The following is a 57,671-nucleotide window of genomic DNA, read 5'->3' on the forward strand; positions in this document are numbered from 1 at the left end:
GCCACGGCTGGGGTTCAGTTCTCATTACCCCTGATATACTTCGGGGTGCCGTGCTTTTCTGTGAGCTGGCGCTGGGGTTCAGTTCTCATTACCCCTGATATACTTCAGTGCGGCCCGAAAAGGGCCGTTTTACTGGGGTTATTTGGCGATTCCTCATTAAAAAATTAGTAGTTGTGTTGGTTTTTCCTCAACTGCGGCTTCCTGGTGTTTCGAAAATCTGATGGCTTTTGCCCATTGGTTATCGGTGACTGAGACTATTCTCACTTCACCGCCGTCTGGCAAATTAGTTTTTATCTCTTTGACTGTTTTTGCAATCCGTGAGGCGAGAGGAAAATACTGCACATAAACACTCAGTTGCGAGCGGCAAAAGCCAAGGTCCAATAAATGATTGCGGAAGCGATTAGCTTCCCTGGTTTGCTTTTTGGTCTTGACTGGTAAGTCAAACATGACTACACACCACATTGGTTCGCTATCCTTCGTGGGCACGGAGGAATCCTTCCCACCTAGGAACACTGAGGTCCGGAAACCTACCTTCAACGTATTGCCCATAGTGTTGAGCGAATTCGTTGAAGACAGTGCTCAAACTCTTGCCGCCACTAGCAAAAGCTGTATTGAGGCCTGTAGAAATTTGTGTCTTCTGCTCCGCATCGAGAGTTTCGCCGTATTCAATTTGCGAAAACACAATTTGGTCGACCATTGGACGGAAAGGCTCCATGAGGTCATCTACGAGCGCCCAAGAATTACCACGGCCACGGTGAAACACTCCAAGGGTTCCGGACAATCCGGCGCCTGCTAGTGCACGAATTCCATAGCCACGTAGAAGTGTATAGCCGTAATCCAATGATGAATTCCAGCCAGGTTCTCCTGTGCCAGGCAGACGAGCAAAAGATTCCTCGTGTGAAAGGTGAGACCAGTACCGTCGAGCGGCTTGTGCTTCTTTGTTTTCTGGATCGCCAGATTTTACTGTGCGGGAAAGCTTGAGCAATTCCTCTGCGCCAGGTTTATCTAGTGCACGGAGTACTGATGATTGTCCGTGAATCTTAGCTGCGATAATCCGTGTCCACGCTTGTTTCTTTTTCGGGACCGGAAGCTGCGCTTGTGCTTGTTGCCGAGCCCCTGTGCGCGAATGTTGGTTCCAGGGATAAGCGCCGGAGACTGGAACTCCTCGCCAGTCGCAAACAAGCAACGCAATATCATAATCGCTGAATTTTTGCAGCACGGCACCACTGATCGAACCTTGAGTACCGAGCAGCACGACCGCAATTTGCGCCAAGGGGATTGCGATTTCTGGATTTTCAGCTTTCTGGATGACGAGCTGACCACGTGAATATCGCAGCGAACCCTCTAAGTTAGTGCAGTCGATAACCCGCCATCCTGGATTCATATCTAATCGACCTTCCAAGAAATGGGCAGGTGCGCAGCGCTAATAAGTCGAACACGGCCCAATGCATCGCGCCGGACAACAGTGACATTTCCTAAAGCCAGAAGTTTGTTGACTGCAGGAAGCCATCCTGGTTTGTCGATAACTTTTTTAGCCCCGTCTGTGGAGTCCTCTGGTAGGCCTTCTGCACTCATCTGTAGAGGACGGAGCCGAAACTTGGTATCCGAATAAAACCCATCTAGTCGCCACCGCCGGATTTGGCCGAATTCAGACTGCATTTCTGCGATTTGTCCGGTATTAAACTTAGCTGTATCAATAACAAGCTCATCGTCAATAACCACCCAGCCGAGGTATTCGGCTGTGCCATTGGCTAGAGCTGTACGCAATTTTTGCTCTGCTTGACGTACAGAGATGGTTTGCGGCTTTAGCTCAACAGAAAATAGATCTTCGTTTCGGTGCCGTACAAGGTCGGTGTTGTAAACACGCAGCATGCAGTAGTCATAACCTGTTTTCTTCGGAACCTTATAGATTCGCGCGTGATGGAAACGGCTGAGTTCGGCGTAGCCACCGCGTACTTTGATTGCACCGGCTCCCACAGGGAAAACTTCGATTTCATCGTCAGCTCCATACCAGGTGCCGTGGATCCTAATCTTGCGCTCGGGATTCTCTGGCAAACCGGCTTTCGCATCGAAATCTTTGTCCCGAGTAAGAGCGCACCACAGAGCTTCAGAGGATGCTCTATCAATGTCGGTGGCCGAAATAGCATCACCAACGCGGATTGTCTTCAACTTGCCAATGGTTTCTTTATGCGCGCGGCCATTACCGACGCGAAGACGGATGTTCTGGGTAACAACGATGCGATCTTCATCTAAGGCAACTTGCAGCAATGAAGCGAGTTTCTGGACTTTCGGCAGCCACGCATTCCATGCTGCACGTCGTTTTTCATCCGCACCAGTGAACTCTTTCCACCTTGGAGCATCACGGAGAAGTTCGGCTGCACGCTTCTTATTGGAACGGATAGCCAAGGTTTCAGCGACGTATTGACGGGTGAATGCGACAACTGCTGCATCCACAGCGTGATGGCGACGGTCAAGTCGCGTTTTGCCGGGACCACCAATGAAGCGCATTTTTTGGTGATATCTGCAGCACGGCGTGCTTCTGCAGTAATTGCACCGCGGTATACGCTAACACTGGTGTTTTCTTGGTGGAACCGTTGCGCAACGCGTGCGCGTAGTTCATTAGCCATCCACGCGACAGATTCCATGGAGCGCGCATCAAGTGGTTCATCATGAGCAGTGCGTTGGAACCGGGCACGGACTTTGGCACGGAAATTATTGAACTCAGTTTTGTTCAGACCAGAGTCTACGGACCAGCGCTTTGTGCGGTCCAAGGCTTCTTTTACGCTGACACCCGGGATACTGACTTTCTGTGCCCAGACCGCGAAAGGAATATTGGATTTGGAAAGATTGCAGCGGTGGCAAACCGCAACCAGGTTATCCCGCGTGTTGGTAGAGCCTTCACCGGCGCGCGGAACGATATGGTCCATTTCGCTATTGGCATACGTGATCGGTGAGCCACAATATGCACACTGATAATCCTGCCTCTGTACCGACTGGAAACGCCAGAGATCAGCGCTGCGAGGCTTACCTTCAATACCGAGATGTTCTTCCATTTCTCGGAACAACTTTTCGTTATGTTTGTGGCGTTTATTGTTTTCGCGGTCGATTTCGCGTGCTTTGGACTTACTGATGAAGCCGTCCCGAACATGCTCAATAACTACTGATTTAGGTGCGCCCCACTCGTCGGCGGCAGCTTCTAACCAACGAGCAACCCCTTTGAGCACGCGGTCCACTGCTGGGTTTCCTACGGGCTCACCAATCCGCGGAGCCGGCGGTGTCCAGTCTTCGGCGATTCCGAATTCAGCGCGGCGGGCGTCATAAAGATCCAAATTTTCCTGGTTCATGCGCTTAGTCAAACGCACCAGCGTGTCCTCGCTATAAGCCGCGCGCCCCATCGGCAGGTGAAGCGAATCTAATTTTTCGTGTTCTTTTTCGTCCAATTCCGCGAAGAAGGCTTGTACTTGCGCACCAGCAGGAGAATCGAAATCATCGGCTTCGGCATTAGACAGCGCCTTCAGCATTGCTGCGCGCTCGGGTTCTGATGCGTTTTGCCACCACTTAGCTAACGGTTTAACCTTGCACCCAAGAATGGTTCGGTTTGTGTCATGTACAGGTGGTTTTGCCCCGGCACGCTCACCGTCGTCAGTCATTGTCGCGGTACCTCGCAACTGGCCGCGATCAATGCTTAGTAGTTCAGCAACTTTGAGCCATGATGGCTCTGTTTTCGGTGCTAAGTTGACGAGGTATTCGAATACGATGTGTCTCTCATCGCCATTCAACCGACGAGTGGCCCCTGCGTGAAGTATCCGAAGATTTCCGATAAGTGCAGCGATGCGATAACGCTGGAAAGCATCGGAAGCCTTCAACGCCCTGTATTTGTCTTCTTGCAGTGAATCTTTGCCGGGCCGCGCAGCTTTTGGAGATTCGGCGGCAAAAACTAAATCCAGAATTTGTTTGCGCAGTGCGTCATCAATTTTTTGGACACGGCAGATTTCGTTGATTTCGCGAGCGTGGTCAATTTGGTGCAGTCGAGCAGAGATGACGGCTTGTTTAACTTCGCTCGCAGATTTATTCTTGTCTTTCTTTTTTCCGCCACCGCGCAGCCGATCCTGGCCAAATTGGGCAAAAGAGATGAGCTGTCCGACGGTGACATCGTGCGGGATTTTCCGCTTTGTTTTTGCTTCAAGCTCTTTCCGTATCTGTTCAAACGCATCGCTGGGTGCGTCAGGAGAATATAGACTAGAAACTTTCCAATATGGGTTCCGCCAGCCCCGGTGATTGGCGATATGCCGAAGTGCAATGGACAAGTACTCACCGCGCTGCTTTTCATCCGTGATGAAACCGTTCACTAAAGCAACGCGTGTTTTCCACGGTAGATAGGAGTCGGAGTAGTACTCGAAATTCACGGTTTTCCATCCCTGAGACCGTAGGAATTTCTCCAGCTTGATTATGCGGTGGCGGCGACGCCGGTACAAGCGACGCGTCCGACGGGCTATACCCGAGGTAGCTAGCCGAGTAATGGCGTGTTCATTCTGATCAGGATCGATTCCAGAATCATGAATCAGAGAAACAGCACTGAGAATTTGGATCGGTTGATCATTGTCATCTACTTCGATAGCAGCACATCCAAGTGAGTGTGTGCCGACATCAAATCCAACGCGGTAGTTAAGGCCGTAGTTAACAGGCATAGGACAAAAGTCTTTCGGGTATGAAAAAAACCGGGCCCGAAGGCCCGGTTGGAGCATTCGCCACCGGAAACGAGCCGGCGCTTACTGAGGTTCAATTCTCATACTTGATCTTACCCAGCAAATTGGCGTACGTCTAGTCTTTCCGGCCAGATTCACCAGACTCACCAGGCAGCGGGTAGGTGCCGTCAGCGCCCAAACGAGCATCCTCGTCCAGCAGCAGTGCGATCTCCGCTTCCTTCGAACCCCGCTCCGGCAAGCGACGGCCCTCAATCACACTGAACAACGCGCGGCGGCCAATCATGCCAGCCTCGCGGTGCGCGGTACCAGCAGCCAGACGAGCATTCGCCTGCTCGCGCCAAGCACCGGCAGCGTCCTCACCGAACTGCGCGGCCACCGCAGCTTCGAAGACACCCGGGTGGCCGTAGACCACCACGGCACCAACGTGACCGAAGCCGAGCGAGGTCAACACAGCCGCTTTCACCGGACGCCCGGCGTCGGCAAGCGAAACGCCGTCGCGCAGCCACACCAGGTTCTTCGCCTTCGGCTCGATCAGCGGATCCACGCAATCCAACGCCGCGTTGTGCGGCACCCGGCCGGTGCGGAAGACATCGATCAACCCACCGGTCTGGAACAGCGCGGCACCAGCCTTGGAGTGGCCCGTCAGCGACTTCTGCGAAATCACAAACAGCGGAGCATCGGCATCGCGGCCGACGGCTGGCCACAGCATGGAGTGCAGCTCGGATTCGTTCGGGTCGTTGGCGTTGGTGGAGGTATCGTGCTTGGACAGCACCGTAACGTCGTTCGGGTGCAAGCCCAGCCCACGCAGCGACTTTGCCAGGCGCGAGTTTTCGCGGCCCCGTCCAGCGCCCAAAGCACCCAGGCCCGGGGCAGGGATCGAGGTGTGCGCACCATCGGCATAGGACGCCGCGTGTGCAACCACCGCATAGACCGGCAAGCCCAGCTCGCGGGCCAAGGAACCGCGCACCAGCAGCACGGTTCCGCCACCTTCGGCCTCCAGGAAGCCGCCGCGACGGCGGTCGTTGGCACGGGAGATGAAGCGCTCGTCGATGCCCTGGTCGGTCATCTTCTTCGTCTCCGCGGTTGCGTTCATGTCACCGAAGCCGGCCAGCGATTCCACCTGCACGTCATCGATACCACCGGCCACCACCACATCGGCCTTGCCCAGCTTGATCTTGTCGCAGCCTTCCTCGATGGAGACCGCAGAGGTCGCACACGCACCGATCGGGTGAATCATGGAACCGTAGCCACCGACCAACGACTGCATCGTGTGCGCAGCAATCACGTTTGGTAGGGCTTCCTGCAGGATGTCCGACGGGCGCTCCTCGTCCAAGAAGCGCGAGACGAAGACCTTATGCAGCGATTCCATGCCACCAATACCGGTGCCCTGAGTAGAGGCAATATCGCCCGGGTGGATCGATTGCAGCAGTTCCGCGGGGCTGAACCCGGCGCTAATGAACGCGTCGACGGCGGTGACCAGGTTCCACACAGCCATGCGGTCCAGGGCGTCGACCATGTGCTCCGGAATACCCCATCGCGTGGGGTCGAAGTTATCCGGCATCTGGCCCGCCACCGTGCGTGTCAGCGTCGCCTTGCGCGGCACCTTCGCGGTAGCGCCCTGCAAGCGAGTGACCTGCCACTCGCCGTCGGCCTCGGCCACACGGGTAAAGGATGGGTCAGCAGCTTCGATATCGCGGGCCTGGGCCTCGGACGGCACGGTGAAGGTGATGTCGCGGTCCAAGAAGACCGTCGCCAAGTCAATCGAACCCTGATCCTGCAGGTGATACTTATCCGACAAGGTGCGCACGCCAGCGCGGGCGACGACCTCATCGCGGAAGCGAGCATAGATTTCCTCTTCGGCGATTTCTGCCCCATTGGCGTCGTACCAGCCCGGGGTTGGGTCTTCGGCCCAGTTGACCAGGCCCGTCATCCAGGCCAGCTCCAGAACACCGGCGGCGGTTAGTTCCACCGAGCCGTCGCGCTGAATACCGTATTCTGCCTCGAAACGGGTGCGGCCCGAGCCCCAGGACGAGACCTCACCGACACCAGCGATGACGATCATGTCATCCAGATCTGTGGTGATCTCACCGGTTTCCACACGCTCCGGCTGGGCTGGCACTGCGATATTTGGCAGGGCCGTTATGGTCGCCGGGGCAGCGGGGGCGTTGGCTGCTGCCTCTGCTGCGGCCGCGGCGGCTTGTTCCGCATTCGCTGCCGCCTGGGCAGTCAGCTCAGCCATGTTCAACGTGTCACCCAAACCACCGGTCAGATCCAGGTGCAGCGGAGCCTTGGCAGCCTGCGCGCGGGATTCGGCAGAAGCCAAGCCCATCAGCTCGTGGGAAATCTCTGCTGGGTTCCAGACCCGGATACCCGCAGCCTCCACAGCCGGAACCAGTCCGTCGTTGCCGGCCATCAGGTGCGTACCGGCCACCCAACCGATCAGAACCTGCGCCAGGGTGACACCGTCGGACCAGCCAGCCTCAACCTTCCACTTGTTCATAATCGCATCCAGCGCGGCCTTGACCTCGCCATAAGCGCCGTCGCCACCGAATACACCGCGGTTTGGTGAACCCGGAAGCACCACATGGCAGCGCTTGTCGACGCCAGCTTGCGCCAAACCGGCCAATCCCGCGATGGTGCGTTCGACGGACCACAACAGCAAACGCGTTTGGTTTTCTGCCTGCGGGCCGGCGTCGGCCAGCGACCCTGTCACCGGTGGGGCGGCGAATGGGAAGGCCAGGGTTGGGATCAGAGCTGGCTTGAGCAGCTTCACCTCATTGCCGACGGATTCCACCTGCTCAGTGCCGATCCAGTCGATGACCGCATCGACGTCGCGGTAGGACGACAAGTTCGCCGGTACCAGCCACAGCGCAGCACCCGGGACGGCGTGCTCGGCATACAGCTTGCGGGCAAACTCCTTACGCGCTTGGCTCACGCGCGAAGCAGTCATGACGACGGTCGCGCCACCTTCCAACAGGCGCGCGATCAGCGCAGTGGCAATCGAGCCCGGAGCAGCACCGGTGACCAGCGCAATATCCTCGGCGTAGGCACCCTGCAGCTCAGATTCTGCCAGTTGCGCGATCTCTTCCAGCTCGCCCTGCCCACCGTTGGCTGCCCACCAGCGGGCTTGCTTGGCGACGGTCGTGCCGGTGCCGCGGAAACGCTCCAGGGCGATATCTGCTTGCCCCAGCGCGTAGCGGGCGAGATCTTCCCGGGCGCTGGCCCAGCGGTCGTCGAAAAGCACAGCTTTGCGGGCATCGAAGACCGGGGTGACGGTCTTGACCCAGCCGGAACCCAGCTCTGCCTCGACGGTTTCAAACAGCGTGTTATCGGTTTCCGGGGTCTCTGGTGCAGGCTCGGATAAGCCCAGCTGCGCCAGTACGGTACGTGCGGCAGTAGCCAGCACACCGTTTTCGCCGGTGACTTGCTCGGCGAATTCGTTGAGCGCAGCGGAATCCACGACGGAACCACCACCGGCACCCGAGCCACCGGTTGCTTGCGAGACCGCCACCCCGTGGCGAGCAGCCACTTGCTGCACGGCGGCGTCAACTAGTTCGTTGACTTCTGCCTTGGAGCTGGCCGAAGTTGGGATCGTTGCTAGCGATCCGCCACGCACCGAATCTTCTTCGCGCGAGCCCAGCAGGATTTCGGCTTCCACGTGGGCGATCCAGGATTGTGGGAGTGCCCAGGTGCCGGTTACCCGCTCGCCGACAGCAGCAGGCTTGGCACCGGCGGCACCGGTGAGCTGACGCAGGCGCGCTCCGATGGCTTCGCTGAGCACCGCACCAAACGGGCTGTAGCCCGGAGCTGCGGTGGTGACGCGGCCACGCAGGGTGGCGACATCAGCATCAGCGGCCCCGTCGATGGCTGGAACCCCTAGTTCAGCGGACATATCCATGAGCAGCTGGTTACGACGCGAGGACACACCGTTGGTGAGTTCTTCGACGGTATCGGAATCGTTGATCTGCTCTAGGCGGATCTTATTGGAAAACGCGAACAGCGTCATGATGGCCTCGGCGGCGGTGAAGCTGAGCTCGCCGGCCGGGGCGCCGCCTCCAGTGTTGGCTCCAGCAGCGGTACTAGCGTTGGGGTTAGCGCTGGCGCTTGCCGACGCGTTTGCTGGGGCTGCCTCGGTGGCAGTGTTTGCGGTGGCTGCAGTGTTTGTGGAGTCAGGACCCGCCTCCGACATCGGTGCCGGGTTTTCCGTAGGACGTGCAGCATCGGCGCCGACCTCCGGCGCCTGGCTGGCTTGGTCGGCGGCGGCAGCAGAGTTACTTGCAGTATCTTCGTCATCCACCTCGATTGGCGCCTCGGTGACGTCGGCGAGCATGACCACATCCTGGTCACGCTCGACGTTGTACACCGGCAAGCTGACGCCAGCCACGGCCATGGAACGCTGCGCCAAGTTGGTCAACGTTGGCGACGACGCCAAGCCGACCTCGATGATCTGGTCGACGCGAGCAAACAGCAATTCCTGGGTTTCGATCCAGCGCACCGGTGAAGCAAACTGCCAGGACAACAACTCGATCAGCAACAGGCGGGCCAGCTTTTGCGGCTCCATGGTGGCGGCGTCGATGTTGTCGAGACGGCCAGACGGAGCCAAAGCCGCGGTGGCGTCCACGAAATCCTGGGTGAGTTCGAACGGGCGGGCCACTAGGTTCGGCACATAGCGTCCGACCAAGGCATCCAGGTCCAAGGTCTCCGGTAGCAGCTCGTCGAGTTTGTCCGCGAATGCAGGCACGCCGTCGCGCAGCACGCGGGAGTGGAACGGCACATCGATGCCCGGGACGGTCACGAACGCACGCGGGGCGATGGACTTCGCGCGCTTACCCAATTCCGCCAGGCCAGCCTTGGTGCCAGCGATGGAATACTGCTGGCCGGAGATGTTGTAGTTGACGATCTCCAAGAACTCGCCGGTTTCCTGCGCCACCTGGGCAACATAATCCTGCACATCATCGGCACTGACACCGATCATGTTCGGGCGCAGCGCACCCATGCCGTAATTGGAATTGCCGTGCTCGTCGCGCTCGACCAACGTGCCCATCGCGGAACCACGCGAGTAGACGATGTCGATGACAGCTTCCAAATCGAAGATATTCGCCAGCGAAGCCAGCGCGGTGTATTCACCCAACGAGTGCCCGGCATACATGGCGCCAGTAGCCAGCGCATTGTTTTCGCGCAAACGCTCGGTCTGCCCATAGGCGACAACGGCCAACGCGACCTGGGTGAACTGCGTCAGGTGCAGCACGCCCTGCGGGTGGCGGAAGGTAGTACCGCGCACCTTGAGCTCCGTTGGGTTGTCGTCGATGATCTGCCGGATGGAAAAACCATGCTGGGTGCGGGTGTGGTGATCCGCGCGACGCCAGGCCTCGCGTGCAGCAGGGGATGCGTTGCGATCGCCGCGGCCCATGCCTTCTGCCTGCACACCCTGGCCTGGGTAGACGTAGGCGGTGGCCGGTTGTGCCAACAGCGCCTGGCCGACGGAGACGACTTCACCATCGATGCGGCAGGTGACTTCTAAAGCACTGTGGATTCCGGCGCGTCCGACGCGTTCTGCGGTGATTTCCACCTTGTCGCTGAGTTGCACCATGCCGAACATGGAATATGTCCAGCTGGTGACCGTGCCGTGGGTATTAGCCAAGTGCTGGGCGGTGGCCGAGAGCCACATTCCGTGCACTAGGGCGTTGTCAAGATTGACCAGGCGAGCAGCATTAGTGGAGGTGTGGATCGGGTTATAGTCGCCCGAGACCAGCGCGAATGGGGTCATATCCTGCGGCGCCGTGACGGTTGCGCGGTCGACGAAGGAACGTGGGGTCGGCTCGACCTCAGCAGCTAGGGCAGCACCGCCCCATTCCGGGGCAGGTGCCGGGACGCTGGCACCAGTGGCGCGGCCGCGGATAGCGAAGCGCTGCATCTGGGTGGCCACCAACTCGCCGGATTCGTGATCGCGCAATTCCAGTTCCACGGTGACGATGCGTCCGGCGTTGGACTCATCGATCGCAGAGCACCAGGATTTGACGTCGATGCGGCGCGCATTGCTTTCGCCTTTGTTGCCGCGGGCGAGTTCGTGGAGTGGCACCCGCAGGTCAATAACGTGGTTCAGGTGCACGGCGTTGAGAAGACCCTCGATGACTGGGTAGTCGGTACCAGCAGGCTCGCCGTGCTCCTCGCCAATGCGGCCAGAGCCTAGAGCGGTATAAATCGCAGGCCAGGCTGGGCCCACCAGCACGTCCGGGGTGCCCGGGGCGGTGGTGAGCTTGTCGCCCAAACCAGCGCCGGTGACTGCGGTGTGTGCCTGCAACAGCGTGGTAGGCAAGGTGAAGGAATCTTCGGCATAGCCGAATGGATATTGCTCGTCGACCGAACCTTCCACGATGGTGGGCAGCGCGGTGATCTCATCGCCAGATTCGGAGGTCGAACCCACACCAGCCAGGCCTGCCAACAGCTCAAAGACTGCTTGTGGCAGACGGTCGTGGTCCACAACCGGGCTGGCACCAGTGGCGACGGCGTCGGAAAGATCGACGGGGATGGACACGGACTTCACATAGAACGGGCGCTGCTCTTCTGGCAGGTCATCCCAGTAGGAATCAGTGTTGATCCGGATGGAATACTGCGGGGCAGCCTCGGTGCCGTCGTTGATGATGTCAAAGGCTTCAGTTGGCAGCTCCACGGCTGGGTTGGCGATGGTGTGCCCGTGCCATTCCAAGCTTGGGGCCTGGCGCAAGAATTCTTCTGCAGTGGTGGCGTTGCCCAGGCGTGAGTACTGCTTGGCTGGCTCCACGCCAGCTTGTTGTAAGGCCTCGGTGGTGCCGGTTTCAAACCGGGCCAGCAACTCGGCGACGGGCTCGTCGACCTTGGTAATGCCTGCTACCGAGACCGGGCCCGGGATGATGCGTACGGCATCGGCGTCGTAACGATCCTCCTGCGCCTGCCACAGGGTGTCTTTGGAGAACCACTTTTTCAGGTCACCATCGATGGCCGTGGTCCATGGCATCGGCTTGTTGTGCTTATGATTCAGCGAAACAAACCAGGCGGCATCGCGCGCTGCGACGGTAGTGGTGGCAGCCTGCGGGAAGGCCTCGAGCAAGGTGCGCAGGTTGGCCGGGGCATCGGCGACGGAATCCAGGTCCGGGAACAGGGTGTCGATTTCGCCGTGATCCGACGGGTGCAGGCGCGCCTCGATGCGGTGCAACAGGTCGAACCAGCGATCCTGCCAGGTCGGGTCCATGAACGGGAAGGCTAGGTCGACGAAACGCTCCAGCCACTGCTGGTAGGTCATGGTCTCGACGTCACCGAAATACGGCTTGGAGGTCTTGGCCAATGCGGCGATGATTTCTTCGCGGTGGTCCTGGTAATCAGCTGGATCCAGCGAGGTGATCAGCCGGGCGGCAGCGGCGAAAGAGTTATCGATTTCGTGGAGATCCGCCAGTAGATGCGACTGACCAGAGGCCACACCACCGTTAGCGCGGCCGCGGCCGACCCAACCGCCGTTGGTCTCCGGGCTGATACCTGGGGTGTCGACGAGCAGCTGTTTGACCTGCGGAGAGGTAGTGGCTTCTTTGGTGGCCATGGCGACCGTGCCGACGAACACGCCGTCGACCGGCATGCGGGGCAGAGAATATTTCTGTGACCACGTACCGGTCAGGTATTCCGCGGCACGTTCTGCTGAGTAAATGCCACCGCCGACGGTGATGGTGACGTTATCGTGCTCGCGGGCAGCGGCGTAAGTGTCGATGAGCATCTCATCCAAATCCAGCCACGAGTGGTGGCCGCCGGCGTGGCCGTCCTCGATCTGCAGAATTAACTGGTGCTCCGGGTTGGCGGCAGCGATGGCTAGGATGTCGCGGATCTGCTTGGTGGTGCCCGGTTTGAAGGAAATATATGGGAAACCGTCGGCACGCAGCTGGGCGAGCAGTTCTGTGGCCTCGTCGGCTTCCGGCACGCCAGCGGAAATGGTGACACCGGTAATTGGAGCGCCGTTCGCGCGGGCCTTCGGGACGATGCGCGCTTGGCCAAACTGCAAGTTCCACATGAAGCGATCGAAGAACATGGTGTTAAACGCCACGGTGCGTCCAGGCTGCAGCTGGCGGATCAGCGAATTCTTCAGTTCGGTAAACAGTTCTTCGGAATACATTCCGCCGCCGGCCATCTCCGTCCAGAAACCAGCGTTGGCGGCAGCGGCCACGATGGCTGGGTCGACGGTGGTTGGCGTCATGCCGCCGAGCATGATCGGGGACAAGCCGGTCAGTGCAGAGAACTTCGTCTGCGTGTACGTCTTGCCATCCGGCAGTGTGACCAGCCGTGGGGCGAACTCAGACCAGTCGCGCGCAGTAGGCAATTGCGCGCCGGGGGTTGCGAGGTTATCGCGTTGCGACGACGTCCAAGCCGGAACGACGGATAGACCGGTGCCCGCCACGAGCGGGGTGGTGAGTTTTGCGAGGCCGTCGTCAAGCACCAGAGCGTGGCTGATGTGCTGGTCGACCATCTGGGCAGTCTGTGCGGTCCAGTCGAACGGGCGGATCAGGATGTCGCGGACGACGGTGGCGATATCGGTGTCGCCGAGATCCAGCTGGCAGGCCTGGGCCCACTCGATGGTCAACTCTGCGGCTTCGGTGAGGCTGTCGTGGTGGAAAGGCAGCGCGACCGGTAAGTAGGTGAAGTTTGGAGTGAGTTCTGAGCCGCCGAATTCGCGTGCCTCCAGGGCGTCGTTATAGGCGCTGGCGTGGGCGGCGACGTTATTTTCTACCGCTGCGAGTTCATCCGGGGTGCCCGAGACAACGAAAGCGCGGGTGCCATTGACCACGGAGATGGCGGCTGAGCCAGTGGTGGTCCCATTCAGGGACTGCTCGACGACATCGCGCGGGAGGTCGCGGATCAACAGCATGTGCGAGCGGGAATCGGTGGAACCGTGGGCGACGCTTGCTGCTGTGCCCATCAGGATGGCCAGGGCCAGTGCGTGTACTGGATGTTTGATGGCGGCGATGCCGAGGCTGCCCTGGGAGTGGCCGAAGGCGGTGGTTGGGTTGTTCTGTGTTGAGCCCTGTTCTAGGTCGCAACCTGCAAGGTTCATCCCCAGGTCACGCAATTGATCAATGGCAGCCAGCTGGCTGAGCACGATGCCCGGGATGCTGACAGCGGGGAATACGTCATTGGAACTAGTGGAATTGTTCGGGCTGGTCGTGTGGTTGGATGCGCCGGTGTCTTGGGAGTCCGCGTGCACGAGCGCTTCCAAGCGCTCCATGGCTCCTGGGATAGTGGAAGCAATGGTGCGGGCGTAAGGGCTGACCAGGCTACGGGCTTGGGTCAGGTAATTGTCCAGGCGGCCGACGGCGTGGTGGCTGGCAGCGGCATTGCGCAGCTGCTTTTCCCATTCCGAGGCTTGACCAGCAAAGATGATGGCGGGGGCGCGCATGGAATCAAGCGGTGTCAAAGACATGCAGTGGCATCCTTTACAGAAAATATGAGGAAACGTTCATGTTGTCTTTGCTCACCGTAGTGCATGCGAGTTATCTCACGTGGATAACTCGCGGCAAATGTGAGTAAATTCTCATGATTTTGTTTCAGAAACCATGTCTGCGGATTCAGGAACAGGTCACTGACATAGCAAAACGCCCCGACAAGTCCCTTTTAGGGGCTCACCAGGGTGCTAGATGCTCCGGGTAGTCAGGTGCTCCGGCTTATTTCTCTGCAGCCTCGTCCGGCTGGGCGTCGGCAAGATCTTCTACCTCGACACCCTCAACGTCGGATTCTTGGTGGTCCGGCTGTTCATCGAGCGGCTTCGCCTTACCGGAAGTATCGGAATCCTCGGAGCCGTCTGTGTCGTCGTCGGCAGCAGCCTCGTCCTTTTCCTTCGGCACCAGGCCCAGCATATCCAGCAAGTCGGCCTGAACTTCGCGGCGGCGCAGCTTACCGATCTGGTCAGTAGCCAACTCCTCGAAGTGATAGAAGGTGCGCGGAACCTTGTACGCAGTCAGGCGCTCGCGACAGTAATCCTTCAGGCCATCCGGGTCCAGTGCAGCACCGGCGCGCAGCACGACACAGGCCACGACGTCTTCCGAGCCATCTTTGCGTGGACGGCCGACGACAGCGCACTCTTCCACATCAGGGTGCTGACCCAGGCAATCCTCGACCTCACCAGGGTAGACGTTGAAGCCACCGGTGATGATCATTTCCTTAATGCGGGACACGATGCGCACGAAGCCGTCTTCCTCCATCACGGCCATGTCACCGGTGCGGAACCAGCCGTCGTGGAAAGCGTTTTCCGTGGCTTCCTCATTGTGCAGGTAGCCCTTGAACACCTGCGGGCCGCGGCCGAGCAGCTCGCCTTCCTCGCCATCCGGCATGGTTTCGTCCAGATTGTCTGGGTTAGCGATGCGTACCTGGGTATCGGGGAATGGGATGCCAATATAACCCGGGCGACGGTTTTCCGAGTGCGGGTTGCAGCACAACACGGGTGAGGTCTCGGTCAAGCCGTAGCCTTCCACCAGCAGGCCACCGGTGCGTTGTTCCCACTTCTCGACGGTGTCTTCCGGCAACGGGGCGGCACCGGAAATGGAATTGGTGATGCCTTTCAGGTCGATGTCCTGCTTCTCGGCGGCCTCCATGACCTTGGAGTACAGCGTCGGCACGCCCGGCATCCAGGAGGGCTTGCGGTTTTTGATCACGTCCATCAGCAGCGGGATTTCCGGCTTCGGCACCAGCACCATCTCGCCACCCAGTGATACGGCAAGCCCGGCGATCAGCGTGAGGCCGTACACGTGGAACATTGGCAGCGCACCCAGCACGCGCTCGTCCGGGTTGCGGCCCAGGGTGGGGAAGAAGGTCAGGATCTGGGCGATATTTGCCGAGATATTGCCTTGGGTGAGCTCTGCGCCCTTCGGGGTGCCCGTGGTGCCGGAGGTATACAGGATTAACGCGGTGGAATCACTGGTGACACAATCTGGGGTGCGAATTTCCCGCCCGTCGCCACCGAAGGCTTCGCTGGCCAAAGACTCAAATGAAATGGTGTTTGGTGCGAACTGGGAAAGCTGCTTGCGTTTTTCGCGGATCGACGGCAAGGGCAGGTAGCGCAAGGCCAGTTGTTTGGTGCGAGGCATCGCATTAATCATGTTGACCGAGATGATGGTCTCGAGCGGGGTCTTGCTGCGGACTTGCTCCAACATTGGGGCGGCTTTGTCCCAACAAATCGCGATGCGGGCGCCGTGGTCGCTAAACAGGCTTTCTAGCTCGTGCGCCGTGTACAGCGGGTTGTGCTCGACGACGGTTGCGCCAATTTTTTGGATGGCATAAAACGCAATAACGTGCTGCGGGCAATTCGGTAGCAGGACCGCCACGCGATCACCAGGGCCGACACCGAAGGCCTTCAGGCCAGCCGCCACAGCGCGCACGTTCTTGTCGAGTTCGCTGTAAGTCATCGACTCGCCAAAAAAGTAGGTGGCCTGCCGATGGTGGTTATTGGTCAGATTCGAGCCGTACAGACTCAGCAGCGTCTTGTGCTCGTATTCCGGCTTGTCTGGGATATCGCCGTAGTGCTGTAGCCACGCTTTGGTATCCGAAGCGGTCATTGCTACCTCCTTGCGTAGGGGTGCTTTGCATCACACATTTTTGAGATAGCTCCCACACTACCAATTAGTGAGTCGTTTCACATAAACTACGCAAGTTTTTAGTGCGGTTTGTTAAAACTCCAGCATAAAAGGGGTGGAAAATGGAAGTGGGGCGGGTCGACGTAGCGGTATCGACGTCGGCCCGCCCAAAATTAGCGTGATTTTACGAATCTATATTCGTTCGCTGTGCTCGTGGGATAGCAAACAAAAACTTCGCCTACGCCTGCTCCAAGCGTGCAATTAGGTCAGCCTGGACCTCGCGGCGACGAATCTTCCCCAGCTGGTCCCTGGCTAGTTCCTCGAAGTGGTAGAAGGTGCGCGGAACCTTATACCGGGTCAAACGTTCACGGCAGAACTCGCGCAAACCTTCCGGATCTAGCTCGGCACCATCGTTAAGAATCACACAGGCAACGACGTCCTCCGAGCCGTCCTTGCGCGGGCGACCCACCACAGCAACGTCAGCGATATCCCGGTGGGCGCTGATGGTTTCTTCTACCTCGGCAGGGTGGACGTTAAACCCACCAGTGATGATGATTTCTTTCAAACGCGAAACCAGGCGCAAGAAACCGTCTTCTTCCATCACACCCATATCGCCAGTGCGGAACCAGCCATCATGGAATGCTTCCTCGGTAGCTTCCGGCTTATTTAAGTAGCCCTGGAAAACCTGTGGTCCCTTGACCAGTACCTCGCCTTCCTCACCATCCGGCATGGTCTCGTCGAGGTTTTTTGGGTTTGCAATACGGATCAGCGTATTTGGCATCGGAACGCCAATGAAACCTGGGCGTCGGTTTTCATTGACGGGGTTGGCCACGATCACCGGCGAGGTTTCGGTCAAACCATAGCCTTCGACCAACAAGCCGCCTGAAAGTTTTTCCCATTCGTCGACGGTGGATGCCGGTAGCGGGGCAGCACCGGCAAAAGAATAGCGGATGCCCTGCAGATCGAGGTCCTTCTTTTGGGCTTCCTCGGAAATTTTGTCGTAGAGTGTCGGCACACCGGGCAACCAGGTGGGCTTGCGCTTCTTGATGGCATCGAGAATCAAGGGGATTTCCGGTTTAGGCAGCAGGATGATCTCACCGCCGACGTAGGAAGCCAGCGCGCCAATGAGGGTCAGGCCGTACACGTGGAACATAGGCAGTGCACCCATGAGAGTTTCGGGCTTTTCGCCAATTCCGGGCAGCCAGTACTTTGCCATTTGCACGTTGGAGCAGATATTGCGGTGGCTAAGCATCGCACCCTTCGGGGCGCCGGTGGTTCCGGAAGTATAAAGGATGAATGCGATGTCGTCCGGGGTCAGCGTCGGCTCTGGTTCCAGGTTTTCACCAGTGCCGCCGATCGCGCCGTCGAGAAGCATGCGGTAGGGGATCGCGTTATCGGCTTTTGCAGTGAGCATCTCGCGCTTTTCACGCACCGCTGGTAACGGCAGGTAGCGCAATGCCAGCTGCTTGGTTACGGGCATGGCCTCAACCATGTTTACCGCGATGAGGTTTTGCAGCGCTGTGGCGTGGCGAAGCGGCTCCAGCGAACTAGCGATTTTGTCCCAGACGATGGCAGTGCGCGCCCCGTGGTCTTTGAATAGGCCTTCTAGCTCATATGGGGTGTACAGCGGGTTGTGCTCGACGACGGTTGCACCTAACCGCAGGATGGCGTGCACCGCGACGATGTGCTGCGGGCAGTTAGGGAGCACCACAGCCACCCGGTCGCCTTTGCTGACTCCTAGTGATTTTAGGCTTGCGGCTACCGCGCGGACCTGCTTATCAAGTTGCGCATACGTCGTCGATTGCCCGAAAAACCAGGTGGCGTTGCGATCCCGGTGATTTTTGAGGTTTTCGACGTAATTGTCGACAAGGGTGAGATCCGCGAAATCGATTTCGGGAGGGCAGGCGTCGTTATAGTGCTGTAACCAGGCGCGGTTTTTGAATGCGGTTGCCGCACCGGTGTTTGCGTTGTCGTTTGGATTGTTGTTTGTGTCCTCATTTCTGTTGTTGTTTGTGTCGGTGTTGAGAGCATGTTTGGGCTCTGACATGGGAACAATCCTCCTGTATTGGCGTTTGCTGGTTTCGCTTGCTGGGCCGTGGGTGGGCAAACCTTGCGGGGTGTACGAACCGTCACTAGCGAACTACACCGAAATATTGTGATCTGTATTGCAGTTTTGGTTCCATAACCACAGTAGGCGATTGAGGCTCGCTTGGCTAGGGTGTGTTCGTTGAAGCGGTGCTTTGGGCCCAGACTGCGGCACGTGGAAAGCACATTAACTGATTTGCAGGCAAACAAAATAGTTGGTGTTCGTAAGGGGGTGGTTAGCGAAGATCAACCGGAAAAGCGGGGAGGGCTGTGCCAGCCTGACAGAAAACTGGCAGAGAGAAAGTCGGCAGACAGAAACCGGCAGAGAGAAAACTGGCAGAGAGAAACCGGCAGACAGAAACCGAGAAAAAGAAAACCGCCCGGAAAACCGGGCGGTGAAAAACTGCATCCAGAAGCGATAAGAAGGAACTACAGAACTTGTAGCCCTCCGCTAGCTCGCATCCCCTAAACGTTTCAGCAGGTCAGACTGTACCTCGCGTCGGCGGATCTTCCCCAATTGGTCCTTCGACAACTCCTCAAAGTGGTAGAACGTGCGGGGAACCTTATATGGAGTCAGTCGCTCCTTGGCAAAAGTACGCAGCCCTTCTGGGTTCAGCTCGGCGCCATCGCGCAAAACCACACAAGCCACGACATCCTCGGCACCGTCGGAACGCGGACGGCCCACCACGGCGCACTCGACGACGTCGGCATGGCTCAACATCGTCTCTTCCACCTCACCCGGATACACGTTAAAACCACCGGTAATGATGATTTCCTTGATGCGCGAAACCAGGCGGATGAAACCATCCTCTTCCATTACACCGACATCGCCGGTGCGGAACCAGCCGTCGTGGAACGCAGCCTCTGTAGCCTCCGGGTTGTCGTAATAGCCACGGAAAACCTGCGGCCCACGGGCGAGAAGCTCGCCTTCCTGGCCGTCGGGAAGCGTCTCATCCAGGTTGTCCGGGTTTGCGATCCGAATTTCGGTATCAGGAAATGGGACACCGATATAACCGGGCCGACGGTTCTGACTCATGGGGTTACCCACCAAAATCGGCGAACATTCAGTCAGACCATAACCTTCCACCAAAAGGCCAGAGGTGGCTTGCTCCCAGTTTTCCACGGTGTGCACCGGCAGAGTAGAAGCACCAGAAAATGCATTGCGCACCTGGGAAAGGTCAATATCTTTGTCCTTGGCTGCCTCGATGATTTTCTCGTACAGCGGTGGCACACCCGGGATCCATGTCGGCGGGTGCTTTTTCATAATGTCCATCAGCAACGGAATCTGTGGCGACGGCAGCAGAACCATCTCGGCGCCCAAAAATGGCCCCAACGTGCCGAAAAATGTCAGACCATACGCGTGGAACATGGGCAGCGCCCCCAACAGGCGTTCTTGTTCATCTCCTAGCCCGGGAACCCAGTGCTTGCCCTGCAAAATGTTGGCATACAGATTGCCGTGGGTCAGCTGCGCGCCCTTCGGTGTGCCAGTAGTGCCTGAGGTATACAAAAGCAGCGCGGGTGTGTTCTTGTCGACGCCGTCGGCAGGCACAAAGTCGCCCGCCGAACCGCCCATAGAGCCGTCGGCAAGCACAGAAAACGGAACCGTGTTTGGCGCAGGTGCGGTCAACTGCTTGCGGGTTTCGCGAATTTTCGGCAGTGGAATGCGCAAGGCCCACTGTTTGAACTTCGGCATCGCTTCGACCATGTTCACCGAAATGATCGTTTCCAGCGCTAGGTCGCGGTCCTGGCGTAGCTTCTCCACCGTTTCCGCGGCCTTATCCCAGACAATCGCCACACGGGCGCCATGGTTGACGAAAGGATCGTACAACTCATGTGCCGTGTAGAGAGGATTGTGTTCGACGATGATCGCGCCCAGCTTGAGCACAGCATAAAACGCGGCCACGTGTTGCGGGCAGTTCGGCAAAATGAGCGCGACACGATCGCCCGGGCCGACGCCAAGGGAGCGTAGGCCAGCGGCAATACCGCGAACCTGCTCATCAAGCTCGCCGTAGGACATCCGGTGGCCGAAAAACCACGTCGCGGGCTTGTTCCGGTTGATCGCTAGGTTGTTGTCATAAACATCCAGCAAGGTGACGTTGCCGTAATCAAGCGTGTGCGGAGTCGATGGTGCGTAGTGCTGCAACCATGCCTTCGATTCAAAAGCCGACATAGAACTACTGTGCTTCCTTCATGCTGGGTGGGTGTACCGGGACTGGTTTTGTAGTGCGGATTGTTTTGTCCGGACTGGAGAACTCTTTCCAGTGTACTCCCGGCAACGTGGGGCGTTTCGTGGGAACGTGTCAAGTTGCTTGTATGCGAGGTCTAGTGGTTACGCTGGGCTTATAGTTCTAGGTCGCGACCTATAGAAGCTCCAGTTCTGCTGTAGAACGCCAGTATCTTTAGGATGCAAGTATGCGCATCGCCATGATCTCTATGCACACCTCACCCATCGAGCAGCCGGGAATCGGCGATGCCGGGGGCATGAACGTCTATGTCTTAAATATTGCCCGCCAGCTCGCGAAACAGGGTATTGGTGTCGATATCTTCACCCGCGCCACCCGATCCTCCCAGCCGGAGGTCATGCAACTTGCCGATAACCTCCGCGTTATCAACATCATCGCGGGCCCTTATGTCGGTCTGGAAAAAGAATCCTTACCGACGCAGCTGGTTGCTTTCACCGGGGGCATCGTGCAGTTCGTCAATAAAGAATCCCAGCCGGCGGCAAAGCAAGAATCCCGTACTGGCTACGCTCCCTGCCACGCACCGTACGATGCGATTCATTCCCATTATTGGCTCTCTGGCCAGGTTGGCTGGTTGCTACGCGACCTGTGGGGCATCAGCCTGGTCCACACCGCCCACACGCTTGCGGCGGTGAAAAACGCCTACCGCTCGGCTGACGATACCGCCGAATCTGAGGCCCGGCGCATCTGCGAACAGCAACTCGTCGACAACGCTGACACTCTCGTCGTCAACACCGACGAAGAAGCCCGCGACCTCATCGGCCATTATGATGCCGAACCTTCCAAGATCGTGGTGGTTCCGCCAGGTGCCGACCTAGAACTGTTTACCCCGGGCACAGACCGCAACACCGAGCGCTCCCGACGCGAACTCGGCATCCCACTACACACGAAAGTGGTCGCTTTCGTCGGCCGGCTACAGAAATTCAAAGGCCCCGAGGTACTCATCCGCGCTACCGCCGAGCTTTTCCGCCGCGAGCCGGACCGGTGCCTACGAGTGGTGATCTGCGGTGGCCCTTCGGGAAGCGCAGCCAGCCCGGATTATTATCACAATCTTGCCTGTGAACTGGGCGTCGGCAAGTGCATTCGGTTTATTGATACCCGCCCGCCGGAGGAGCTGGTCGCGGTGTATCAAGCTGCTGACCTGATTGCGGTGCCGAGTTACAACGAATCCTTTGGGCTCGTTCCCATGGAGGCGCAGGCTTGTGGCACCCCGGTGGTGGCTGCGCGGGTCGGTGGCCTGCCGATTGCCGTTGCAGATGGACAGACGGGTGTGCTTGTCGACGGGCACGACCCTGCTGATTGGGCCGATGCGTTGGCAGATTTGCTGGATGACGACGAACGCCGCGTCCAGATGGGGCAGGCCGCGGTGGGCCACGCCGCGCAGTTCTCGTGGGCGGCGGCTGCGGACCGGTTAGTGGGGGTATTCCAGGATGCGATTGCGAGTGCTGATGGGGCAGCAAGGTTGCACAACCGGCAAGCCAGCGGCAATTAGTGGGGTGACCGTGGCATGCTAGAAGCTATGACTGGACCTAATTCTGAACCGAATTCTGCCAACGGCAAGCTCATCTTGCTGCGCCATGGCCAATCCACCTGGAATGAATCCAACCAGTTCACCGGCTGGGTTGATGTAGACCTGACCGCACGTGGAGAAAGCGAGGCGCGCCGGGCCGGAGAATTGATTGCCGCTGCTGGGCTGCAGCCAGAGGTGGTCTACACTTCGCTGCTGCGTCGTGCGATCCGTTCGGCAAATATTGCGTTGTCTGCGGCCGATCGCCACTGGATTCCTGTAGTCCGTAACTGGCGCATAAACGAACGCCACTACGGTGCCCTGCAAGGCTTGAACAAAGCCGAAACCCGCGACAAATACGGTGAGGATCAGTTCATGTCGTGGCGTCGTTCTTATGACACCCCGCCACCGGAGCTTGCCGACGACTCCCAGTACTCCCAAGCTGGCGACCCGCGTTATGCGGATGTGGACAACCCGCCCCGCACTGAATGCCTGAAAGACGTCGTAGCCCGGGCCATCCCATATTTCGAGGCGGAGATCCTGCCACGCCTGCGGGATGGTCAGACCGTGTTGTTGGCTGCGCACGGAAATTCGCTGCGCGCACTTGTTAAGCACCTGGATGCGATTTCGGACGAAGATATTGCCGCGCTGAATATCCCGACCGGTATGCCACTGGTGTACGAATTCGCCGCTGACGGCAGCATCGTGAACCCAGGAGGCGACTACTTGGACCCAGAAGCCGCGCAGGCGGGTGCTGCTGCCGTAGCGAATCAGGGCCAGGCTAAGTAAAACACGTGACGACAACCCAGATTGTTGTTCTTGCCGTCGTGGTGACGGTACTGGTCACCGCAGTGCTACTTGTCGCTGGGGCGGTGTGGTTGCGCCGCGGTGGGCAGCTGGGCCGGTTCGGTGCTGAAGAACAAACCCAGGACTCGGACCGGATTTTGGAATCTAACCAGGTTGCCACCGTCGGCCAGATGTTGCATTTGGTTATTCAATCATCGCCGACGGGCATCGTCGTAGTGGACCGCAATGGCGATGTCATGCTGTCGAATGCCCGCGCTCACGACATGGCTCTGGTGCACGCGCGCACCATTAACCCACAGGTGTGGCGGGTGGCTGCAAACGTCTTTGACGACGAAGAAAAAGAAAACCGCTACCTCGAACTTTCCGTGCCTAAGCATCGCACGGGTAATCGGATTTCCAACGTGCGCGCGCTGGTCAAGCCCTTAACCCTTGTCGACGATCGTTTCATGATTGTCTATGGCACCGACGAATCCGAAAACGTGCGTATGCAATCGGCACGGCGGGATTTCGTCGCGAACGTATCCCACGAGCTAAAAACCCCGGTTGGGGGGATGGCGCTGTTGGCTGAAGCGCTGTTGGGTTCGCCGGATGATCCGGAGCACGTGACGCATTTTGGGCGTCAGCTGCAGCGCGAAGCTAACCGCATGGCGGATATGGTCAATGAGCTGATTTCCTTGTCCAAGTTGCAGGGGGCGGAAGCACTTCCAGAGATTGCGCCGGTCTCCGTGGCCGAGGTCATTAGTGCGGCGATTGCGCGTAACCAGGTGGCAGCAGAAAACCACGGCATTATTCTGCGAAACCTGGGGGCTGTGAAGGGAACCAGCGGTGCAACTGGCGACGATGCAACCAGCGGTGCAACTAGTGGTGGTGCAACTAGTGGTGACGCAACCGGTGGTGCCGAATCAAACTCGGGGCTATTCGTCGTCGGTAATAGAAATCTGTTGGTTACGGCAGTGTCGAACCTAGTCTCCAATGCCATTAACTATTCCCCAGATTCCACACCGGTGACTGTGAGTTACGAGGCAGTATCCGCTGAGGAAATCTGCATCCACGTCGTTGATCAAGGCATTGGTATTGCTTCCGAAGACCAGGAGCGCGTATTCGAGCGGTTTTTCCGAGTCGACAAGGCCCGCTCCCGACAAACCGGTGGCACGGGCCTGGGGCTGGCGATCGTGAAGCATGTGGTCGCCAACCACGGTGGCAACATCAGATTATTTTCCGAATTGGGTGAGGGCACCACGTTTACCCTGGCGTTGCCGCGTTACCAAGGTGACGGCATGGGCGGGCATGAACTGGAAGACTTAGAAGAATTAGAAGATTTGAAAGGCCTAGATAACCGGGGAACCCCAGAAAATCCGGAAGGCCTACCCAGCCGGGAAAAACCAGAAGAACCGTGATTTTTTAGCGGCGAGCTGTTATAGAATCGCCCCTGTGGCAGGAAACAGGCTGCGGCCGTCGAGCCGGCGAAACGTTACACGCCGTTGAACGTCGAAAGGACACAAGCCCCATGGCTACTGTTTTGATCGTGGAAGATGAAGAGTCGTTATCTGATCCGCTGGCATTTCTTCTGCGCAAAGAGGGATTCGAGACGGTCATTGCCGCTGATGGCCCCACGGCGCTGTCGACGTTTCAGTCACAACACGTCGATATCGTTTTGCTGGATCTGATGCTTCCCGGGATGTCGGGCACTGAGGTGTGTAAGAAAATCCGGCTTACCTCGCAGGTTCCGATCATTATGGTCACCGCACGTGACTCTGAGATTGACAAGGTGCTCGGGCTCGAGCTTGGCGCCGACGACTACGTGACCAAGCCATATTCTGCTCGTGAACTCACCGCCCGCATCCGGGCGGTGCTGCGTCGAGGGGCCGAGAAAAACACAGAAGCAGAGACTATCGAGGCCGCCGATAACGTTTTGGAAGGCGGCCGCGTGCGTATGGACGTCGACAGCCATATCGTTTACGTCGATGGCGAAGCAGTTCCAATGCCGCTGAAAGAATTCCACCTGTTGGAATATTTGCTGGAAAACGCCGGACGCGTTCTTACCCGCGGGCAACTGATCGACCGCATCTGGGGCTCTGATTACATCGGCGACACTAAAACCATCGACGTGCATGTCAAACGGTTACGCTCCAAAATTGAACCGGAACCATCCCGCCCGACACACCTGGTGACTGTGCGCGGGCTAGGTTATAAGTTCGACGCCTAGTTTCTTTCAGGTTTAATTGTTTCTTTCAGGTTTAATTTCCAGTTGCCGCCTGCGTCGCCGGATGCTGGGGGAGATTCACGCCTGCCGCGCGGGCAGCATCACGCATCTGGCAGTGGTTCGCCAAAATTTCGTAATTGCGTTGGCCCATTACCGCCACCAACTCTTCCCGGTGTGTCTTCCACAACGGATCAGTCGTCGTATGACACTGCGGAGCCGAAGAACACCACCAGTCGAATTCCTCGCCACCGTTGCCCCACGCGCGGCGGTCATACTCACTGATTACCGTGCGTAAAATTTCCACTTCGTCGCTGCGAGTTTCATAATCCTCGTGTCGACGAATAGGAACCTGCCAGCATACTTCGGGCTTAACAACGGTTAGCTCTTCATCCTCTGCGACTGCCCACTGGTGTAGCGCACACCCTGCGCCAGTTGCCCAGCCATGACGGTTGGCGAATATACAACCACCATCAACAGTGCGGGTTTTCAACGACGGCTCCATTTCACCATCCTCGTTTTCCTCTTCGTCCCACACTAGCCACGGCTCTAACTCGCCAGCAGGCGCTATTCCCGACAAGTGCTCATCAGTATTGCTCGGGCGCAATTGCCAGTATTTCGCGGGCATGTTGCGGACGGCGTCGAAAAGTTGATCCTGGTCGGTTTCGTCGGCAAGAAACGCCCCATGCGTGCAACAAGCCACGTCGGTAATTCCTTCGCGGATGCCGAAACAATCCGAGGTGCCAAACTTGCAACTGTAATGAGATTCAACCCATGTCAGGTCGACGGAAAAGACATGCTCGGGATCGTCCGGGTTGGTGAATTCGAACCACTCGCGAGCAAAATCCGGGGCAACCTCCCGGCCAGCACGAATAGATTTGCCGGCAGGAGAGTTTGCAGGAAAACCAAGGAAAATGGAAGAAGACTGTGCGTGATTCACACCTAGACACCGTAGACCGTTTAGGCTAGGAGTGTGCGATTAGGTGTAATTGATGTGGGCAGCAACACTGTCCACCTAGTAGCAGTAGATGTTCGGGACGGCGGTCGGCCAACGCCCATGAGCGATTGGAAGACTTCGCTAAAGCTGGTGGAGCAGCTCGACGCTGACGGAAATATCCACGAGCGAGGTTTGAAGAAACTGATCTCGTCCGTTGGGGAAGCTAAAGAACTCGCCAACAAACTCGGATGCGACGAATTCATGCCCTTTGCCACGTCTGCCATTCGCTCCGCCACGAACTCCGCCTATGTGCTGGATGAAGTGGAAAAACAGACGGGGGTGCGCTTAGAAATCCTCTCTGGCAAGGACGAAGGCCGGTTGACATTCCTGGCTGTACGACGTTGGTTTGGCTGGTCGGCTGGTCGCATCACGAACATTGACATCGGTGGCGGCTCGCTCGAATTATGTACCGGCACCGACGAGCACCCCGATGTTGCCAGTTCGCTGGATTTGGGTGCCGGCCGGTTGACGTATAACTGGTTTGATGCGGATCCGCCGGGAAAAAAGAAAATCAACACGCTGCGCGACTACATCGACGCTGGGCTCAAGGATGTTGCCGCCGAGATCCGCGCCTACGGTGCCCCAGGAATCGCGGTAGGCACCTCGAAGACAATCCGTACCCTGGCGCGACTTACTGGTGCCGCTCCATCGTCGGCAGGGCCCTATGTACGACGTAACCTGACCGCACCAGGTTTGCGTCAATTGATCGCATTCATTTCCCGCATGACTGCCGCCGACCGAGCCGAATTAGAAGGCGTGAGCAATGACCGTTCGCATCAAATCGTTGCCGGTGCTTTAGTTGCAGAAGCTAGTATGCGAGCATTAGGAATCGACGAACTCGAAATCTGCCCCTGGGCACTGCGCGAAGGCGTAATTCTGCGTCGCATCGATAAAGGACTGGAATAGGGAGAAACAGCATGTCTGACGACAAGCAATTAACAGTCGCGGAATTGTTGGCCCGCGCCGGGAAAGAGAACTCCGATGGCCAAGGGAAAGCCGGCGCTCAAGGCGGTTCTGGTGCACGGAAATCCGGAGGCGACTCGGAGAAACCACGTCGACGTCGGCGTCGCAGCATGGAAGACGGCGGAGGTGTCTCCGTCGCTGAGCTGACTGGGTCGTTTCCGAAAGTCACCGCGAAGCCAAAGGAATCCAAGCACGGGTCCCCCATTGATGAGACCAGTAGCAATGAGGCCAGCAGCGGTGAGACCAGCAGCAACAAGGGTGCAAAAGCTGCAAACGCAGGTTCCGGGGCTGCGCAGAATGCGGCGACGGAAAAACCATCGGGACCAAAAGCGCCTGTGGCTGCCGAAAAGAAGCAACCGGCAACACAGTCGGTGTCTCCGGCAACACCGCCAACTACCCGGAAGAAGTCCAAAACCATCACGGTTGGCCATAAGAGCGGTGACAAAAACAATGGCGGTACAGGGACAAAGACCGGTGGACAGGCCAACAGTGTTCAGGATTCCAGCCAAGAGAAGGTAAGCAGTGTTAGTGCTGGTGCTAGCGGTAGTGCTGCTGGTATTGGTAGCGCAGCTAAAGGTGTTGGTATCGGTAACGCCGGTAACGCTGCTGGTGCTGGAAGTGCTAAAGCTCCAGAGAAACCGACACCGGCCTCAGACGAGACCGCAGAAATCTCCCGAGTTACCGACACTACGAGCGCACGAACTGAGGGCGGTTCTGATAAACAGAACCAGCGCCCCAACGGCCGCGATCAGAAGAACCACGAACGCAAGGAAACTAGTCGCAAGGACTCCGAGACGACTGGTGAGATTCCGCGTGTGCAAGGCGGCAAGCCAGTTGATAAAGCTGCGAAGACAGCGGACACCGCTAGCCAGCCGGTGAAACCGGGTAAGCGAGCTGATGACGATACCTCCGAATTTCAGAACATTCCGGATTCGCTTACGCAGGCAGCCGCGGGTGCCCCGGTTGGTGGGGCTGGCCAAGACGGTGCAAAATCTACCGGAATAAATTCCACGCAGAAGAAAGCTGCTCAGGGTGCTCAGCAGACAGGGCAGCCTGATAATTCGGCGCAGGAGAATGGTCAACCGTCGGGCGGACCATCTCCCGTCCACGCTGATGCGGATCAGGATGACGCAGTCTCCGAAGGCGAAGGTATGAGTCCGGTTGCGGTGATTTTACTGGCACTGGTCGGCATCGTGCTTGGCGTCGTCGTATTCAAGGGCTTCGAAATGCTTTGGGGTGCTCTGAATAACTACCTGGTTGCCGCGTTGGCAGTCGGCGTTACCGGTGTTATGGCTGGCATAGTTCACGCCCTGCGCACGGAGCGTGATGGATTGTCGATGACATTGACGGCTATCGTGGGCTTGTTGTTGACTTTTGGTCCGGCGATCTTGGTAGTGCTCTAGTGTTTCAGTGATTGGCTATCTCGCCGCTTGGGACAAGAATGTCTAAAAACTGGTTGTGGTTAACACGACCGTCACGAGCTAAGCTATGAACTCGATTGCACATTAAACCCCTAGTCTTCCACAGTGTGGTGGCTAGGGGTTTTGCTTTCTGGCATCGTAGAAACCATGACTAACATTGCAGTTCTAGGTGGAGGCCAGATCGGAGAAGCTCTCGTTTCCGGTCTCGTAGCCTCTGATTACGACCCAAAGTCCATTACCGTGACTAACCGCAGCGCCGAGAAATCGAGCTACTTCGAAGAAAACTACGGTGTGCACACTACTTCGGATAACGCGGCTGCGATCAAGGACGCCGATTATGCGTTTTTGTGCGTCAAGCCTTATCACATTATTGATCTGTTAGAAGATGTTTCCGAGACTCTGCAGTCGAGGGAAGGTAAAACTGTGGCCGTATCCATGGCCGCAGGTTTGACCTTAGAGGCTATGGAAAAAGCGGCTGGCAGCGGGGTGCCAGTGGTTCGTGTGATGCCAAACACCCCGATGCTGGTCGGTAAAGGAACTAACGCTGCAGCGCCAGGAAGCAGCGTATCCGATGAACAGATGTCGGGAGTTTCAGAACTGCTCGAGGCAGTTGGTGAAGTAGTCATCGTAGAAGAAGGCGATATGGATGCTGTAACCGCGATGTCAGGTTCCTCGCCAGCGTATTATTTCTTGGTCACTGAGGCTCTTATCGACGCCGGTGTGCAGATGGGGTTGAAGCGCGATGTCGCCGAGAAACTGGCTACCAATGCCGCCCACGGTGCAGGAAAGATGCTGACGGATTCTGGTCGCGATCCAGCAACCCTTCGGCAGAACGTCTCTTCTCCAGGTGGCACCACTGTGCATGCTCTTCGTGAACTTGAAGAGTCTGGTCTACGTGGCATGTTCTTCCGTGCAGCTGAGGCCTGTGCTAACCGCTCCAAGGAACTTGGCTAAAACTTCTTTTATGCAACGGCAGGACACTTGCTCGGTGATATGACTGTCTGGTTGTTTAATGCCTACTAAAAACCTCGCCGCATCATGACCGGTTGAGCTTCAGAGATAACGCCCGCCGACCGCATCGTTGCCAGAATAGATACTGGCACTGGCGTGGTGCGGCGGGTTTTGCGTACTTGTGTGCAGTTACGTTCCAGGAGATATACGGGGGTTGCAAGCGATAGATGGGATTAATGTGCAGGGCGGGTCGCAATAGTCACAAGTGACACGCTAGACTAGTTTGAGCACGTGCGTGTGAAGTCCTGCGGGAGGGGAAGCCTGCAGCGCACTACGAGCTGAAGGGTGAGATACATATGGCACATGAAGACAAAGGAACGTTTCTGACCATCGCCGAGGTTGCGGAGATGATGCGCGTCTCGAAAATGACGGTCTACCGCCTTGTGCACGCTGGCGATTTGCCGGCTGTTCGCGTGGGACGTTCTTTCCGGGTTCACGAAGAAGCCGTGAACGAGTACCTGCACTCGTCGATTTACGAGGTTGGGTAGTTTTACGGACTCATCACAATAGCGATTGAGTTATTACCGGAACTTGCAAACCTTTAATCGGCTTTGCACCCTCGCGGCAGGCATCTGTTGATGCAGGGACACCGAGCCAGGCTACGTCATTAAGACTTGCCAGTTCTGGGAAATCCCCGGAGTTTGCCCAGATTTGGGTAAGCTTCTTGACAATCGCTAAAGTGTGAGCATTAGTGTCGGCAGTTTGTACACATATCAACTAAGAATTGAGGGTACTGACCATGGGTTCAGTCATTAAGAAGCGCCGTAAGCGCATGTCCAAGAAGAAACACCGCAAGATGCTGCGCCGTACTCGCGTTCAGCGTCGTAAACTGGGCAAGTAAACTAGCGCACGTTATTCAGTTGGAGCCAGATCCTATGTGGTCTGTCTACCAGCACGCACCCTGTGGAACAGGCTGGAGTTCGGCATCCAAATTACCGTCGAGTCTCCATGTCACTAGTTTCCACAGGGATTTTGTGTATCTAGTGCAGATCCGGGCTATGCGGCTCTGTTTTTGGTGCGCGCCTTAGTCGGCGTTGGAGAGGCTGCCAGCAACCGACGACCTGGAGCATTGTGTGCGGCAATCGTTTCATTGATGTCGATCTTTCCGGTGCTGGGGTTAAATTTGCCTACAAGATGAGTATCGTTTTCTCTTTCCATGTGGCCCATGTTGTTTTGGCCGTCACGTTGGTCGTTATTGCCTCGGTGATGATAGGCGCAAAGTAGCGTGAGGTTTTCGATGTTGGTCTTTCCACCGTGAGAATATGCAGTTATGTGATGGCCTTCGCATTTCGCCGCTGGCTCTGAGCAGCCAGGGTGGCTACAAACTAGCTGCATTGCAGTGAGAAAGGCTCTTTGGATCTGAGTCGTGTTGCGTACTGAGCCCGCGTCGAGAAGCTTTGCCTTGCCATTGTCCGTGATTCCAAGATGGCATTCGGAGATTCCCAATTGCATAATTTCTGCCGGGGTTAGCGTAGTGCCGGTATCTGTCCGGAACCTCGTTCGTGGTCCCATATTTAGGTAGTCATCGATTGTGCCGACCAGCACCAGTTGCGCAGACACTCTAGCAGTTGTTGTTTTCTCTGCTGATTCCGCTGTGACTTGGGACGCTTCCGAGTTTGGTGTAGGCCCGAATATAGCGTTCATGAAGTAGTCGTGGACAAATTGTGAAAGTGTTCGAGTCTCCGTGACAGTGGCGTCGGCCTGACGGGCTTTCCAGACTCGTGTGGCTTTTGCCCGAATAGCTTCAATGCGCGTGGAGAAGACAGGGTCGGTGGTAATTCCGAAATTTATCATTCCGTTGGGAAGCTCTCGGGGTTGAGAAATGTAGCGCTTAGAGCGTGCAGATTCTTGGGTTGCCCGTGCCTTAGCAGGCGACGAATAAGCGTCAGGATGATTATTTGCGTTGCGTATACGCTCACGACACCAGTGGGTGAGGTCGGCACAGTTGCGTCCCTTGTCAGCCTCTTTCATGGATTCTAGACGAACCTGGTGTTTTCCTGGCACCGCGGTGTCGTTAAGGTGGCGTAACTCCCGATCAATTACGTCGACCTTGTCTGTGGAAATTTGTCGTGCAAGTTCACGACCGGTAGATTGGGCATATCTTTCCTGGTTAAGCTTGTTTTTTGCTAAACGCATCCGTTTTGATCGCTGATTGCTAGATTCAACTTCGACTTCCTCGTCATCTGGATCGTATTCGGCGATATGGATGTGTCCGTAGGCGGTTGTTGCGCGATTTTTTACAGTATTGGCGTGTGATGTGGAATAACCTAGGCGTTTGGTATAAAACCCACGAGCGGTCGTTGTACCTACCAATCGACCAATTTCGGTTCGCTCTGCACACCATGCAAGAGAAGTTTCGCTGGATCGACGGGCAGAAGCAGCCTGGGAAAGGTATTCGAGTGCTTGCGCAATAGACGCTCTGTGGTCGAGGTGTTTACTTTTAGATTGCGCTAGTTCATCGCAAAGATCTGCTAATTCTGCGTCTAATTTTGAGAGGATGGACGCAATGTCGGAGATTCGTTGCCAAGCGTCTGCCCGTTTTTGGTTATGTAGGTGTGGAGGACGTTTCCGGGAACCATGCTGGTGCTGTTCTGGGGAAAACTCACGTAGCTTGCCTAAAGGTGTCATGGAACTGACGTTAAGAGCCCGGGGCGGATAGTTGCAGTGGAAATGGGGAACAGTCCGAAAATCTGTGGAGAAACGGAGTTATCCACAGCTAATGATGGGGTTGGGTTGCAGCAAAAGATGAAGGAATGTTGCTAAATTTATTGGGCAGCAACCTGTGCTTGAATTACCTAGCTTTTGATTTACCTGGCTTTTGGTTTGAACGGTGGCTATTTGCTTTCTATGTGGTGGATTTTTTCTTAGAAGGCCCTAATATTTTCCAGCCACCGTAAGCACCGTAGGAAAATAGTGCGGTAATTAATGCTGGTACACCGAAGGACCGCACAGCCTTGCGTAGGGAACGGTAGTCGTTGATTTTCCACCCCCGCGATTCTGCTTCCTTGCGCAGTTCCCTATCTGGGTTAATAGCTACGGCGGTGCCGACCATTGTCAGCATCGGAATATCGTTGATTGAATCTGAATAGGCAGTACAGCGATCAAGATCTAGCTTCTCCATCGCAGCCAAAGCAGCGACTGCATGTTTTTTACCTGGTCCGTGCAGGATGTCGCCGACTAGTCGTCCAGTGAATTTGCCGTTTTGCACCTCTGCCACGGTGCCAAGCGCACCTGTAAAACCAAACCTTTGGGCTAAAATTTGGGCCAGTTGCACAGGTGTTGCCGTCACGAGCCATACTTGTTGGCCGGCTGCCAAGTGTTTGTTCGCTAGTTCACGGGTAGCAGGATAGGCTTTGTCTGCAACCCGTGAGTCCACGATTTCTTGGCAGATGTCGTTGAGCTCTTCTACGGTGCGGCCTTTAATAAATTCCAGGGCTTGTTCGCGCCCTGAGGCTACGTCATTGATGTTTTCGGAGCCGGTAACGCGGTATTTTATTTGTTTCCACGCGATCGGGGCGATATCGCGCAAGCGAAAAAACCGCTTCCGTGCCAGGCCCATAGCGAGAACGACGAGTGATGATCCTTGAATGAGGGTGTTATCTACGTCAAAAAACGCAGCTGCGCCGATGTCTTGCGGTATGGCGGGGTCGGGCTGAGTAAGTTTAAAGCTTCCTGCGGCTTTCACTGATCCCGAGACCGAGGCGACGCCCGAGTCAAAGTCGGGGAGGCCGATGCCAAAAGTTTCGCTAATGGCGTTTGCGGCGGCGGCTTCACCGGCTTCTTGTTGGTGTGCCTCGTCCAGTGGTGGCATAACGGTGTTTTCTAGGAAACGTCGTAAATTGCCGCGACTTGCAGACCATTCCGCGAGGAAATCTTCTGCTGAGTTCGGCCCACTGCCGTCAGGATCAGACAAGAAATTCACTCGCTAAACTTTACCTGTTGTATGTAAAAACCCATTAATATTTCGTGCTGTATTTTCTCTGGTGTAGAACTGCTTGGGCGAATTTTCGGGGGCCAGTTCAACTGCGGTCGGGTGGATTGGCCAGATAGTATGTGGTTGTGGAGCGGTTTCTAGTCGCCTTGAGAGTGTAGTTCGGGGAATACTGTGTTCGAGATGCAAGCAGAATTTGGTTACCCAGTGTGCAGCTAAGATGGTGCCAGGAAGCTGGCGTTGAGCCGCACTGGACCTGGGGCTAGAGCGGCCCGCAGAACATAGACCCGTATAGCTTAGAAGTTAGAGAGGCTAGTTTGCATGATGAATGACGCTTGGCGATCCGGGGAGTCCGCGATGCAATCGCGTCACGATAATTCTGTCGGGGTCGCTCGAGCTGAGGAAGATGCCACCGAGAATAAGGCTGAAGCTGGTTATATTCCTAGACCTAACCCCACGCCCACGCACATCGTAGAATTGATGGTTCGGACAAATTGTGGGTCGTGTGTTCGCGTTCGCGAGCAGATCGCCCCAATCGTTGCAGCCGCAGATGCAAAACTGGTCGTGCGTAACGTTGATAATGATGCTGGGCTTGCGGTCGAGTTTGGAGACCGGGTGCCGGTGGTGGTTCTTGATGACGAGGAATTCGCGTGCTGGGAGGTCGACAACGATGAGTTGGCCGCTGCTTTGCAGAATGGGCTCTAGGAGCTGCTAATTTGCTTGCCCATTGCCCTGGAGATTCTGCTTTCTGTGGCCATTGGGGCTATCCTTTTGGTTGATATCATGGGTAGACCTCAGCCGTGAGTGTGGGCCTACCCAAATCCGGGACAGCTGGAGGGCTCTAGCTGGAGTGCCCTAACTGGTGGGCGCGGTGTGCTGGGCGAAGCCCTGAGTCGTTCCAATCGTGACGCGGATTACTGTAGTTAAGTTTTGTAGTTGAGTTAGTGAGATTGCGGAGGAAAATGTGAGCGTGCTCGTCGTGGGAATGTCCCATCGTTCGGCTCCGGTCGCTTTGTTGGAGCGACTGAGCGTAGATGGCATGCAACGCGAGGAGACGAATGCTGAGCTCGTGGCCACTTCGTCGCTGAGTGAGGCAATGATCATCTCCACGTGCAACCGCTTGGAGGTCTACTGCGTCACGAATTCATTCCATTCCGGAGTTCAAGATGTGGTGGAAGTCCTGCACCGTATTTCTCACATTGCTATCGATGAACTGCGTAGCTATCTCTACGTGCGGTATGCGGATGCTGCTGCTGAGCATATGATGGTGGTCGCTTCCGGGTTGGACTCCATGGTGGTCGGTGAGCAGCAAATCATCGGGCAGGTACGCAAGGCGTACCAGCGTGCAGTAGCCGCAAACACGGCTGGAAAAACTCTTCATGCCCTGGCGCAATCTGCTCTGCGAGCAGGAAAGAGAGTGCATACCGAGACTAAAATCGATGAGGCAGGCGCATCTATGGTTACTGTTGCGTTGAACGAAGCGCTGCAGTATATGGATTTGGGTTTGCAGAGCGGTGATGCCTCCGCAACTGTTCACACCCCTGACCATGTCGACGAGCCTTTGCTGATCGGGCGTACAGCTTTGGTATTGGGAGCCGGCGCGATGGCGTCCTTGGCTGCCACACATCTGGGGCGGTTGGGCGTCGACAAGATCATTGTTGCTAACCGCACCCGCGAACGGGCTGATAATCTGGTCGACCATGCGCACCAAGCTGGCGTGTGTGCAGAGGCTGTGAACTTCGAAGACCGTCAGCAAGTTTATGGCAAAGTAGACATCATCGTTTCGGCGACGGGCGCAGACAATTACACGGTCGACCGGGCTTCCATTCCGGAACAGCGCCACGGTCACCTGGTACTCATTGACCTTTCATTGCCACGCGACATTGCGGATGACACCGCAAAGCTTCGCGGGGTTGATCTGGTCAACATCGAGAGGCTGCATCAGTCGTTGACGTCGCAAAGCGATGAAGATACCACTGTCGGCCACCAAGACGCGAAACGCATTGTTCGTGAGGAGTTGCAAGCCTTTGCTTCTGAACAGCGTGTACGCGAAGTGGTCCCCGCAGTTTCTGCCTTGCGCAAGCATGCTGCTGGCGTGATTGAGTGTGAGATGGCGCGTCTTCGGCAAAGGCGTCCGCATATGTCGGAGGATGATTTCGGACAAGTACAGGTAGCGATTAGGCGTGCCGTCGACAAGCTATTGCACGAACCCACCGTGCGGGCGAAAAAACTCGCAGCGGAATCAGGCGCGGTCAGCCATGAAACAGCACTCCAAGAAATGTTTGGTTTGGAGATCGATGGTAGCTCGATTGCTGTCGATGCCGATGAGTTACCGTCCGTGCAGGAAGTTATTGCTCTGGGTAATAACGCCGGGAACCATTCCAGGGCCGACGATAAGGCTGGGACGAATAAAAATTCCGTGGATAATTAGCGTTAAAGAATCCCTTTAAAAAGCTTTAAGAGACGCAGAAGGCAACCCGCATGGGGCCTAAGGAGTAGAACATGTTGCAGATTGGTACCCGGGGCTCGAAGCTAGCTACTACCCAGGCTGGCCACGTGCGTGACTGGATTATTGCAGCTGGTGCGCCCGCGGAGTTGAAGATCGTTAAAACGGAAGGCGATGTGAATATGGCCCCGGTTGAGCGTATCGGAGTGGGCGTATTTACACAGAAACTGCGGGAAGTACTTGATGCAGGAGGCTGCGACGTGGCCGTGCACTCGTTTAAAGACTTGCCGACGGCTGCGGACGACAGGTTCCATTTGGTAATCCCGAAGCGCGAGGACAACCGGGAAGCCCTGATTGCGCGCGATGGTCTGCGCTTGGATGAATTACCGGAAGGTGCCCGCGTGGGTACTTCGGCGCCTCGCCGAATCTCACAATTGCTGTCCTTACGCCCGGATCTCGATATTCGTCCTCTGCGCGGGAATATCGAAACGCGAATGAGCAAGATTGACGACGGCGAACTCGATGCAGTGGTATTGGCATATGCCGGGCTGATCCGAAATGGCTATCAGGACAAAGCGACCCAGGTTTTTGCTGTAGATGAAGTGATGCCAGCTCCAGCGCAAGGGGCATTAGCCGTGGAAGTACGCATGAATGATGCTGCGGTTGTGGAAGTCGTCGACAAGCTCACCAGTGTCATCGACCGTGACTGCGCATTTGCGGAACGCGTGGTGCTGAATCGTTTGGAAGCAGGATGCACCGCTCCGGTCGCGGCGTATTCCACCTTCGATGAGCAGACTGGAATGATTACTGCCCATGGTGGGGTGTTTGCACTGGATGGGAAAAAGAGGTTGCTCGCCGCTGCCAGCGGTACCGACCCTATCGCGGTAGGCGAAGAGGTCTCGCAGGCATTGCTTGCCGACGGCGCTGTGGAACTCCTGGGTGATTCCTAGCGCACCACCGGTGCCACGCTGGGACACTGAGATTGGGTGCTAAAGGGGTGCATACTACTCGCCCTAAGGGCGCAACCTGACGTTAACCCTCGAGTTTCAATGAGTCCCGACTAATCCGTTTGTTTTTTAGTTTTCCGGCGTCTACTTTAAGCTGGTACTAGCACACGATAATGCACCGTCTACGGTTTGGGTCCGGTTAAAGGCAAAACCGCAGATGACGGTGCTTCGTCGTGGTTTATTTTTGTTTACTGTCCGTGACCGCGCGTAGAAAAGGTCTATATGAGCAACGCCCCCTCCGTCGCCCACCAAGGCAAAGTGGTGTTCGTCGGCGCCGGACCCGGCAACCCGGACCTTCTAACAGTTCGCGCCAGGGAAGTACTCGCGTACAACGCTATTGCGGTCGCAGACTCGCAGGTGCTTGCTGGGGTACGCGAAATTGTGGGCTCGGCACTGCCAGTGCCCCAAGAAAAACTAGATGCTGCAGAGCAGGAATACGCCCGCATGTGTGCTGAGGCGAAAGCCCAGGGGGCTCGTCGGAAGCCGCCAAGGCCAGCAGCCCCGACGGCTGCTGATGTGCGGGAGTTTGCTGGTTCGGAGCAGGTCGTCACCCAGCTGCACACGGCGTTAGAAGAGGCCGGAGGCAGTGATGTTATCCGGTTGGTTGCCGGTAACCCATTAAATCGGGAAGCGATTTTGGCGGAAATCTCCGCTGTGAGTGCCGCTGGCATGGAATTCCAGGTGGTTCCTGGGATGTCGTTGCCTTCCACAGTGCCGTCGTTTGCAGGATTAGCACTGGGCTCAACCTACACCGAAGCCGATATGACCGATGGCGACGTCGACTGGGACCAATTGTCTGTCGCCACACAACCTATCGTGTTGCAGGCTTGGGCTTCGGACTTGCCGACGATCGCCGACGAGCTGAGCACGCGTGGGATGAGCGTTGACACCCCCGCGTTTGTCACAGTCAATGGCACAACACGCTTGCAGCGCACCTATGAGGCGACCCTAGCAACGCTGGGCAAGCTGAACGCAGAGCTTGACGGCATCTTAGTGGTGACCTTAGGGCGCAGCTTTGATGACCGTTCCAAGTATTCCTGGTGGGAGAACCGCCCCCTGTACGGTTGGCGGGTGTTGGTTCCGCGCACGAAAGAGCAAGCCGGTCCAATGTCGGCGCAGCTGGCTTCCTATGGGGCAATTCCGCAATTGGTGCCGACGATTTCTGTGGAACCGCCGCGAAACCCAGCCCAGATGGACCGCGCAATCAAAGGCATTGTCGAAGGACGCTATAAATGGGTCGTGTTCACCAGCGTGAACGCGGTAAAAGTAGTTTGGGACAAGATCGCGGAATTGGGCCTGGATGCCCGCGATTTTGCTGGCGTGCACTTAGCTGCGGTGGGAGGAAAAACCGCCGAAGCTATTCGTGAAAAAGGCATGGTTCCGGAAGCTTTGCCGAAGGCAGACGCACAAAACGCTCATGGCTTGGTGGAATCTTTCCCACCATATGTGGAAGATATTGACGCTGTTGGTCGCGTCCTGCTGCCGCGCGCGGATATTGCCGGTGATGCGTTAGTAGACGGGCTACAGGCGCTCGGTTGGGAAGTTGACGATGTGGTCGCGTACCGGACGGTTCGCGCGGCTCCACCATCAGCGGAAACCCGCGACATGATCAAAACGGGTGCCTTTGATGCGGTGGCATTTACCTCCGGGTCGACGGTGCGCAACCTCGTGGGCATCGCGGGGAAACCACACCAGCGCACTATCATTGCTTGCATTGGCCCGATGGCGAAAGCCGCGGCAGAAGAGATGGGGCTGCGCGTCGACGTCGTCCCGGAAGTCGCTGATGTTCCACATCTTATCGATGCCCTGGCGGACCACGTGGCACACCTCCGCGCAACGGGCAACCTTCCGGCTCCGCGGAAAAAACGTCGTACGCGTCGGAAAGCGGCGGCTTCGGTAAGTACTGATTCTGGAAAAGCTGCCTCTGGAGAAGCTGATTCTGCAAGTACCAGTTCTTGAAATACTGATTCTCGAAATGCTAGTTCTTGAAATTTGCTGTCGGAAAGTAGTACGCAGGCAAAACACCAGTTAGAGTCGAGCCACCGTGTTGTTTCGCTGACTATGTAACTGACTATGCACTAGCTCCACAGCCCCTCTTACCTGGAAAATAAGAAATTTAAGGAAGGTCCCCGAAGTGGATTACCCGCTGTCCCGTCGCCCCCGCCGCCTACGCACCACCCCCGCATTACGGGAATTAACAGCGGAGACGCACCTGCGCCCCGCTGATTTCATCCTTCCGATGTTCATCGCTGATGGTTTGGACGAGCCGAACCCGATTTCGGCGATGCCGGGCGTTTCTCAGCACACTTTTGATTCCTTGACCCGAGCTGCAGAACAAGCACTGGAACAGGGAGTACGTTGCGTCGATTTATTTGGAGTCCCTCTCCCAGAGCACAAGGATGAGAACGGATCACAAGCGTGGGCAGAAAGCGGCATCTTAAACCGCGGGATCGCACACCTGCGCAAAGAGTTCGGCGATGACTTGCTAATCATGGCTGATACCTGCCTGGATGAATTCACCAGTCACGGACATTGTGGGCTTCTTGACGCCAACGGAGACGTGCTTAACGACGCAACAGTGGATTGTTACGTGGATATGGCAGTGAGTCAGGCGGCAGCAGGCGCACACCTGGTTTCTCCATCAGGAATGATGGATGGTCAGGTGGCAGCGATCCGCCAGGGGCTGGATTCTGCAGGGTATTCCGATGTCGCGATCATGGCTTACTCGGCGAAGTATGCGTCGGCGTTTTTTGGCCCGTTCCGGGAGGCCGTCGGTTCTTCATTGCAAGGGGATCGGCGTACCTACCAACAAGACCCGGCAAACCGACGGGAATCCTTGTTGGAGGTGCAGCTGGATATTGATGAAGGCGCAGACTTTGTCATGGTAAAGCCTGCTCTGGCGTACTTGGATATCATCAGCGAGGTTGCCGAGTTTTCCCCTGTGCCAGTTGCCGCCTACCAGGTTTCTGGTGAATATTCGATGATCCAAGCTGCTGGTCATAACGGTTGGATTGACCGTGATGCCGTAATGATGGAGTCATTGTTGAGCATTAAGCGTGCGGGAGCCAATCAAATCCTGACGTACTTTGCGACGGATGCAGCCCGGCTGTTAAACCAGCGCTAAGAAGATGCCCGCCGGGTGGCCCGTTCTGTCTTCTACCGTGCACAAAAACCACACAGTGTATAAGGTGCACCCTATGGTGAATTTGCAGCCTCAGTCCCGCGAGCCAGAGTTGTCGACTAAGAATGCCGCAAAGGCGAACAGCGTTTCACCAAGGGCTGATGGCGCGAAAGGGAAGAATTTGCAGGAGCAGAGTGTGACAAGCCCGTCCCCGAAAAAATCCCAACGCCCGCAACAGCCGGAATCTGTGCGTTTTTATACGCGGCTGTGGGCGTTCGTACTGGTTGTGGAGTTTGTCCACCAAGTTCTCAATATCGCGCTGGCGCTGTGGGATCCTTCCGAACTGCAAGCCCAGGCTGCTAGCAGTATCGAAGAAAGCGGCCAAGCAATTAGTGAGAGTTTGCTGAACTTTGGTGTTTATGGCTCGATCGTATTGATGGGGCTGATCTCCGTACTGCTGCTTGGACTACTGGCAACGATGCTGTATTTGCTTAATAAGCAACATAAGCGGGCAGGTTTGGCACGGCGGATGCTGTTTTTCTTTGGCCTATATTTCACGTTCCGCCTGGTTGTGATTTTTGGGTCTTCTGGCAACCCGTTGTCCGAAATTCCGGAAGTTTTCTACATTATTGACGGCAATCTGCAGGTTCTTGTTGGTGTTGCTGCTGTCCTTACTCTCATATTCGGAGGCCGAAATGAGACGCTGGACTACACCGGGGAGCTAGAACGTATGCGCCAGATGGAGCAAGAGCTACGCGCTGAGCAGGAACGGCGGGCGCAAAAGAAAAAAGAGAAGCAAGCTAAGAAGCAGGCGGAGCGCGAGGCCCGAAATTCCGGGAAAAGCGAAGATGCCCCAAAAGCGCAGAAGATCTCGCAGGACGCAGAGCGCTAAAGAAAAAATGCTGGTGGAAGTTCCTGCATGACAGCCTAGGGACGCTGCTAGGCCGGTTTCGTTCTAGGTTGCGACCTCGTGGATAATGGGAGCTATGACGCGTCGGAATTTAAACAATTCGCCTTTCCTCGATGCCGCCTCTGGGCGGACCCCAAGCCGCACTCCGGTGTGGTTTATGCGCCAGGCTGGCCGTAGCCTTCCTGAGTACCGGAAGTTGCGCGAGGGCACGAGCATGTTGGACGCGTGCTTTCAGCCTGAGATGCTCGCTGAAATTACAATGCAGCCTGTGCGGCGCCACGATGTCGACGCCGCGATTTTGTTTTCAGACATTGTGATCCCGTTGAAAGCAGCGGGTGTTGATGTCGAAATTGTTCCGGGGCGGGGGCCGGTGATGGCGCAGCCTGTGCGTACGCCTCAGGACGTGCACGATCTACCGGTGCTGGACGACGACATTTCGGAGGTATCCGAGGGAATCGAGATAATTCTGGATGAACTGACGGATTCGCAGGCGCTGATTGGTTTTATTGGTGCGCCGTTTACTTTGGCTAGTTACCTCGTGGAAGGTGGGCCGTCGAAAAACCATGAGCGTACAAAATCGTTGATGCATTCTGATCCAAACACCTGGCATTTGCTGATGGAGAAAATCACCCCTACGGTGACGCGATTTTTGCAGACGCAGATTACGGCGGGAATTGATGCCATGCAGCTGTTTGACTCCTGGGCTGGGTATCTCACAGAGCGTGATTACCGTGAATTTGTGTTGCCGTATTCGCAGCGCATTCTGGAATCGGTGCGAGGTGAGATCCCCCGTATTCATTTTGGAGTCGGCACCGGTGAGTTGCTGGGTGCCATGAGTCAGGCAGGTTCTGAGGTTATGGGTGTGGATTGGCGCGTGCCGCTGGATAGTGCAGCTGAGCGAATTTGCCAGGTCGCGGGGCCACGTGTGTTGCAGGGCAACTTGGACCCAGCAATTTTGTTTAGTGGCGAGCAGGCGATGGCCCGCGAGATTACCCGTATTAAAGGGGAAGCTGCGGCTGCGGTTTCCGCTGGTAATGCCACGGGACACATTTTCAACTTGGGGCATGGCGTGCTACCTAACACAGTCCCGGAAGACATTACGAAGGCTGTGGAACTTATTCATGAAACTGGTACTGGGGCAGTTGCTGCGCCAGGAACTCGTTGAAAGAGCATGGACGCCGGAACTCGCGCGTCTAAAGCTATCTAGACGGCTGCCGCAGTCGCCTTCACAACCTGACTAATTCGGAGTATTTTTCTCATGACTCGTTGCGCAATTATTGGAGCCGGACTCGCCGGTTTGACTGCTGCTTATCAGCTGCGCCAGGAGCTGCCCTCTGCACAAATTGATGTGTGGGAAGGTGCGGAGCGCATTGGCGGTAAGTTGCACACGGTGCCCTTTGACGGCGGCCCGGTTGATATGGGGGCGGAAGCGTTTTTAGCCCGGCGGGATGATGCGCGTGAGTTTTTTGCAGAGTTGGGCCTTGCTGACGAGATTGTTTATCCCTCTGCTTTGCGCCCGTTGCTGTATTCCCAGGAGACCACTCATGCGTTGCCAACCGCCGGGGTGATGGGGATTCCGGCAACGGGGCAAGCTGTGGCGGGTCTTGTGAGTCCAGAAACGGTTAAGTCCATTGATTCGGAAGCGCAACGAGAGTCAATTGCCTGGGAGCTGGGTGGGGATCAAAGCCTGGGATTATTGGTGCGTGATCGTTATGGGGATGAAGTCGTCGATCGTTGTGTTTCTGCGTTGTTGGGTGGGGTGTATTCCTGTGCTGCGGATGATTTGGGGGTTCGTGCCACGGTTCCGGCTTTAGCGAATGCTTTAGATGAGCTGGTGCGCGAGGGCAGGCCGGTCACGCTGAGTGCTGCTGTTGCCAAGGTTCTTGCTGCGGGTGAAAAAGCCGCATCGCCGCAGACTTCTAGTGGGGCGAAGCCCGCCCCGGTTTTCGGTACTTTCCGCAACGGGTTTGCCACTTTGTATGAGCGGTTGGCGCAGGCTTCTGATGCTGAGATCTACCTGGAAACTTTTGTGACTGGAATTGCGGAGGTCCCGAGTTCGGAGGTCCCGAGTTCGGAAGGTGCAAGCCATTCGGGGGCTACTAGCTCCGACCAGATGGGCTCCGACGCTCAGCAATCTGACTCTGCTCCTTTGCAGTCGGCACCTGCCGCAGCTTCCAGGTATCGGCTGCTTGGCCTGGGCGTGGATGAAACTCTTTACGACGCCGTCTTGGTTGCGGCTCCAGCTCCGATGGCAGCGCGGATCTTGAAATCCTTACCTGGTCCTACCGCGAAGGCGGCTGAGATCATGAGCTCCATCAAGTTGGCAAGTTCTGCTGTTGTCGGTTTGCGTTTTGCTTCGGATGTGGATCCAGCAGGTAATGCGCTTCCGGAAAATTCTGGGATTCTTGTCGCTGCTGATCAACCCGGGGTGACGGCGAAAGCGTTTACATTGTCATCTCGGAAGTGGCCACATTTGGCGGAACGAGGCACGATAGTGCGCGCCAGCTTTGGTCGTTTCGGTGATGACACGATCACGCGGGCGCCGGAAGATGAACTCGTGGATTATGCTCTTGATGATCTCGCCGCACTCACTGGTTTCGACGGTCGTGCGGCTGGTGTTGAAGAGATTTATACGCAGCGTTGGTTTGGTGGGTTGCCGCGTTATGATCACACCCATACAGAAACTGTGCAGCGTGCGGAAGAAGTGCTTGCCGACGTAGACCGTATCGCCGTGACTGGAGCGTGGGCTGGTGGCGTTGGCGTCCCGGCGGTGATTGCGCATGCGCGCAAGGCAGCGCAAAATCTTGCTCGTCAGTTGTAGGAACTCGCCGGTTCTAGAGGGGCACCACCTCTAGGCCTGAATTCTCGTAGGTGACAGACCCCGTAAGCTAGGGGTTATGACTCAGGACAATTCACATGCAGCTGTAGATTCCTCGACCGTAGAAACCACAAGTGTAGAAACCACAAGGCATTCTGCTTCCGGTGCCTCTACAGGTAACGGGGCTGACGTTGATGCCAGTTCCAGCGCTACATTGCCTTCGGCGCGCTCGGAAGAGTGGTTTCGTCGCGCTGTGAATATCACCCCGGGTGGTGTGAACTCTCCAGCTCGTACCTTTGATGCGGTTGGAGGCACTGCGCGGTTTATTACTCATGGCAAGGGCTCTCGTTTGTTTGACGTTGACGGAAACGAGTATGTCGATTTGCTGTGTTCTTATGGCCCAGGAATTCACGGTAATGCGCATCCGGAGATTGTTGCGGCGGTAGCTCGTGCCGCGGAGAAGGGGCTAGGTTTCGGCACACCGACCACGGGTGAGGTGGAACTGGCTGAATTGATTGCGCAGCGCACTGCCGTGGACAAGGTCCGCCTGGTTAATTCGGGTACTGAGGCCACGATGACTGCCGTTCGTCTGGCACGCGGTTATACGGGGAAGAGCAAGATCATCAAGTTCCAGGGCTGTTATCACGGGCATGTCGATGCTCTGCTGGCTTCCGCAGGTTCGGGTGTATTGACGTCGTCAAGCCCGGATTCTCCTGGTGTGACTAAGGCACAGGCCTCGGAAACCATCGTCGTCCCGTATAACGATTTGGAGGCTGTGCGCCAGGCGTTTGCCGAGAATCAGGGGGAGGTTGCTGCCGTGATCGCGGAAGCAGCCGCCGGGAATATGGGAACTGTCGCCCCGGAGGATGGGTTCAACCAGGCGTTGAAGCAGCTTGCGCACGATAACGGTGCTTTGCTGATCCTCGATGAGGTCATGACTGGGTTCCGTACTTCGTATCAGGGGTGGTACGGCATTGATGGTGTGGCTGGTGATTTGGTGACCTTCGGCAAGGTCATTTCGGGAGGGTTGCCCGCCGCTGCTTTCGGCGGCCGTGCTGACATCATGGCTCACCTGGCGCCAGAAGGCCCCGTTTATCAGGCTGGAACCTTGTCTGGTAATCCGGTTGCTGTTGCCGCGGGCACCAAGTCGTTGCAGCTTGCCGACGAATCCCTATACCAGCGCATCGGCGCGCACGCGGATACTCTTAGCGAGATGATTTCGCGTGCATTGCAGGCGGAAGGCGTTGCCCACAATATTCAGCGTGCCGGCACCATGTTGTCCGTTCGTTTTGCTGAGGGGCAGGGGCGCAACTTCGCTGATATGCAAGCTGCCGATACGTTCCGTTTTGGTCCGTTTTTCCATGCTTTGCTGGATAACGGGGTAGTAGTTCCACCTTCGGCTTTTGAGACCTGGTTTGTGCACGACGCTTTGGGCGATGCAGACTTTGAAATTCTCGAAAAAGCGCTCGCACCGGCGGCGAAGGCTGCAGCTGCTGCACAGCCGATGAATTAATGGTTGCGGTTTAGTCTCCGCGCACCGACCATGCCTCGACTGGGATTCTGGGACTCTGGGATTCTGGGACTCTGGGGTTTCTGGGGTTTTGAGGTTCAGGGATTGCGAGCGTGCTCTAGTCGCTTGCGTCCAGCCAACAGTGAACCTGCGCTAGGCTGGACGCTATTCGAAATGCCATTTCGTGCAGCTGACGAATCCTAATGTCAGGAAAAGGAGAATTGCCCCATGCTGAATATCTCATCCAGTGATCACTCTGCAGCCAACCAAGCGAAACAAGCCAACCCAGCCAACCAATCGCATGAAACCAAGAAATCCGGTGGTACTGGTTCGGAGGTTCCGGTGACTATCGTGCACCTGGTACGGCATGGGGAAGTTTTTAACCCGGGCAAGATCCTGTATGGCCGGATTCCTGGTTATCATTTGTCTTCCCGTGGCCACTCTATGGCTGCCCGCACTGCGCAATCTTTCGCAGGTCATGATGTGGCTTATCTGGCGGCATCACCGTTGCTTCGGGCGCAGCAGACAGCGCAACCAATCTCTAAAGTCACAGGCCTAGACGTTGAGGAATGCCCACAGGTTATCGAATCGGGTAATGATTTCGAAGGTCTGCGCACGAAGGGCTTGCGTTCGCAGTTGTGGAACCCAAAACGCTGGCCGCAGATGTATAACCCTCTGGAACCATCTTGGGGCGAGCCGTTTGTGGATATTGCTGATCGTATGATGGCAGCAGTGCACGATATCCGTGATAAAGCCGAAGGCCACGAGGGTATTGTGGTTTCTCACCAGTTGCCGATCGTCATGGTGCAACGCACGGTGCGCGGCCAGGCGTTGGCACATGCCCCATGGAATCGCGAGTGTGCGCTGGCGTCGGTAACCAGCTTGGTATTTAGCGGAAAGGATATTATTGATATCCGCTATTCCACGCCGGCTCGGGAAATATAATTTTCCATACCAAGGTGAACCATCTGGGGTTTGGTGTCCAGGTCTCAACTTGGCTCAGCTGTCATGTTGGGTGATACTAGGGGCACTATGATTACGACTTTTGGACCATCCCGGCGTTCCCGTACCGTCGCGTCTCTTGTGCTGGCAGGTGTAATGTCGTTGACTTTGGCGGCATGTGCGTCGGAAGAAGCCAATAAGAATGCTGTTTCCGACGTGGGCGGTACTTTCGAGTTCCATACTCCGGGTGGGCAAACGGAAATTTTCTATGACGAATCTGAGCGTCGTCCGATTGCGAATCTACGCGGTCCGTCTTTGATGAACGAAGATGAGACCTTGTCTCTTGATGATTTCGCTGGAGAGGTCGTCGTTCTGAACTCGTGGGGCCAGTGGTGTGCTCCCTGTCGCGCGGAGGTAGACGATTTGCAGCGTGCTCATGAGGAGCTCAGTGAATCGGGCGGCACCGTGTTGGGCATTAACGTCCGGGACTACAATCAAACGATCTCACAGGATTTCGTTAAAGATAACGGCGTGGAGTACCCGTCGATTTATGATCCGCCGTTCCGTTCCGCGGCTGCGTTGGGTGGTATTCCGACTTCTGTGGTGCCGACGACGATCATCCTGGATAAACAGCACCGCCCAGCTGCGGTTTTCTTGCGGGAGGTTACCGATCAGGACATTCTTGATGCGGCATTACCGCTTCTCGACGAAAGTTAAACGCTGGTAGTGTCTGTCGTGCCTGTAGCCTCTATGGATTTTATGAACCCGTCAAACCTGTCGAGCCTATCGAACCTATCGAACCTATTCAATTCGGAGTTCTCGCGTGCAGCGTTGTCGGAACAAGCAGCGAGCGCCGGTTTTATCGCAAGTGCGAGTGTCAGTGCTAGTACTAGCAGTACCGCGGTGTCCTCGGTTGCTGCTGCGTCGGCGTCTGCATCATCATTCGCAGACGCCGCGGCAAGTGGCCCGCTTGTCCTAGGTTTTCTTGCCGCCGCGTTGGCCGGACTCGTGTCATTTGCTTCGCCGTGTGTCGTTCCGTTGGTGCCCGGCTACATTTCTTACCTTGCGGGTGTTGCGGGTGGCTCGGTGGAGCTGGATGATCGTTATGGTGTCCGCGTCGCCAAGCGTCGCCAGTGGGCCGTGGTTGGGGCTTCGTTGCTTTTTATTGCCGGTTTTACCACGGTCTTTCTCCTGGCAACCGTCTCTGTTTTTGGGGCCTTGAGTGCCATTAATGCCAATGCCGAAACCCTACAACGGGTTGGTGGTGTCGTCACGATCCTGATGGGTGTCGTGTTTTTGGGTGGCGTGAGGTTCCTGCAGCGTGACACCCGTGTGGAACCGAAAAAATGGAGTACCTGGGTGGGTGCTCCGCTGCTGGGGGGCGTGTTTGCGCTGGGCTGGACTCCGTGTTTGGGGCCGACTCTTGCAGCGATCATTTCGATTTCGGCCGGTACTGAAGGCAGTACCGCGGCCCGGGGTGTGCTCATGATCATCGGTTATTGCCTGGGTCTGGGGCTGCCGTTTGTGCTGTTTGCGCTGGGTTCGGCCAAGGCCATGCGCTCTATTGACTGGTTACGGAAGAATTCCCGCATTATCCAGACCATCGGAGGCGTACTCATGATCCTTGTTGGGCTTGCCCTGGCAACGGGTGTATGGGCGGAGTTCATTAACTATATTCGGCAGTGGACTTTTGATTATGGAACGACTCTGATTTAGCCTGCCGCCCCAGGCCCATCACCCCAGTTCTATCACCCTAGCCACCCAACCCGCTGACTATTCCCGCGATTTTCCTTAAGGAGCTCACCGTGGACAACACCGCGCGCAAATCCTGGTTGCCTTGGCGATTGTTGAAGCGAGCCTGGCGTTGGTTAACCAGTATGCGTACGGCGTTGGTGTTGTTGTTCCTGCTGGCCATCGCCGCGGTGCCGGGTGCGCTGTTGCCACAGCGTTCGTTGAATGAGGAAAACGTCAACGAGTACATCGCAAATAACGGTAAGCTCGCCGAGGTTTATGATTCGTTGCAGCTTTTCGACGTCTTTCAGTCCTCATGGTTTATCGCGATTTTCACGTTGCTGGCGGCCTCGTTGGTTGGCTGTATTATCCCGCGTAGTTGGGATCACTATAAGGCGTGGCGCGCGCGTCCGACTCGAGCCCCGCGTTTCTTGCACCGGATGCCGCATCACCACACGGGCACCTTGGACAAGTCGCTTGCCGACGCCCGTGCGGAGACGTTAAGGCTGCTGCGCCGCTGGCGGATCTCGGAGTTTAGCGCCGATGAGGACCGCGCCGGGAGATCGTCTATTTCTGCGGAGCGCGGTTATGGGCGTGAATTGGCGAATTTGTTATTCCACATCGCGTTGGTTGCCATTTTGGTGACGGTGGCTGCAGGGCGCATGGTCTATTACGAGGGCCAGGTCATTATTGTTACTGAGTCTGGTAGTTATGACCACGCGGCGGAGCTGGATCAGTCCACTGAATTCTGTAATACTTCCGTCTCAAGCTATGACTCTTTCCGCGCCGGGCCGCTTTTCGACGGCACGGGCCTGAACCCGTTCTGTTTCATTGCCCATAATTTTCAGGCAGATTATCTGCCTAGTGGGCAGGCGGAGATGTTTAGTTCTGATATTTCCTATGCCCTGGGCGACGAGATTTTCTCGGACCCGGAGACGTGGGACGACTATCAGTTGCGGGTGAATGATCCGTTGCGTATTGATGGCGATCGCGTGTATTTGCAGGGTCACGGTTTCGCTCCGACGTTTACCGTGAAGTGGCCTAATGGGGAAACCCGGACCCAGACTTGGCAGTTCCGGCCGGATGATTTGGTGAACTTCTTGTCTTCCGGTGCGATGCGTTTCGATCCTCCCGCCGGCATGTATCCCGATCTGTATGAGCGCCGACAGAATCAGATTGCGCTGCAGGGGCTGTTCGCGCCGACGGCTGATTGGCAAGGTGAAAACGGCGAGCTGTTGACTTCAGCTTTCCCAGAGATGCGTGATCCTGCGGTGGCGATTGATGTTTATCGAGGTGATGCCGGATTGGATACGGGTATCGCTCAATCGATTTTTGACCTGGACCAAACGCTGATTCATAGCGGCCAATTGCAGAAGTTGGAGCGCGTGAATTTGGAAGTAGGCGAGTCCATCACCCTGGACGATGGTACTGAGTTGACTTTCGACGGTGCTTCGGAGTTTGCGAACTACCAGATCGCGCATGATCCGTTCCAGCGGTGGGTGTTGCTGTCGACGATCGTGATGTTGTTGTCGTTGGTGGGTTCGCTGGTGATTAAGCGCCGCCGTATTTGGGTGCGGTTTACTGATAATGGTGATGGCACCACCGGTATCGAGATGGCTGGCTTGGCGCGCACGGACCGCGCCGGTTGGGGTGAAGAACTGGACAGGATCTACCGGGAGTTGTTTGCTTTGCCGGATCCGGATGATGTGGAAGAAGACGATTTGTATGCGCGGGATTAAGTCATCTGGCTGCTAAGCCAGATCGGTTGGGCCAGATCGGCTAGGCCAGATCGGCTAAGCCGGTGTTGCTCGGTTTGGTGGGGCGCCGCCTGGTGGTTCAGGCTTAGGTGTTTATCATCCGAAAGGATTATGTCCAACCTATCGTTAGTTGAGGTGGGGACTCGTTCTGCTGTAGTTTGAAAAGGCCATGTTTCCTGCGACATCCGCGGATGTCGGTCCGGAAACGTCGTGATCACGATAAGAAAGTGTGAATTAATGCTTGCTGATCAAACGCTGTCCAATTTCTCGGACCTGATGTTCCGGACGACGTTCGTTATTTACGCGATTGCCCTGGTTGTGGCCCTGGTGTTTTACGTCAAGGTGCAAAGCGTGATCGACGCACACCGGCAACGCGAACGCGTTGGGGCCGACGGTCGCGCTGCTGACGATAACCGCGATGCTGATGCAGGGGCCGGTGCTAAAACAGTCGGCAAATTGGAAGCTGGTGCCCGCAAGTGGTCAGGTATGGCGCAGACGCTGATCTGGCTGGGAATTATTGTTCATGCAGGGGCTGTGCTTACTCGTGGCTTGGCGAACAGCCGGTTCCCGTTCGGCAACATGTATGAGTATTCGCTCATGCTGACTTTGCTCACCATGGTTGTTGCGGCTGTGGTTGTTGGCCAGCGCCAAGAATGGCGCGTGCTGTGGCCGTGGCTGCTGATGCCCGTCATCATCTTGATGTTCGTTGGCGGTTCACACCTATATGCAGAATCTGCCCCATTGGTTCCGGCACTGCGTTCGTTCTGGTTGCCGATCCACGTGGGCATTGCCGTCTTAGGCGGTTCCATCGGCATGCTTTCGGGTGTCGCTTCGCTGCTGTACTTGTTGCGACGTTGGCAGCCAAAAGGCGAGGAGAGTGACGGCATTGCCGGCGCGATCGTGAAACCACTGCCCAGCGCGAAAAAGCTTGACGGGCTGGCCTATAAGTCTGCGATTGTGACCTTGCCGGTCCTTGGCCTGGGGCTCTTGCTGGGGGCGATTTGGGCAGAAGCCGCGTGGGGTAGGCCATGGAACTGGGACCCGAAAGAAACCGTTTCCCTAATTTCCTGGATCTTATACGCGGCGTATCTGCATGCCCGTGCCACCGCCGGGTGGCGTGCCATGCGGGCGGCTTGGATTAACATTATCGCGCTGGCCACCATGATCTTTAACTTCTTCTTTATCAACATGGTGGTGTCGGGCCTACATTCTTATGCTGGGCTGAACTAGGCCGCAACGTGTGCCCTGAGATGCGCGCGCTGCGGCGTGTGTCCGGGGCAGCTGTGTCCGTCAATGAGTGTCCGGCAACTAGTGCTCGGCAAACAGTGTTCGGGGGAGCCCATGCCCGCGGCTATTTTCGGACTCTCCCCCAACGGTGCAAACTAAAGTGACGCGATACCGTCATGCTTAATGTCGGCGGTATCGGCTGAAGTAGGTTTTACTGGTCGTCGGGTTTCGCGTCGTTTTTCTTATTATTTGGGTAGTGCGAATCTTTTGTTGGGTCTGATCCAGTTGCATCGCCCGAGGGGGTTGTGTCGCCGGGGGGATTTGTATCGGGAGCATCATTTGTTCGGGATGCTCCCTTGGCCTCGCCTTGGCTACGAGGTTGCCGCTGTTGATGCTCGTGGCGTTGTTGTCGCTCTTGTTCTTGACGACGACGTTCTTTAAACCGATTCTTTTCGATATTCCACAGGAACTCTTCGTCATCGTCTGGCCCTTTAATCGCTGGGCGTTCAGCAGTTTTCATCTGGCGATTTTGATTCCAGGATGCTGGACCAAAAGCCTTCCACACCAAGACTGCAGCCAGGATTATTAGCGCTAACAAGATCAGCTTTCCCATACTGATCATTTTACGGCACGATCGGTGCGTTTTAGGATGAATCTTGTGACTAATCAACCAGACAGTAATGGTGCACGAACCCGTATCCCGAATGGGGTGGATCGGGAAGGCGCAGAAGGCTCGGGTCCGTCCAGCAATAGCCCGCGTGCCACCGATAGTGCTAACCCAGCCTCGCGTGATGAATCTCAACACAGTTTTGCACCTGCTGAAGAACCCCAACTGGACCCGCAAACTCGCAAGCAGGCAACCCGTGCGATGCTGAAATACGGGGCTGCCCGCTTGGGGCTGTTTTTGGGGCTGACCATCGTGATTCAGGCGCTAGCAGTACTCATCGGAGCCCAAGTTCCATTAGTTGTGTCTGCACTTCTGGCGCTGTTGGTGGCGCTGCCGCTGTCGATGCTGATCTTCAAAAAACTTCGCATCGAAACCACCGAGGCCGTCGCTAAGCTGGCGCAGCAGCGCAAAGCCCGCAAAGAATGGGTCAACCGGGAACTAGCTGGCCGTTAGCAACCTGCCGTCACGTTAACTACCGAAAATCCCGGCCACCACGGCCATGACCGGCAGGGAAGCAAACGTCGTCAAGAAAACGGTATCGCGGGTAACAGTGAGACCTTTTTGGTAGGTCGCGGCGTAGTTGTACACGTTTTGTGCCGTCGGCAAGCAGGCTAAGATCACGGCGACGTAGAGGTGGTCACTGCTTAGCCCCAGTGCCAGGCCAGCCAACCACGCGAATACCGGCATGAGCACGAGCTTCATGACAGTGGAGGTGATGACGGCGGGGCGGTCCGCTGGGTCGTCGAGGATCTGGATTGAGGTCAGGGAAGCGCCAAAACTGATCAAAATCATCGGGATGGATGCGCCACCAATAATCGACATCGGCTCCATCACAACCTCCGGGATTTCCCACCCAGCCACCGCAACAATCATGCCTGCAATTCCCGCGAGCACCAGCGGAGACAAAAACCCGGAACGGATGCCATCAACAATCTTCGCACCTCGGGTGCGCCCGTGCCCGTCGTTGAGCGCAGCCAGAATAAACGGGGTGAAAAACACCATCTGCAGCATCAAGATCGAAATTACCCAGGTGGCTTCACCTACCACGTAGATGCTCACCGGCAGACCGATATTCACGGAGTTGAAATAAAACGATGAGGCCGCGCCCATGGTGGTCGTCGGCAAGTCTTTCGGGAAAAACAGGCGGGAGGCGATGATATAGCTTGCGCCCGTGAGCAGGCTGGCGACAACGACGGCGGCAAGTACCGGGGAAAAGAGTGTGCCCGGATTGGATTTCGCGAGCGAGGTAAACAGCAGGCAGGGTGTGGCGGCGTAGAAGGCAGTTTTGTTCAGGACCAGCCGTTGGGAATCGTTGCCGATGACACCGGATTTGGATAGAGCAAAGCCCACGGCGATGATTGACAAGATGATGGTAAAAGCAGTGATCACACCTGCCATATACGCCCTCCTATGGGCTTTTTGAGGCTTTTTGGGCCTTTCTTAGGCTTGACGACGACTACTGACTCCGGTGTCGGTCAAGACCAGAACTAATCCTGACTTACGCTCAACCTAGGCCAACGGAATCTAGGCTAGCGCAATCTAGGCCAATGCCAGGGCGATAAACATGAGCCCGGACCACAAGGCCATCGCGCGCCCGGTCAGCGCCAACACGGTGACCAGTTGCCCACCGCGTGCCCCCGAATTTACTCGGTGCAGGGCTTTCAGTGTCCAGTAACCGGAAACAAACGCGATCCAGGTGGCCGGGAATGCCAAGATGCCGACAAGAAACGTTACGACGTATGGGATGGCAAGCAAAACGGTATATAGCTTGCGGGAGGTTGAGTCGCCCAGGATCACCGCCAGGGTGCGTTTGCCTGCTGGCTTGTCGGTGGCGATATCGCGGATGTTGTTGGTTAAGTTCACCGCGGACGACATCGCGCCGACGGAAATAGCCAAACCAATACCGACTTCAGAGATGGCACCGGCTTGGGTGTATTCGGTACCCAACACGGCGATGAGGCCAAAGAAAATGAAGATCGCGACCTCGCCCAGGCCCTTATAGCCATACGGGTTTTTCCCTCCGGTATAAAACCAGGCCCCGGCCAAGCACACCGCGCCTACAAGGATCAGCCACCAGGAAGAAAGTAGCGCCAGGATCAGACCTGCCACACTTGCGACGCCGAAGGAGATGAAAGCAGCCTTTTTCACGTCTGCAGGCCGGGCAAGCTTGCTGGCGGTGAGCCGGGTGGGGCCGGTGCGTTCGTCGTCGGTGCCACGGATGCCGTCCGAATAATCGTTCGCGTAATTGACCCCGATGACCAAAGCCCAGGAGACGATCAGGGCTAATAAGAATGGAAAGAATTTCCCGGAATTTTGGTACAGCGCTGCGCCTGTTCCGGCCAGAACCGGAGCGAACGCATTCGGCCACGTATGCGGTCGTGCCGCCTGGATCCAATCGCGGGTAGTGGCCGAATATGTTGTAGCGCTCATGCATTCATTGTGCGCTACATTGCATGTCATTAACAAACACCAAATGACATTGATGGAACTCGGTGCTGCGGGGGCCAGCAGGTTTTCGTCATGGCTTGACTGAAGCATTCGTGAGGCTTAGCCAGGAACAGAACTAGTTGAAGGTCGCGACCTAGAGTAGGGGTATGACGCATCCGCACAATCCGAAGTCGAAAACCCAAGACCACCCATCCCAAGATCACCCAACCCAAGACCAGCCAGCACCCGTCGGGCCATTAAATCTATTCCCGATTGGGCTGGGGTGCACCGGCATGACCCCGCATTCCTATTCGGACTCACCCCGCCGCCAGGAAATGATCCAGGTGTTGCGCACCGCTGCCGAGCTTGGCGTGGAATTCTTCGACACCTCTGAGATCCAGGGTCCGTACACCGGTGAACAGCTGCTTGGCGATGCCTTCGCCCGCGCCCACACGCCACCTGCGGTCTCTGCAGGTTCTTCTGCGCAGCCCCCAACGATTGCCACGAAGTTCGGTTGGAATATCGACAACGGCGAACCCACCGGCGAGCTTAATTCCCGTCCGGAAACCATTCGCCGTGTCGCCCAGGAATCCGCCCGCCGTTTGGGCGTCGAGCGCCTGGACCTTTTCATGCAGCACCGCGTCGACCCGGAGGTGCCCATCGAAGAGGTCGCAGGCACCGTTGGTGAGCTTGTCGACAAAGGCCTCGTCGCCCACTTCGGTTTGTGCGAGGCTTCGGCCACCACCATCGCCCGCGCCCACCGTGAATTCCCGGTTGCGGCGGTAGAAAGCGAATATTCCTTGTGGTCGCGAGGAGTAGAAGAATCCGTGTTGCCAACTTGCGCGGAGCTCAGAATCGGATTTATCGCCTACAGCCCGCTGGCCAAGGGAATGTTGTCCGCCCAGCTCACCGAGCCCAATGCGGATTCCAACAGCCCACGCCTGCACCCGGACAATTTCGCGCAAAACCAGCGCAACGCGGCCCGGGTTGCGGAAATCGCGCACCGTTACGACGCAACGGCCGCCCAGATTGCCTTGGCGTGGTTGTTGGATCGCGGTGCGCGACACCCGGGCGGCATGCTGGTTTTGCCGGGCAGCATCAACCCGGCGCGCATCAAGGAGAACGTGGCGGCAGCCAACGTGACGCTTGCCGACGACGATCGTGCCGCGCTCGACAACCTCTTAGACACCCACCCTTTGGCGGGCGAGCGCTATGTCGACAAGCATCTGCGGTTTATTGACCGAGACTAGGGACAGTTCCCGTTGGCTAGTCGGTAGCTAGTCGGCGACCAACTAGAGCTCGCGACTAGCTAGCCCTCGCGACCAACTAGACCCCGCGACTAGCTAGCCCCGAGGCTGGAATAGCTCGGCCACACCAGCCCGGTGGATTTTGCCCAGCGACGTCCGTGGCAGTTCGTCGACACGCAGCAGCTCTTTCGGCAGTTGCCAGCGGGGGAGTTCGTAGAGAGCATCGAAAATTTCTCCGACTTCGGCGCTACCTTCATAGGCCGCCATGATGGCTTGCCCGAAACGGCGATCATCCACGCCGACGACGCAGGCCTCTTTGACCCCGGGGACGGCCAAGAGCTCTTTTTCGATGATTTCCGGGTGCACCTTCAAACCACCGGTGGTGATTACCGCGTCGAGGCGCCCGCTGACCTCCAACCGGTCGTCGACAATGCGCCCGCCGTCGGAGGTGGTGAACCAGCCCGGCCAATCGGGGTGGGCGAAGGCTTCGTGGCCCGGCATATTGCGGTATCCGGCGGCGATGGTGGCGCCACCGAGCATGATGCGGCCGGATTCCACGGCGACGGAGCTGCACGGCAAGGGGTGGCCGTCGTAGATGCAGCCCCCGGCGGTTTCGGCGCTGCCGTAGGTGGTCACGAGGCGGATGCCCAGCTTGCGAGCCGATTCCGCCAATTGTGGGTTTAGTGCTGCCCCGCCGATCAAGATGGCGTCGAAGCGTCGTAAAGCAGTAATGCCCTCTAGGGTTTCTATGGCTTTATCCAGTTGCATCGGGGTTAATGCGGTGTACATGGGTTCGCGGGCATCGGGGGTTTTTCCGCCCCGGGCGTGGTCTAAATATTCCGCGGCGGCGGCGAAAGCCGGAATACGAAAACCATGGGAAAGATCCAGGCACACCGGGTCCACCCCGGCGACCAGGCTGCGCACCAGAACCTGGATTCCGGCGATGTGATACGCAGGCAGGGCCAATAGCCAGTGCCCGGGGCCGCCCAGGGCTTCGTGGGTGGCATCGGCGGAAGCCACCAGGTTGGCTGCGGTGAGCTGTGCGCCTTTGGGCGTGCCAGTGGAACCTGAGGTGGGCACCACTAGGGCAATAGCATCGTCGATTGGCTGGCCGACGCGTTGCGAGGAATACAGCAACTCAGTACGCGCCCGGTCGCCAGCGGGCACCGGAAGATAATGCGCTTGGCCTGCGATGGCGGCTTCCAAGTCGTCGAGGATCGCTGCGGGATCATCAAGCCGGACCGGAAGCGCGGTCAGCACCGGTTCGTGGGCGGGGGGAGGAACGGGCATTGGGCTTGGACTCGGTTGTCCTGCTGAGTCGGCCGCGCGTGAGCTACTTGCGCCTGAGCTACTCGCTCCTGAGCCCCTACCACTGGAGCCCTTATCACTGAGGTCCTTAGTAGTAATAAGGAAACTCCTCCCAATTCGGGTCGCGCTTTTCCAAAAACGCTTCCTTACCTTCCACAGCCTCATCGGTCATGTATGCCAAGCGGGTGGCCTCGCCGGCGAAGACTTGTTGACCGGCCAGCCCGTCGTCGGCAAGATTGAAGGCGAACTTCAGCATGCGTTGCGCCGTCGGGGATTTGGAGTTGATCTCGCGGGCAGCCTGGATGGCTTCGGCCTCAAGCTCGGCGTGCTCGGCGACGATATTGACCGCCCCCATCTTCATCATGTGGGTGGCATCGTAGGACCGGCCCAAGAAGAAGATCTCGCGCGCGTTTTTCTGGCCCACCATCTGTGCCAGATAGGCCGAACCATAACCGGCATCAAAGCTTCCGACGTCGGCGTCGGTCTGTTTAAAACGGGCATGTTGGCGCGAAGCGATCGTCAGGTCGCACACCACATGCAGCGAGTGCCCGCCACCAGCGGCCCAACCATTAACCACCGCGATGACTACCTTCGGCATCGTGCGGATCAGCCGCTGCACCTCCAGGATGTGCAAACGCCCGCCCTCGACTTTCTCGCGGGCGGTATCCACGCCAGATTCGTCGGCATCGGCGACATCCGCGTCGTGGTTAGTGGCGTAGCGGTACCCGGAACGACCACGAATGCGCTGGTCACCACCGGAACAAAACGCCCAGCCGCCATCTTTCGGCGACGGCCCATTACCGGTCAACAACACGGTGCCCACATCAGGGGTGCGGCGGGCGTGGTCGAGAGCGCGGTAAAGCTCGTCGACGGTGTGCGGGCGGAAGGCGTTGCGTACCTCTGGCCGGTCGAAGGCGATGCGCACAATTCCGTCGCGCCGGGTGTTGCCTACGTGACGGTGGTAGGTGATATCGGTCAAGTCTTCGAAGCCTGCGACGGTGCGCCATTGGGTGGGATCGAAGGGGTTGGCCTCGGGGTTGACGTCGGCGGTGGCGTCGGGTGTTGTATTGGGGCTGGCCTCAGTTTTGTGCTCAGGTGTGGTA

General features: G+C 56.9%; 40 protein-coding genes and 1 pseudogene (1 of these 41 cut by a window edge). 25 read left to right on the forward strand and 16 right to left on the reverse strand.

Features of this window, described 5'->3' with window-relative positions; translation table 11 throughout:
- Window positions 1-156: 156 nt before the first annotated feature.
- The 8 genes and pseudogenes from cas2 to HMPREF1292_RS04255 all read right to left on the reverse strand — a co-directional run bounded on the left by cas2 (window position 157) and on the right by HMPREF1292_RS04255 (window position 20,543).
- Window positions 157-486 carry a CRISPR-associated endonuclease Cas2 gene (gene cas2, locus HMPREF1292_RS04225; RefSeq protein WP_034645083.1) on the reverse strand — a complete coding sequence of 110 codons (330 nt, stop codon included), beginning with the start codon at window positions 484-486 and terminating at the stop codon, window positions 157-159.
- Entirely contained in the window at window positions 470-1,384 is a 915-nt protein-coding gene (gene cas1, locus HMPREF1292_RS04230) for a type II CRISPR-associated endonuclease Cas1 (RefSeq protein ID WP_023018882.1), read from the reverse strand. The genes cas2 and cas1 overlap by 17 nt, the downstream gene beginning before the upstream one ends.
- A 2-nt stretch (window positions 1,385-1,386) precedes the next feature.
- Window positions 1,387-2,268, reverse strand: a complete 882-nt coding sequence (locus HMPREF1292_RS11555; protein ID WP_023018883.1) for a hypothetical protein — start codon at window positions 2,266-2,268, stop codon at window positions 1,387-1,389.
- Window positions 2,269-4,745 (reverse strand): annotated as a pseudogene (cas9, locus tag HMPREF1292_RS04235) (type II CRISPR RNA-guided endonuclease Cas9); the annotation flags it as partial. It abuts the gene before it with no gap.
- Window positions 4,746-4,821: 76 nt separating this feature from the next.
- Complete coding sequence (locus HMPREF1292_RS04240; RefSeq protein WP_023018885.1) at window positions 4,822-14,142, reverse strand: type I polyketide synthase; 9,321 nt, start codon at window positions 14,140-14,142, stop codon at window positions 4,822-4,824.
- Window positions 14,143-14,383: 241 nt separating this feature from the next.
- A complete protein-coding gene (locus HMPREF1292_RS04245) occupies window positions 14,384-16,270 on the reverse strand; it encodes a long-chain-fatty-acid--CoA ligase (RefSeq protein WP_023018886.1) in 1,887 nt (628 codons plus the stop codon).
- Between the two features lie 256 nt (window positions 16,271-16,526).
- Window positions 16,527-18,335 (reverse strand): long-chain-fatty-acid--CoA ligase, encoded by a 1,809-nt coding sequence (locus tag HMPREF1292_RS04250; RefSeq protein WP_023018887.1) that lies wholly within the window; start codon window positions 18,333-18,335, stop codon window positions 16,527-16,529.
- Between the two features lie 489 nt (window positions 18,336-18,824).
- Complete coding sequence (locus HMPREF1292_RS04255) at window positions 18,825-20,543, reverse strand: long-chain-fatty-acid--CoA ligase (RefSeq protein WP_023018888.1); 1,719 nt, start codon at window positions 20,541-20,543, stop codon at window positions 18,825-18,827.
- Window positions 20,544-20,785: 242 nt separating this feature from the next.
- Between HMPREF1292_RS04255 and mshA the strand changes: the two genes are divergently transcribed.
- The 4 genes from mshA (at window position 20,786) to HMPREF1292_RS04275 (ending at window position 25,133) form a co-directional block, all read left to right on the forward strand.
- Window positions 20,786-22,105 carry a D-inositol-3-phosphate glycosyltransferase gene (gene mshA / locus HMPREF1292_RS04260; RefSeq protein ID WP_023018889.1) on the forward strand — a complete coding sequence of 440 codons (1,320 nt, stop codon included), beginning with the start codon at window positions 20,786-20,788 and terminating at the stop codon, window positions 22,103-22,105.
- Between the two features lie 27 nt (window positions 22,106-22,132).
- Complete coding sequence (locus HMPREF1292_RS04265) at window positions 22,133-22,909, forward strand: phosphoglyceromutase (RefSeq protein WP_021352890.1); 777 nt, start codon at window positions 22,133-22,135, stop codon at window positions 22,907-22,909.
- Between the two features lie 5 nt (window positions 22,910-22,914).
- Window positions 22,915-24,324: an ATP-binding protein gene (locus tag HMPREF1292_RS04270; protein ID WP_023018891.1), complete on the forward strand. Its 1,410-nt coding sequence runs from the start codon at window positions 22,915-22,917 to the stop codon at window positions 24,322-24,324.
- 110 nt (window positions 24,325-24,434) lie between these two features.
- The gene (locus HMPREF1292_RS04275) at window positions 24,435-25,133 is read left to right on the forward strand and encodes a response regulator transcription factor (RefSeq protein WP_023018892.1); all 699 of its coding nucleotides are present in this window, start codon (window positions 24,435-24,437) and stop codon (window positions 25,131-25,133) included.
- Between the two features lie 31 nt (window positions 25,134-25,164).
- Here HMPREF1292_RS04275 and HMPREF1292_RS04280 read toward each other — a convergent pair whose 3' ends face one another.
- Window positions 25,165-26,067 carry a hypothetical protein gene (locus HMPREF1292_RS04280; protein ID WP_023018893.1) on the reverse strand — a complete coding sequence of 301 codons (903 nt, stop codon included), beginning with the start codon at window positions 26,065-26,067 and terminating at the stop codon, window positions 25,165-25,167.
- 33 nt (window positions 26,068-26,100) lie between these two features.
- Between HMPREF1292_RS04280 and HMPREF1292_RS04285 the strand changes: the two genes are divergently transcribed.
- The 5 genes from HMPREF1292_RS04285 (at window position 26,101) to HMPREF1292_RS10765 (ending at window position 30,360) form a co-directional block, all read left to right on the forward strand.
- Window positions 26,101-27,030, forward strand: a complete 930-nt coding sequence (locus tag HMPREF1292_RS04285; RefSeq protein WP_023018894.1) for a Ppx/GppA phosphatase family protein — start codon at window positions 26,101-26,103, stop codon at window positions 27,028-27,030.
- An 11-nt stretch (window positions 27,031-27,041) separates the two neighbouring features.
- Window positions 27,042-28,490, forward strand: a complete 1,449-nt coding sequence (locus HMPREF1292_RS11355; RefSeq protein ID WP_023018895.1) for a hypothetical protein — start codon at window positions 27,042-27,044, stop codon at window positions 28,488-28,490.
- Between the two features lie 165 nt (window positions 28,491-28,655).
- Window positions 28,656-29,462 carry a pyrroline-5-carboxylate reductase gene (gene proC / locus HMPREF1292_RS04295; protein WP_027017487.1) on the forward strand — a complete coding sequence of 269 codons (807 nt, stop codon included), beginning with the start codon at window positions 28,656-28,658 and terminating at the stop codon, window positions 29,460-29,462.
- Between the two features lie 353 nt (window positions 29,463-29,815).
- Entirely contained in the window at window positions 29,816-30,007 is a 192-nt protein-coding gene (locus HMPREF1292_RS04300; protein ID WP_021352134.1) for a helix-turn-helix domain-containing protein, read from the forward strand.
- 251 nt (window positions 30,008-30,258) lie between these two features.
- Window positions 30,259-30,360: a 30S ribosomal protein bS22 gene (locus tag HMPREF1292_RS10765; RefSeq protein WP_003855542.1), complete on the forward strand. Its 102-nt coding sequence runs from the start codon at window positions 30,259-30,261 to the stop codon at window positions 30,358-30,360.
- Between the two features lie 155 nt (window positions 30,361-30,515).
- Here HMPREF1292_RS10765 and HMPREF1292_RS04305 read toward each other — a convergent pair whose 3' ends face one another.
- Together HMPREF1292_RS04305 and HMPREF1292_RS04310 are read right to left on the reverse strand one after the other, a co-directional pair.
- Window positions 30,516-32,147 carry an HNH endonuclease signature motif containing protein gene (locus HMPREF1292_RS04305; RefSeq protein ID WP_023018897.1) on the reverse strand — a complete coding sequence of 544 codons (1,632 nt, stop codon included), beginning with the start codon at window positions 32,145-32,147 and terminating at the stop codon, window positions 30,516-30,518.
- Between the two features lie 217 nt (window positions 32,148-32,364).
- Window positions 32,365-33,330, reverse strand: a complete 966-nt coding sequence (locus HMPREF1292_RS04310) for an HAD family hydrolase (protein WP_369707193.1) — start codon at window positions 33,328-33,330, stop codon at window positions 32,365-32,367.
- A 600-nt stretch (window positions 33,331-33,930) separates the two neighbouring features.
- On the opposite strand from HMPREF1292_RS04310, the gene HMPREF1292_RS04315 reads away from it, so the two are divergent.
- From HMPREF1292_RS04315 to ccsB, 14 genes are all read left to right on the forward strand, one after another.
- Window positions 33,931-34,155 carry a glutaredoxin family protein gene (locus HMPREF1292_RS04315; RefSeq protein WP_034645779.1) on the forward strand — a complete coding sequence of 75 codons (225 nt, stop codon included), beginning with the start codon at window positions 33,931-33,933 and terminating at the stop codon, window positions 34,153-34,155.
- A gap of 259 nt (window positions 34,156-34,414) precedes the next feature.
- A complete protein-coding gene (locus HMPREF1292_RS04320; RefSeq protein ID WP_023018899.1) occupies window positions 34,415-35,881 on the forward strand; it encodes a glutamyl-tRNA reductase in 1,467 nt (488 codons plus the stop codon).
- 71 nt (window positions 35,882-35,952) lie between these two features.
- Complete coding sequence (gene hemC / locus HMPREF1292_RS04325) at window positions 35,953-36,846, forward strand: hydroxymethylbilane synthase (RefSeq protein WP_023018900.1); 894 nt, start codon at window positions 35,953-35,955, stop codon at window positions 36,844-36,846.
- Window positions 36,847-37,125: 279 nt separating this feature from the next.
- A complete protein-coding gene (locus HMPREF1292_RS04330; RefSeq protein WP_023018901.1) occupies window positions 37,126-38,862 on the forward strand; it encodes a uroporphyrinogen-III synthase in 1,737 nt (578 codons plus the stop codon).
- A 175-nt stretch (window positions 38,863-39,037) separates the two neighbouring features.
- The gene (gene hemB / locus HMPREF1292_RS04335) at window positions 39,038-40,027 is read left to right on the forward strand and encodes a porphobilinogen synthase (protein WP_023018902.1); all 990 of its coding nucleotides are present in this window, start codon (window positions 39,038-39,040) and stop codon (window positions 40,025-40,027) included.
- A gap of 73 nt (window positions 40,028-40,100) precedes the next feature.
- A complete protein-coding gene (locus HMPREF1292_RS04340) occupies window positions 40,101-40,916 on the forward strand; it encodes a hypothetical protein (protein WP_023018903.1) in 816 nt (271 codons plus the stop codon).
- An 85-nt stretch (window positions 40,917-41,001) separates the two neighbouring features.
- Window positions 41,002-42,099 (forward strand): uroporphyrinogen decarboxylase, encoded by a 1,098-nt coding sequence (gene hemE / locus HMPREF1292_RS04345; RefSeq protein ID WP_051137362.1) that lies wholly within the window; start codon window positions 41,002-41,004, stop codon window positions 42,097-42,099.
- A gap of 93 nt (window positions 42,100-42,192) precedes the next feature.
- Window positions 42,193-43,755, forward strand: a complete 1,563-nt coding sequence (locus HMPREF1292_RS04350) for a protoporphyrinogen oxidase (protein WP_023018905.1) — start codon at window positions 42,193-42,195, stop codon at window positions 43,753-43,755.
- Between the two features lie 76 nt (window positions 43,756-43,831).
- On the forward strand, window positions 43,832-45,265 hold the full coding sequence (gene hemL, locus HMPREF1292_RS04355) for a glutamate-1-semialdehyde 2,1-aminomutase (protein ID WP_023018906.1): 1,434 nt from the start codon (window positions 43,832-43,834) through the stop codon (window positions 45,263-45,265).
- 225 nt (window positions 45,266-45,490) lie between these two features.
- Window positions 45,491-46,207 carry a histidine phosphatase family protein gene (locus tag HMPREF1292_RS04360; protein ID WP_023018907.1) on the forward strand — a complete coding sequence of 239 codons (717 nt, stop codon included), beginning with the start codon at window positions 45,491-45,493 and terminating at the stop codon, window positions 46,205-46,207.
- Window positions 46,208-46,294: 87 nt separating this feature from the next.
- The gene (locus HMPREF1292_RS04365; protein ID WP_023018908.1) at window positions 46,295-46,921 is read left to right on the forward strand and encodes a TlpA disulfide reductase family protein; all 627 of its coding nucleotides are present in this window, start codon (window positions 46,295-46,297) and stop codon (window positions 46,919-46,921) included.
- 42 nt (window positions 46,922-46,963) lie between these two features.
- On the forward strand, window positions 46,964-47,920 hold the full coding sequence (locus tag HMPREF1292_RS04370) for a cytochrome c biogenesis CcdA family protein (protein WP_023018909.1): 957 nt from the start codon (window positions 46,964-46,966) through the stop codon (window positions 47,918-47,920).
- A 161-nt stretch (window positions 47,921-48,081) separates the two neighbouring features.
- Window positions 48,082-49,674, forward strand: a complete 1,593-nt coding sequence (locus HMPREF1292_RS04375) for a cytochrome c biogenesis protein ResB (RefSeq protein ID WP_051137442.1) — start codon at window positions 48,082-48,084, stop codon at window positions 49,672-49,674.
- 255 nt (window positions 49,675-49,929) lie between these two features.
- Entirely contained in the window at window positions 49,930-50,922 is a 993-nt protein-coding gene (gene ccsB, locus HMPREF1292_RS04380; protein ID WP_023018911.1) for a c-type cytochrome biogenesis protein CcsB, read from the forward strand.
- 208 nt (window positions 50,923-51,130) lie between these two features.
- Here the strand turns inward: ccsB and HMPREF1292_RS11560 are convergent, their stop codons facing one another.
- On the reverse strand, window positions 51,131-51,532 hold the full coding sequence (locus HMPREF1292_RS11560; protein WP_306461558.1) for a hypothetical protein: 402 nt from the start codon (window positions 51,530-51,532) through the stop codon (window positions 51,131-51,133).
- 45 nt (window positions 51,533-51,577) lie between these two features.
- Here HMPREF1292_RS11560 and HMPREF1292_RS11565 point away from each other — a divergent pair, with 45 nt between their 5' ends.
- Entirely contained in the window at window positions 51,578-52,039 is a 462-nt protein-coding gene (locus tag HMPREF1292_RS11565) for a DUF4229 domain-containing protein (protein WP_023018913.1), read from the forward strand.
- 15 nt (window positions 52,040-52,054) lie between these two features.
- Here the strand turns inward: HMPREF1292_RS11565 and HMPREF1292_RS04395 are convergent, their stop codons facing one another.
- On the reverse strand, window positions 52,055-52,984 hold the full coding sequence (locus tag HMPREF1292_RS04395; RefSeq protein WP_023018914.1) for an AEC family transporter: 930 nt from the start codon (window positions 52,982-52,984) through the stop codon (window positions 52,055-52,057).
- A gap of 141 nt (window positions 52,985-53,125) precedes the next feature.
- Entirely contained in the window at window positions 53,126-54,016 is an 891-nt protein-coding gene (locus tag HMPREF1292_RS04400; protein ID WP_023018915.1) for a 1,4-dihydroxy-2-naphthoate polyprenyltransferase, read from the reverse strand.
- A 164-nt stretch (window positions 54,017-54,180) separates the two neighbouring features.
- Here HMPREF1292_RS04400 and HMPREF1292_RS04405 point away from each other — a divergent pair, with 164 nt between their 5' ends.
- A complete protein-coding gene (locus HMPREF1292_RS04405) occupies window positions 54,181-55,263 on the forward strand; it encodes an aldo/keto reductase (protein ID WP_023018916.1) in 1,083 nt (360 codons plus the stop codon).
- Window positions 55,264-55,356: 93 nt separating this feature from the next.
- Here HMPREF1292_RS04405 and menE read toward each other — a convergent pair whose 3' ends face one another.
- Together menE and HMPREF1292_RS04415 are read right to left on the reverse strand one after the other, a co-directional pair.
- Window positions 55,357-56,550 carry an o-succinylbenzoate--CoA ligase gene (menE, locus tag HMPREF1292_RS04410; protein ID WP_023018917.1) on the reverse strand — a complete coding sequence of 398 codons (1,194 nt, stop codon included), beginning with the start codon at window positions 56,548-56,550 and terminating at the stop codon, window positions 55,357-55,359.
- 106 nt (window positions 56,551-56,656) lie between these two features.
- A protein-coding gene (locus HMPREF1292_RS04415; RefSeq protein ID WP_023018918.1) for a 1,4-dihydroxy-2-naphthoyl-CoA synthase crosses the window boundary here: on the reverse strand, window positions 56,657-57,671 show its 3' portion. The gene runs 5 nt beyond the window's last position; the window shows 1,015 of its 1,020 coding nt (coding positions 6-1,020); the start codon falls outside the window, past its right edge — the gene reads right to left on this strand; the stop codon is at window positions 56,657-56,659.

The organism is Corynebacterium sp. KPL1995 (genome assembly GCF_000477935.1).
Classification (GTDB): domain Bacteria; phylum Actinomycetota; class Actinomycetes; order Mycobacteriales; family Mycobacteriaceae; genus Corynebacterium; species Corynebacterium pseudodiphtheriticum.

Coding starts and splice junctions, on each gene's coding strand:
- cas1 (WP_023018882.1), bottom strand. CDS start 1,384: ATGAATCCAGGATGGCGGGTTATCGACTGCACTAACTTAGAGGGTTCG.
- HMPREF1292_RS04240 (WP_023018885.1), bottom strand. CDS start 14,142: ATGTCTTTGACACCGCTTGATTCCATGCGCGCCCCCGCCATCATCTTT.
- HMPREF1292_RS04245 (WP_023018886.1), bottom strand. CDS start 16,270: ATGACCGCTTCGGATACCAAAGCGTGGCTACAGCACTACGGCGATATC.
- HMPREF1292_RS04250 (WP_023018887.1), bottom strand. CDS start 18,335: ATGTCAGAGCCCAAACATGCTCTCAACACCGACACAAACAACAACAGA.
- HMPREF1292_RS04255 (WP_023018888.1), bottom strand. CDS start 20,543: ATGTCGGCTTTTGAATCGAAGGCATGGTTGCAGCACTACGCACCATCG.
- mshA (WP_023018889.1), top strand. CDS start 20,786: ATGCGCATCGCCATGATCTCTATGCACACCTCACCCATCGAGCAGCCG.
- HMPREF1292_RS04265 (WP_021352890.1), top strand. CDS start 22,133: ATGACTGGACCTAATTCTGAACCGAATTCTGCCAACGGCAAGCTCATC.
- HMPREF1292_RS04275 (WP_023018892.1), top strand. CDS start 24,435: ATGGCTACTGTTTTGATCGTGGAAGATGAAGAGTCGTTATCTGATCCG.
- HMPREF1292_RS11355 (WP_023018895.1), top strand. CDS start 27,042: ATGTCTGACGACAAGCAATTAACAGTCGCGGAATTGTTGGCCCGCGCC.
- proC (WP_027017487.1), top strand. CDS start 28,656: ATGACTAACATTGCAGTTCTAGGTGGAGGCCAGATCGGAGAAGCTCTC.
- HMPREF1292_RS04300 (WP_021352134.1), top strand. CDS start 29,816: ATGGCACATGAAGACAAAGGAACGTTTCTGACCATCGCCGAGGTTGCG.
- HMPREF1292_RS10765 (WP_003855542.1), top strand. CDS start 30,259: ATGGGTTCAGTCATTAAGAAGCGCCGTAAGCGCATGTCCAAGAAGAAA.
- HMPREF1292_RS04305 (WP_023018897.1), bottom strand. CDS start 32,147: ATGACACCTTTAGGCAAGCTACGTGAGTTTTCCCCAGAACAGCACCAG.
- HMPREF1292_RS04310 (WP_369707193.1), bottom strand. CDS start 33,330: ATGCCACCACTGGACGAGGCACACCAACAAGAAGCCGGTGAAGCCGCC.
- HMPREF1292_RS04315 (WP_034645779.1), top strand. CDS start 33,931: ATGGTTCGGACAAATTGTGGGTCGTGTGTTCGCGTTCGCGAGCAGATC.
- hemC (WP_023018900.1), top strand. CDS start 35,953: ATGTTGCAGATTGGTACCCGGGGCTCGAAGCTAGCTACTACCCAGGCT.
- HMPREF1292_RS04330 (WP_023018901.1), top strand. CDS start 37,126: ATGAGCAACGCCCCCTCCGTCGCCCACCAAGGCAAAGTGGTGTTCGTC.
- HMPREF1292_RS04340 (WP_023018903.1), top strand. CDS start 40,101: ATGGTGAATTTGCAGCCTCAGTCCCGCGAGCCAGAGTTGTCGACTAAG.
- hemE (WP_051137362.1), top strand. CDS start 41,002: ATGGGAGCTATGACGCGTCGGAATTTAAACAATTCGCCTTTCCTCGAT.
- HMPREF1292_RS04350 (WP_023018905.1), top strand. CDS start 42,193: ATGACTCGTTGCGCAATTATTGGAGCCGGACTCGCCGGTTTGACTGCT.
- hemL (WP_023018906.1), top strand. CDS start 43,832: ATGACTCAGGACAATTCACATGCAGCTGTAGATTCCTCGACCGTAGAA.
- HMPREF1292_RS04360 (WP_023018907.1), top strand. CDS start 45,491: ATGCTGAATATCTCATCCAGTGATCACTCTGCAGCCAACCAAGCGAAA.
- HMPREF1292_RS04365 (WP_023018908.1), top strand. CDS start 46,295: ATGATTACGACTTTTGGACCATCCCGGCGTTCCCGTACCGTCGCGTCT.
- HMPREF1292_RS04370 (WP_023018909.1), top strand. CDS start 46,964: ATGAACCCGTCAAACCTGTCGAGCCTATCGAACCTATCGAACCTATTC.
- HMPREF1292_RS04375 (WP_051137442.1), top strand. CDS start 48,082: ATGCGTACGGCGTTGGTGTTGTTGTTCCTGCTGGCCATCGCCGCGGTG.
- ccsB (WP_023018911.1), top strand. CDS start 49,930: ATGCTTGCTGATCAAACGCTGTCCAATTTCTCGGACCTGATGTTCCGG.
- HMPREF1292_RS11560 (WP_306461558.1), bottom strand. CDS start 51,532: ATGGGAAAGCTGATCTTGTTAGCGCTAATAATCCTGGCTGCAGTCTTG.
- HMPREF1292_RS04395 (WP_023018914.1), bottom strand. CDS start 52,984: ATGGCAGGTGTGATCACTGCTTTTACCATCATCTTGTCAATCATCGCC.
- HMPREF1292_RS04400 (WP_023018915.1), bottom strand. CDS start 54,016: ATGAGCGCTACAACATATTCGGCCACTACCCGCGATTGGATCCAGGCG.
- HMPREF1292_RS04405 (WP_023018916.1), top strand. CDS start 54,181: ATGACGCATCCGCACAATCCGAAGTCGAAAACCCAAGACCACCCATCC.
- menE (WP_023018917.1), bottom strand. CDS start 56,550: ATGCCCGTTCCTCCCCCCGCCCACGAACCGGTGCTGACCGCGCTTCCG.